Raw genomic sequence first — 54628 nt, 5'->3', positions numbered from 1 at the left:
ATGACATTCTCTTGTTCCGCTATATTTTCCAGTCAGAGCGTGATCACAATATTTAGCTTCTAGCACACCACCATTAGCTAAAACATCAATTACTTTTAAAAGATTATCCGTATTTTTATTTTGTTTCTTAGCTAATTTAAGGTCTTTTTGAATTGATTCGTGAATTTTACTTCATATTTCATAAATCAAGAGCCGCCTTAAGATCTTCCATATTCCGATAACCCTTTACATTAGGATCAGACGCAATACGTCTACCTTCCTCAATAGCAGCAATTGTTGTATCATTTGGAACCTCTAATTTAAGAGAAAATGGAATTCCATTCTCACGAATAGTTGTTCGCAAAAACATGTTAATCGCTGTCGTCATATTGAACCCGAGTTCTGAAAAAATCTTATCAGCTTGTTCTTTAATTCCCTTATCTGTTCTGATATTTAAATTCGTAGTAGTCATATACAATACCTCCACCTTCTTTTACCATACGCAAATATTCGCCTATCTTCAACATATTGTCATTGCATTGTATATAATTCAGACTAACTAAAGTAATCCAACTGAATAGGAATTGCAAACGCAAACAACAAGTCACACCAAAACAATTAAGGCGAGCTAAAATAATAAGGCGAGCACATTGATTGTTGCAAATTACTCACCTTAATTTATGGGATTTATGCGCTGCGATTAACTCACGATTAATTATACCAAAAACTCTTATTTTCTACGCGTATCAAAAAATAAAAACACAAATTTCGCACGATTAACTCACGATTAACTCACGATTAGTACGAAACTATTTATTACCCTCACTTACTAGCCGCATCCATTTGCCGCAATTCTTTCTTCAAATCACGTATTTCGTCGCGCAATCGCGCCGCAAGCTCAAATTGCAACTGTTCTGCCGCCGTATGCATTTGCTCGCTCAAATTCTTAATTAAAGAAATAATCTCATCTTGTGGCAACGCAGAAATATTCGCCATACGCTTTTCCTTGCTAGCCTGCCCAAGATTTGGCTCTTTTGGCACACCATAATGCGAGTTCCCAGCCTTATTAGCATTCCTGTAACCGCCTGCTAGCAAAGTTTGAGTATCAACATCCTCTTTAGCAAGCATATCGTTCACATCGCTAATCTTCTTTCGCAAAGGCTTAGGATCAATTCCATGAGCCTTGTTATACGCGATTTGCTTTTCACGGCGACGCTCCGTCTCGCTAATCGCCTTGCTCATAGCATCCGTAACAGTATCCGCATACATAAGCACAGTCCCAGAAACGTTACGAGCAGCACGGCCAATCGTCTGAATAAGCGAACGGTAAGATCTTAAGAAGCCTTCCTTATCTGCATCCAAAATCGCAACAAGCGAAACTTCCGGCAAGTCCAAACCCTCACGAAGCAAATTAATGCCAACAATAACATCAATTTTGCCTTCGCGAAGCTCGCGCAAAAGCTCCACTCTGCGCAAAGTATCAACGTCCGAATGCAAGTACTCAACTTTAATACCAAGCTCCAAAAAGTAATCAGTTAAGTCTTCCGCCATTTTCTTTGTAAGCGTAGTAACAAGCACACGCTCATCTTTTGCAACCCTAATCTTGATTTCCGCAAGCAAATCGTCAACTTGACCTTCTACAGGTCGAACCTCAATCTTAGGGTCAAGCAAGCCTGTAGGCCTAATAATCTGCTCGACTACGCCATCCGAAAGCCCAAGCTCGTAATCTCCAGGCGTTGCAGAAAGATACACAGTTTGACCAACGCGCTCCAAAAATTCTTTCCACTTTAACGGGCGATTATCCATTGCAGAAGGAAGCCTAAAACCATGCTCCACAAGCGTTCTTTTGCGCGAAGCATCACCCTCATACATAGCTCCAATTTGCGGAACAGTTACGTGCGATTCGTCCAAAACTAGCAAAAAGTCATCCGGGAAAAAGTCAAGCAGCGTATGCGGAGGCGTGCCTGCCGCGCGTCCGTCAAAATGCCTTGAATAATTCTCCACTCCTGGGCATACTCCCACTTGGCGAAGCATCTCCAAATCGTACGTAGTTCGCATTTCCAAACGCTGAGCTTCTAGCAATTTATTCTGCTTTTTAAGCTGCGCAACTCTTTCGTCACGCTCTTTTTCAATCGCCTCAAGCGCGCGCTCCATGCGCTCCGGACCTGCAATGTAGTGAGACGCTGGGAAAATATGAACGCTACTCTCCTGGCGAATTACTTCCCCAGTAAGCGGATGCAACATTGTAATTCTGTCGATTTCGTCGCCAAAGAACTCAATTCGCACAGCTAATTCTTCGTACACAGGAATAATCTCAACCGTATCTCCGCGCACTCTAAAAGTTCCACGCGTGAACGCAATGTCATTGCGCTTGTATTGCATACTCACAAATTGACGCAATAAATCATCTCGCTCAAGTTGCTCGCCAACGCTTAACATAAGCATTCGCTCGGCATACTCCTCTGGGGTACCGAGTCCATAAATGCAAGAAACAGTAGCCACAACAACGCAATCCCTGCGCGTAAGCAAATTCGCTGTAGCAGCGTGACGAAGACGCTCAACATCGTCGTTAATATTCGAGTCTTTTTCAATATACGTGTCTGTTTGCGGAATGTACGCTTCTGGCTGATAGTAGTCGTAGTAAGACACAAAATAGCTCACAGCATTATCTGGCATAAGCTCGCGAAACTCCGCGCAGAGCTGAGCCGCCAAAGTTTTATTCGGCTCAATAATAAGTGTAGGCCGCTGCAAACGCTCAATTAGCCAAGCGGTTGTAGCAGTTTTACCAGTGCCAGTTGCGCCCATTAAAACAACGTCGTTTTCGCCGTTTTCAATGCGATTCGCCAGCTCGTCGATTGCTTGCGGCTGGTCGCCCGAAGGCTCGTACGGCGCTTTTACAACAAAAGGCTTGTTTGTGCGCTGAATTTTATTCGACATAATCTTTTACTTCCCCAGTTTTTTACTTCCCCAGTTTCGCCATTTCAGCACTTTTATTGTTTATTTCGCGCAACCATGATTTCAACGTATCGTCAACACTGTTAAGCATAGATTCCATTGGTTTAGTGGAATCAACTACAAAATCCGCCATATCTTTTCGAACTTTACTTGGAAGTTGACTATTTATGCGCGCTAAAGCCTGACTCTCAGTCATATTTCGCTCGCTTATCATTCGTTTAACGCGAATTTCTCGAGGCGCTTCAACAGTAATAATATGATCAAAACTAAATGGAATGCTGTCGATTACTTGCGCAAGAAGTGGAATGTCGTGCACAATAACAGATCTCATGCTGCTTATCTCATTGCGATTTTCTTTAGAATTGCAATTTTCCTTAGAAATTTTCCTATCACACTCACTTTTATACTCGCTTTCTAAAAGCTTTGCGCAATCATAAATAGCAGGATGAATAAGCGACTCAATCTTACTTAACGCTTGCTTACGTTCATCGCCATCTCCAAAAATACGCTCAGCAATAAACGCTCGATTTAAAGAGCCATCATTCTTAACGGCATTTTCCCCAAAAATGCCTACAATTTGTTGTAACACTGCGCTTCCTGGTTCCACTACTTTACGCGCTAAAACGTCGTAATCTATAACAAACGCGCCAAGCGAACGCAAATGGTTTACTACAGTAGATTTTCCGGCTGCAATTCCGCCCGTTACCGCAATCCGCATTATTGTCATATATAGATTATAAATAATCCCCTTATATCCGCTTGTTCCCGTTTATATTCCACTAGAAGTAACTCGATTACAAAATTGCCCCGATGATTACTCACCGGGGCAATTCTTAATAAGCTTCTAGTAGAAAGTAGAAACTACTTCTTTTCGCTCAAAAGCTGTTCGCGCAAAGCTGCGAGCTGATCGGAATCAGCCAAAGTGCCTTCTGAAGTTGCCTCAGAAGAATAGTTGGAAGCAGCTTCTTCCTTCTTTTCTTCCTTAGCTGGCTTCTTTTCAGCTTCTTCCTGCTGACCGTCAGCAGCAGCAGATTCAGCAGCAGCCTCAAGTTCCTTAGCAGCAAAAGCCTTATGCTCTTCCCAGAGCTCGTGAGCTGCAGCATACTGTGCTTCCCACTCTTCACGCTGCTGCTCGTAACCAGCCATCCACTCGTTAGTGTTTGGATCGAATCCTTCTGGATACTTGTAGTTACCTTCAGCATCGTACTCAGCTGGCATACCGTAGAGAGCTGGATCGAAATCTTCAGAAGTTGGATCAACAGCCTCGTTAGCCTGCTTCAAGGAGAGGGAAATGCGGCGACGATCAAGATCAACATCAATAACCTTGACGAACACCGCTTCGCCAGCCTTAACAACAGTTTCTGGGTTTTCTACGTGACGGTTTGCAAGCTCAGAAATGTGAACCAAGCCCTCGATACCGTCTTCAACGGAGATAAACACACCGAACTGAACAATCTTAGTAACCTTGCCCTTAACAACCTGTCCAGGAACATGGGTACGAGCGAAACGCTGCCATGGATCTTCCTGAGTTGCCTTAAGGGAGAGGGAAATACGCTCGCGATCGAGATCAACGTCGAGAACCTCAACAGTAACCTTGTCGCCAACTTTAACAACCTCAGATGGGTGATCGATATGCTTCCAGGAAAGCTCAGACACGTGAATGAGGCCGTCAACACCGCCGAGATCAACGAATGCGCCGAAGTTCACGATAGAAGACACAACGCCTTCACGGATCTGACCCTTCTTAAGCTGCGAAAGGAAGGTTTCGCGAACTTCAGACTGGGTTTCCTCGAGATACTGACGACGAGAAAGTACAACATTGTTGCGATTCTTATCGAGTTCGAGAATCTTAGCCTTGATCTTCTGGCCAATGTATGGAGATAGATCGCGAACGCGACGCATCTCAACCAAGGAAGCTGGGAGGAAGCCGCGCAAACCGATGTCTACGATCAAGCCGCCCTTAACAGCTTCGATGACAGTGCCCTCAACAACACCATCAGCATCCTTAATCTTCTCGATATCGCCCCAAGCGCGCTCATACTGTGCACGCTTCTTGGACAGAATCAGACGTCCTTCCTTGTCTTCCTTAGTGACAACAAGGGCTTCGATGGTGTCGCCAACTTCGACAACATCATCTGGATCAACGTCTTTCTTGATGGAAAGTTCACGGGAAGGGATTACACCTTCAGTCTTGTAGCCGATGTCCAACAATACCTCGTCGTGATCAATCTTTACGACGGTACCTTCAACTAAATCACCATCATCGAAATTCTTGATGGTTGAATCGACTGCCTTGATGAAGTCTTCTTCGGTGCCAATATCATTAATCGCAACCTTGGCGACTTCGTTATTATTCTCTGCCATTACCTATTAGTGGTTTCTTCTTGGGGTGGATATTACTCGATATTTAGTTATAGTAAATACACGCTTACGCGCGCACTCTTACTGAGTTTATAAGCAGCCCTAGCCAAAATCTACGTTTTACTCCGGGCGTGTTGAACGCTCGGCAATATCAACAACGTTAGCAAGCAGCATTGCGCGAGTCATAGGACCAACTCCTCCAGGATTTGGAGAATACGCAGAAGATATCTCTCTACAAGCTATATCAACGTCGCCTTTTATTCTGTATCTTCCAGCATCTTCATCAAATACTCGTGATACTCCAACATCAACAAGCACTGCACCTGGTTTTACGTCGCAAGGTTTCACAAAACCAGCGCTGCCCATAGCAGCAATAATCACATCTGATTGACGCATAATCTCATGAAGATTTTTAGTATGCGTATGACATAAAGTTACAGTAGCGTCAACTCCCCTGCGAGTTAGCAAAAGACCTACTGTACGACCAACAGTAATCCCTCTTCCAAGAACACAAACAGATTTACCATTAAGATTTATTTTGTACGCATCAAGAAGAGCTAAAATACCGCGTGGAGTGCAAGGAAGAGGCGTGTTAATATCTCCAGAAATATGAGTTACTAATTCGCCAAGATTATAAGGATGCATTCCATCACAATCTTTTGCAGGATTAATTGATGAAATAACCTTATTCATGTCAATACCTTTAGGCAACGGCAATTGCACAATAAAACCAGTACAAGCAGGATCATTATTAAGCTTCTCTACAGCTTGTAAAATATCTTCTTGACTTGCAGTTTCTGGCAAATCGCACCTAATTGAACGGATACCGACATCTTCGCAATCCTTATGCTTTCCAGCAACATATTTTAAAGAGCCAGGATCTTCACCGACTAATAATGTACCAAGACCAGGTTCTATCCCAAGTTTATGTAAATTCTTAACACGCTCACGCAAATCGTGCTTAATATTTTCAGCAACAGCTTTGCCATCCAAAATAACAGTCATATATATCACCTCTCAAGAATTATGCACTACAACTCTCGTAATCCAACTCGCACAATTCGTATGAATAGGCTATCGTGAAGTATAGAGGTATGCGACACTACTTACAAATCGTAGGCCCAAATAAAACCATGTACTGAAGGAGCGACAATGATGCGTACCGTTACTCATACATTATGCAATGTTGCAAAAACAGCCATAGCGTGCGTAATAGCATCAGCAATGGCAATAAGTTTAGCAGCATGCGGGTCGCAAGAAACAAAACCAAAGAAAACGAAAACCGCAGAAAAACCTATATCTGTTGTTTCCACTATTGACACTTGGGGAAGCCTAGCAAAAGAAATTGGTGGAGATGACGTAAAAGTTACTTCCATACTTTCAGGTAGTGATACCGATATTTCCTCGTTTAAACCAAATAGTAAAAATTCCAAAGACATACAGGATGCGCAAGTGCTTCTAGTAAATGGAGCAGGCTACGACGATTGGATTACAAAAATACGTCCAAAGAATGCAGAGTTTATTAGTGCAGCATCCACAGTAGGAGCCTTGAATGGAGATAATCCTTACTTATGGTTCTCAAATGATGCGAGAAACGCAGTGGCATCCGCAGTAACAGAAGCATTAACAAGAGTGAAACCTGATAAACGAAAAGTTTTTAACGATCGACTTAGCCAATGGCAAGATCGTGAAAAGAAATTAGAAGAATATATAAAGAAATTCTCTAAAGAACACTCAAGCTTGCAGTACGCTTCAACTTCGTCGATCTTATTCTGGCTAATGTCAGATATTGGTCTTAAAGATAGCACTCCAAAAAGCTATTCAGATGCAATCAATCAAGGAAATCTTCCAGACAAATCGAGTATAGATGAGTTTCAGAAGTTGATTGAAGGTAGACATATAGACATATTGATTAACGATACTCAGCAAAGCGACGACAACTATAACCGTTTAGTTGGCATAGCTGGACGTAGCTACACGAGTACTGTTTCAGTAAGCGAATTAATGCCATCGTATGCTAAAAGCTTAGATCAATGGATTACTAAAATTTGTGACGACATGAATAATGCCGCAAACAACACAAAGACTATTCGTGAAGCTTTAGCAAAAGATGAGGATAAGAAAGCTGACAGTACTGATTCACAAGAACCTATAACTGAAAATCCACATCCTGTTGAAGCCGGAAAACCAAATTCAAACAAAGGTCAGCAGGATCCAGGAAAGTAAATTAGTAAATAAAATTAGAAAATAAGATAAGAAAAGCCAGGAAGTTTTTTCCTGGCTTTTTTAAAACTATAGAATGAAGTATTTCACAGATTTAATTATTAATTATTAATTATTAATTATTAATTATTAATTACTTCTTTTTGGACTTCTTATTTCTAGCTGACAGCAAAGCAAGAGTATCAGCTGCAGCCTCTTGCGGAGCCATAGTATGATGTTCTTCATCTCCAGGCTTTGGACTCTCATAACCAAGATTTACATCTAGCAAACGCTCAGCTTCATGCTCATCAATCTTTTCAGACAAAGCAATTTCTGAAATAAGAACACTTCTTGCGCGCACAAGCATACGCTTTTCTCCAGCTGACAATCCATGCTCATCAACATCGCGCTGAGATAAATCACGCACAACTTCAGCAATATTATTAACGTCACCTGTAGCTATTTTTTCTACATTCAACTTATAACGGCGAGACCAATTCATTTCTTTTTCTATAATTGGTGTGCGCAAAATCTCAAATACTTTTGCAACTTCTTTCGCGCCAACAATGTCTCTAACGCCAACTTTTTTAACATTATCCACCGGCACATTAATCTCTAAGCCGTCGGAAGACAGTACAACTAGACGCAAATACTGCCTAGTAACTCCTTTCACAGTACGCTCACTAATCTCTTCAACACGAGCAGCGCCATGACGAGGATAGACGACCATATCGCCGATTTGATAATCCACAGAACCCTCCGTAAACACAGAAAAAACTCTTATAAGTTTTCCACAAGGGTGCGACTTGAAAAAAGTTTTACAATTTTTTTACTATATGTCAAAACGCTTACGACATAATTCAAGAATGATGTATGATAGTGCACATGAGTACAGTTACTAACATCAATGAAGATGCAGTCGCAGTAGCAGTCCGACAGGATGTGCTTGCTGCGGTGAGCAATGCAGAATACTACAATCCACACGAGGTTCTAGGCGGACACCTAGGAACCGACAAGGGTGCTGGCACTGCTACCGTTCGTGTTTTACGACCGATGGCCAAAAAAGTAACCATTCTCACCAAAAGCGGTGAATACGAAGCAAAGCATGAGTATAACGGTATTTTCACCGCCGTTGTTCCAGCTGTTAAGCACACAAAAACAAAAGAATGGTCTGTTCCTAGCTACCGTGTAAGAACTGTAGAAGTAGATGGCACTGAGTCCGTAGATGACGATCCATACCGCTATCTTCCACAAGTTGGCGAACTCGATATGTATCTCTTTGGAGAAGGAAGACATGAACGCCTTTGGGAAGCCCTTGGCGCTCATGTAAAGAGCATCACTGACACATGGGGATTAGTCTCGCCTGAAACTGGAAAGATGGTTAAGAAGGTTACAGGTACTGCGTTCTCAGTGTGGGCTCCAAATGCTCGAGCTGTACGAGTAGTTGGCAACTTCAACTACTGGAACGGTCGTCGTCACGCTATGCGTTCACTTGGTTCTTCAGGAATTTGGGAATTATTTATTCCAGGCGTAGTTGCTGGAGAAGTTTATAAGTTCGAAATATTGACACAAGCTGGAAATTGGATCATGAAAGCAGATCCAATGGAACGCTCTCATGAAGTACCACCTAATACAGGCTCTGTTGTTGTTGATTCCGAGTTTAAGTGGCATGACAGTGAATGGCTTGAGAATCGCGCAAAGACCGATACTCACGACGGTCCTATAAGTATTTACGAAATTCAAGCAAATAGCTGGAACCGAGATCTTGAGAATTATAGGGATTTGGCTGATAAGCTCGTTGATTACGTTCAGCAAGAAGGCTTTACTCACGTAGAGTTTATGCCACTTGCGCAATATCCATTCTCAGGTTCTTGGGGTTACCAAGTTACGGGCTATTATGCAGTTGATTCTCGCCTAGGCTCCCCTGACGATTTCAAATACTTGGTTAATAAGCTTCACAAGGCCGGTATCGGCGTAATTATGGATTGGGTGCCAGCGCACTTCCCTAAGGATGATTTTGCTCTCGGACGCTTCGACGGTACGGCATTGTACGAAGATCCAGATCCACTGCGTGGAGAACATCCAGATTGGGGCACTTACATCTTCAACTTTGGACGTCATGAAGTAAGGAACTTCCTTGTAGCAAATGCTTGCTTCTGGCTTGACGAATACCATATTGATGCGCTTCGAGTTGATGCAGTTTCCTCGATGCTTTACCTTGATTACAGCCGTGAAGCTGGTCAGTGGCGTCCGAACATGTATGGAGGACGCGAAAATCTTGAGGCTATTGATTTCATCAAGGAAGCAAATGCAACAGCTTACAAGAATAATCCTGGCATTATGATGATTGCCGAGGAGTCCACTGCTTATCAAGGTGTGACAGCACCAACCGATATGGGCGGTCTTGGTTTTGGTTTGAAGTGGAACATGGGATGGATGCACGATACTCTTCAGTATCTTAAAGAAGAGCCTATCAATCGTCGTTGGCATCACAATGAGATTACATTCTCTATGGTTTATGCGTATTCTGAACATTACGTTTTGCCATTAAGCCACGATGAAGTTGTGTACGGTAAGGGTTCACTTCTTGGAAAGATGCCTGGCGATGAATGGCAGCAATTCGCAGGATTGCGCGCACTGCTTGCATACCAATGGTCTCATCCTGGAAAGAACTTGCTATTCATGGGCGGCGAAATTGGTCAGTCGAGTGAATGGAACTTCAACACGTCACTTAATTGGAATGAACTTCAATGGCCATTCCATCAGGGAGTGCAGAAGTTAGTCGCCGATCTTAATGCTTTGTACAAAAGTTCGCGCGCATTCTGGAGCCAAGATTTCACTCCAGATGGATTCCAGTGGCTTACAAGTGATGATTCTGATCATAATACTTTAAGCTATATGCGTATCGGTGACGATGGCGAAGAAATCGTAGTAGTAGTTAACTTCTCTGGACAAGCTTGGCAAGACTACCAGGTTGCGTTGCCAAAGGGCGGCCAGTGGAAAGAAATACTAACTACAGATGATGCAAAGTATTGCGGTTCTGATATTCACAATGGCACATTTACTGCTGCAGCTGAAGAATATCATTCGCGACCATACTCTGCAAGAATTACTGTACCTGCTCTTGGCGCAGTATTCTTAAAGCCAGTAAAGCACTGAAAGGTTTTTATAGTATCATGCTGAACGCTCCATCAGGTAACGGAGTTACTCGCACAATACTTGTTGTGGAAGATGAGCCAGATCTTGCCACAGCTATAGCGCAGCGAATAGCTGCACAAGGTTGGGTAGCTCGAGTAGCATCTGATGGAGCGTCTGCTGTTAGAGCAGCTCAGCAATTACATCCTGATCTTATTATTATGGATGTAATGCTGCCAATTATGGACGGAATAGAAGCAACAAAGCGGATTATAGCGCAGCGACCTGTGCCAGTTCTTATGCTAACTGCTAGAGATGCCGAATCAGACAAAATAGTAGGTTTAAGTGCCGGCGCAGACGATTATATGACTAAACCGTTCTCTCCTAGAGAGCTTATTGCTAGATGTGCGGCTCTGCTACGAAGAGTAGAAAGAGCAACTCAAATAGCTAAGACTGTTGAAAAAGAACGTACAATAACTTTCGCAAACTTAGTAATTAAGCCTAAGCAACGTTCAGTACTGTTAGACAATAAAGAGATCCATTTCACTCCTACTGAATTTGATTTGCTTACAATGCTTGCACGAAAACCACATACAGTTTTTAAGCGCGAAGAATTATTAGAAAAAGTATGGGATTGGCCTGACGCTTCTGGAACTCGCACTGTTGACTCTCATATTAAATCTTTAAGACATAAAATTGGTTCTAATTGGATTAGAACTGTGCACGGTATAGGATACGCTTTTGAACCTCCTATGCCTGATTATGATCAAATATTACAATCACAAACTAAGTCTTAGAAGAAGTCTTAGAAATCGCGACGACAGCGAGAAAAGTAGGTAGAACCATAATGACTACTAAATCAAAGCAAGAAGAAACGTCGCGTATAACTTTTGTGTCTACTTCAAAACTAAACAATTCTGATAACAGATTTAGTAAAAATCATTTATCTCATAAAACAAGTCACACGTATCCTCATAGGCCTGTAGGATTCTTTTCATCATTAAAAGGTGAACTTTCCGCAATTATTGTAGTAGCTACAGCAATAGCTTTTGTTATGGCTTGGTTCCTGCTAAAAATGGGCTTAAATGGTTGGATTGCTATGCCTCTTACTCTTGCTGTAGCACTAGGCATAACATACACATTTTCAAGAGGACTAACTGCACCATTAAGACAAATGCGCGATGCTTCTGAAGCAATGGCAGATGGTGATTATTCAGTTAGAGTCGCAATAGAAAATCGTAGAGATGAAGTAGGAAAACTAACATTAGCTTTTAACGAAATGGCTGAAGAACTTGAGCATGATGATCAAATGCGAAGAGAGTTAATAGCTAATGTGAGTCATGAATTGCGTACACCAGTTTCTGCTTTACAAGCAATGTTAGAGAATCTTGCAGATGGAGTTATTGAAGCAACTCCGGCTAATTTTGACTCAATATTGAACCAAACCCACCGCTTAGCAGATTTAATCACATTTCTTCTTGATTTATCTAGAGTAGAAGCTGGAGCTGAAAGTCTAAATATTACAACTTTTGATGTTGCAGAATTCCTTGATACAATTATTGAACCGCTTGAAGTTGCGGATGCTGGACACAATCACAGTATTGAAGTTGAAATTGAGCAAAATATTAAACTTACTGGAGACAGAAATAGGCTTTCTCAACTTTTTACAAATATTATTTCAAACGCTCTGAAACACTCACCAGATAATACGCATGTTCTTATTTGCTCCAAAGAAGATAAAGAACATAATACTTTAGTTAGTAATGTTATAAACTTTGGCAAGCAAATTCCAAAAGAGCAGAGATCTGAGATTTTCAGACGATTTGTAAAAGGAAATCAAAGAATTGGCACCGAATCAGGCGGAACTGGACTTGGGCTTTCTATAGCACGATGGGCAGCAGAATTACACAATGGAACAGTAAAAGTTGTTGACGATAAACGTGGGCCAAATTTTGAAATCACTCTTCCACTAAACTATAACGTATCTGGTAAAAAGTAATTTTTAAGTTTCATCATCGCGGGTATCAGACACAGCAGCTAGCGAAAACCCAGCAAGCACTCTAATACCAGAATCATTTAAAGTACGAACGCAACTGTTCATAGTTGAACCAGTAGTAACAATATCATCAACAACAATTGCGAAAATAGGATGATCAGTTTTCGAAAGTATATTTTTCTTTACAACAAAAGCATTCAAAGCACGAGCAGCTCTACCAGAAGATCCAGAAGTTTGTACAGATTTATTTGACACAAAGGAATTCATTTTAAGAGGACTCGAAAAAATCACAGGAATACCAGAATTATTCAAGTTTCTTGCAACTATTTTCGCTACAGAATCCACATGTTTTCTTCCACGTCTGCGAAATGATTTAGATGCTGATGGCGTAGGAATAATAAGAATTCTGTTATTCAAAACATTATTGAATTTATTATTCGAATAATTACTCACGTATTCTCGAATAACTCGTACTATCAAATTCGAAAGTAAAGTGCCAAAAATTGCATCACAAGCTACATCGTCGTGATCTTTCCAACGCAATATTGCTCTTCTAACATTTCCATCATATTTAGCGCAGGAATAACGGCAACCAGTAATGCTGCTAGATAAGGATGCTACTTGCCAAGACGCAAATTCTTCATAACACTTATTGCATAAAACTGTATCTGGAAAATCACAACCTGCACAGCCTCGAGGAAGTAAAGTATTAAATAATGCAACTACTACGCTTTTCCAACTAACTTCAGTTATAGAATTTACTTCAGTATTTTCAACGCAATTTTCGTTATTACCTACGTTATTACTTGCGATTTGACTTTCATTCTCACTTCCTTTTGAAGAAAAAGTACAGTGCGCAGTCCCCATCAACCTGCGCACTGCATCTCCTACGTGTCGATCTCCCGCATATCGACGCGTAATCAATCCCCCAACCATGAAAACAAGTTTAAAAACTACTAAAAACGCTTACAAGAAAAAATACCCTATGTGGATACAGGGTAGGTTTTATCCACAATAAAAAAATAGTATTGCAAATTTTAGAATTTTAGTGTAGCAAACTCGCAAATATCAAATCACAAAAAAGCAAGTACCTTTTTGCACAATTCCAACGTATCTGAAGGATTACTTACTTTCACAGCCAAAGCTCCAGTCAAACAAGTCGGATAATCATTACCTTCAGGAGTCATCCTGTCACCAATAAACGTAATACTGCAAATATCAACTTCAAAAGATTGCGCTAATGAATTAAGCGCTTCAGCTTTGTTATCTCCCCTACTAACAACATCAACACTAGTTTCACCTCCTGCTCGTACTGCAAAATCAGGAAGCGCTTCAGCAACCATTGCAGTTAATTCAGACTGCAACTTTCCAGTAGGATCCCAAGCTTTTTTACTTTCTAAAGGCGCAAGTTGACCTAATGCAGAAAAAGTAATTTGACTACCCCTATACTCAATCTGATCACCCCACAGATTGCTATCCCCAGGCATTTTAAGAAGTCCCATATTCTTAGCACAATTTCGCATAACGCTTATTACATATTTAGCACATGTTTCATCTATTTTATGCTCGTATACGCAACGCAAAATACCATCAGAATCAATACGATAATAGCTTGTTCCATTTGTAGGCATAATATGCAAATGAGTAAGACAAGTATTATTTTTAAGCACATCAATTACCTGGCTTTTTACGAGCTCTAAGCTTCCACCTGTAATAATCGCAACAGGCATAATATTAATCAACTTACTTAATACTGAAGTTATTTCAGGTAGCATCGGTTTTCTAGAACACGCTAAAGTATTGTCTAAATCAAAAGCAATAACTGAGGATTGCGCAATACGTTCAGCAAGATTAGATTCTCGCCAATCATGCACCATCGCCTCAACCATTGCGCTTCCTCCTTGAGTATGCCTACTGTTCTAGTATTTCATATTGTACTTATATTGCAACGCTTAACACGTTGCCGTATGTATTTTATACAGTAAAATTAAATTATGGCAGATTTAGTTTGGGAACAGAAAATATACCGTAACAGACACGGTAGAGGTATAAGAACACCAATGTTTGGTACGCGTCTGCCACGATACAGAACAGCAAGTGGAATGTTTGATTCTATGGTTGCTGGGCAAATTAGAAGACTTAACGGAGCTTGGCATGAGCTTACGAAAAATGTCCAATTTGCTGTAGAAGACGTACCACCTTCCCAACCAGTTTTGTGGGAACATAGTCGCAGGATTATGTCTCAATCATTCCCAGCAAATCGAGGAATACCTGCAAGAATAGTATTATACAGATTACCTTTGTGCACTCACGTAACTAGTAGAGCAGAATTACAGTACGCAATTAGAGACGAAATAGTTCAACGCTTAGCAGAACTATACGGAAGAAGGCCTGAAGAAATAGACCCAGATTGGGGAATATAAATTCTGCTGCACGCAAAAGCTAAATTTAGTGAACTATACGCGGATCATTAGAAACACGAATATTCATATGCTGTGATTCTAAACTGTGCGGAGAAAGCCATGCAACTGAAGCAATATTCTCATCACCAAGGACTTTACTGTTTAATCTAGCTCCCCAAGAAAGAGAATCTTTTGACTTAAGCGTGTACATAACGGATTTATCATTAATATCGTTGCCTTTAATTTCAACAACAGAATTAGGAGCAACATCGTAACGCTTAGAAGCTATTAGTTCTCCTCGAGAATTATACGCATTAATAGCAAATGAAGAATTTTGATTATTCACGGAAGCAACATACATAGTAGTTTCTGCTGCAGATAGCGGTGAAACTATTACACTATTCCCTTGGTTGCGAACAGCAGTAATATAAGCCACATCTGACTGTCCAGCGCTTCCATCTCGAGAAACCTGAGCCATAGTATAGCAATCGACATTACTGTCTACAGTTAGCGCATTAACATTATCTGGAGCTACGCCAAGATCCACAACTTGAACTTTATTAGAAGTAACATCAATATCTTTAATCTTTTGCACTCCGCTCGAAGTAAGCCATGAAATAGAAGCATGACCTGATTTTTGCGGCCATATGTACAATTTTGTCTGATCTTGTGCAAGAACTCCTGGCATAATAGAAGTTTTTGAGCTTGGACTTAAAGTTTTAATAACATCAATGCCTTTAGGAGATAATCCTTCAGAACGAATAACATCTACATAAGATGCAACTGGCGTCTGATCGCTAACTACTTGAATATACGATCCTTCTGAATGCGATATTGCGGCAGAAACATCAAAAGATACTTTACTTTTAGCTTGCACTGCAAAAGCACTTCCTGTTGAAAGATTAACAGGTTGGCTTCCATGCTCATAAGACCATGCACTAACGTTAATAACTGTAGCTTTTGAAGAAGTATTAACAACTACAAGTTTAATAGACACTCCAGTTTTAGATTCAGGAATAAGGAATGAGCTTCTCATTGAAGGATTACTGCAAGTAGAAGCTGCAATACCTCTCATATCTCCTTGAGTTGCCCAAGACGCGTACGCTGAAGCAATTCCCGTTCCAGAAGAAGCTTCAGAAAGATTCCCCTTTAAAATCTGAACTTCATTATCTACAGTAGATTCAGCAAAAAGAGCGGAAGAATAATCGTCAGCATCAGCAGTTTTTAAATCAGTATACTGATCATCTTTAGAATTAATACCATTTACTTGAGCACTATAAACATCACCGAAAGCACCATATCTAGCTACAGCTTTAATATTTCCTTCAGTTTCGTGAAACTGACTATCACCGTATTTTGTAAGATCAGGAAGTGAAATTCTAGAAGGGCAAACAGTTTGCAAACTTGTGGCACTAACCTGATGCTCAATACTTGAACCTGATGAAGATGCAGAATCGACTAAAGATTTCATAGGACTCACAACAGACAACACTACTGAAGGCACAACAAAAAGAAGAGCACTCATCATAGAAAGCAACAAAACTGATACACTGTGCTTACGTTGCTTAGAAACAGTAGCGTCTTTCGCTTCAGCATGCTTATTACGTGATTCACGAGAGTCCTTAAACCAACTCATTAACAACCCTCCTCATACTCATCGTCAGAACGCTTAAGCATAGTATTAGATCCAAAACGAGGCACTGCAACAATGCAATACAAAAGTATTACAAGCGCTGAAATAACAGCCCAAGGAGTTCTCCAAACAAGTAGTCTGGCTTTAAAGAACGGAGAAGTCTTAGACAATGAACTCTTAGAAGGCATTCCATCAAAACGGCAATATGCTCCGTTTGAAGAATTCACTACAAGCTGCGTACTTTCTGAAGCGTTAATATTAGCAATAAGACGATTAGTATCGTTACGCAAATTATTACTCATGCTGCTTGAATTAACTACATAAATACCGCCAATTCCCAACTGTTTTAGAGAATCGATAGCACCATTATCTGCATGAGACATAAGTTTTGCAGCCGATCGAGATAAAGTTTTAAAACTAGATGACTCACCGTATATCGCAGTTCTTACTCTTAATGCAGGTGAAACATCAACAGAATCTCCACGCACAGTACGCATAACCGACATAGATACCTTAGAATCACCATGAACTTGCAAAGCTAATATTCTATTTTCACTACTCTTATCCAAGTAATCAGTAACTACCATAGGGAGTCCAGAATTAGTCGCGTTTACAGAAGCAACAGGCCCACTGAGCACAGCAAACAAGCCTAAAAGCACAGCCATAATTAACATTCCAAACGCAAGTATGCAACGAGCAACATAAATAATCTTACGAAGAAGCAAAGCTGCAGAACGTCTCATAGCAGCACGCCTACTGGCACGAGTTTTATATCCGCCTTCTGGAACAGAATTATTAGTGCGTTTCTTTTTTAACGGTTCAAAACGTCGAACTGCTTGACCTGCAACCATACACATGCATGAAAGAACACCTAAGGCCGTTAACGCAACACCGGGCAGTACACTTGCTGCAACACTACCATTAACATCAACTGCAACAGTAATACGGGACGCTACAAGCGAAAGAATAATTCCGCTAAGCATAACAGCCCACATCATTCTTGATACTCGCAAAGCAAACGGCAAAAGTAGAGAAACTACAGCCATAACAACAGCTAAGGTAGCAAAAATAATCATAATAATTCCGCGCAAACTAAGCAAAGGCATAGACTGCGAAATACCATGATTACTATTCATATTAAAAGCTCTTAACAATACCTGAGCATATCCAAGCGAATCAGGAGCACCATCAACACTTTGTAACGGCAACGCAGCACTAGCAAACATTTGTCGCCATAACCCAGTGGAAAAATACCTTAAAACGCTGCCCAAAGTTGGAAGCAAAATCAGTACGGCCGGCACAGGCATCAAAGCAAGCATGAATCTGTGAGAGCGAACCATAATAAGAGCCACAATAAAGATACAAATCAACGGGAGAAGAAGCTGAGGTTCGCACGCAACAGGAATCATAAAGCATAATGCGGCACACGCAGCACACTGCACAGACGGAACAGGCAAAACAGGATCTTCAGTAACATACATTCCTACAGCATGGAACGCGAACGCAAACGCAGCAGGTAAGAAAACCATCGTCATTAACATAGGCAAATCGCCGCGTGCAAATAATCCAAAAGCCATAGCAAGCATAGTCCAGCAAATTGCAGAGCACACGCGAACTAAATCAGAACGTGTGAATACGCCTGCGAGCGCCCAAAAACTCAAACACATAGCAGGAGCAGCCATAAAATACATGAGGCTTATTGCTAAAAGTGGATTAAAACCAGCAGGTATAGACGCTAAAGTCCACACACTTAACCAAGATGACGGAGGCAAAGCCGGTCCGAAAGAGTCGTCTGGAGTCCAGGAGCCAACAGCCGCATTAAGCAACTTAGAAAAATCAGCCCCAGTAGGAAGCCACTGGTCGGAATATAATGACGCTCCTGCAATAACTTCTCGCCAAGGAGCACCATAAAGCCACAAAGTTACTGCAAGAAGTATAAGAGAAGAAACTGTAACAGCACTCCACCTTCTTAAAACTCTCATATGAAGGTGTCGTCTTGCAAGTGGACTAAGTAGAACACATTTTAGCTGCGATTGGTAAGATAAAACTCTATCTCGCCAACGAGCAATTTGATGACGATCTGCAATAAGAGCAGATAAGCGTTTAGTAGAAACTCTTGTGGATCTAGCCACTCTTCTACGAGCAAATATAGCTTGAGGAAGATGCATAACAATAATCCAAGGAAGAATTAGATGTGCCCATGCGGAATAAGGACGTTTAATAAATAAATCTTTTAATGCAAGTACTAAAGCAGAAGGAAGACTTAAAATCCATAATAATGGCCAGAATACAATCCGCATGTCAGTATATTTATATCTTTGCTTTGCGATAAGAACAGACATAACTCCGTGATTTATACCAGATTTTTCTGCAGAACGAGCTTCGCCACTTCTAGTACGTAGTCCTTCAAAACGAGCACGCCTATGAGCTATTTTTGCGCGAGGAACCACAACTACCCTACCGCCGCTTACACACACTCTTCTGCAAAAATCTTTAGATTCTCCAAAAGTTGTCATCCAAGGCTGAGTACCGCGCATAGTTTGCCATGCGCTTAATGTGACTAAAGCGCCAGAAAGGGAAACAGAATACACATCTCCACGTCCATCGTACTGCTCTTGATCTTGTTCACCATCAACTGTTAAAGTGTGAACTCCATGATTCCAAGCGTACATTCCGACATTGTGTAAAATCTTTCCTTGCCAATCTACCTGTTTAGCACCTAGAACAGAAGCGGTAGGAGTATTACGCCAAGTATCTCGCAATTCTTCTAAGCAACGGCTATCGGCAGGACGAGAATCATCATGAAGCAACCAAAGGGCTTTAACGCCGCGTAACGGAAGAAGCTGACGTAAGGCTTTTTCTATTGCATCACCGAAAGATCTAGCAAAAGAGACTGGAACTATAATAATACGAATGCTGCGAGAATCTTTATGAGTATTACTTTTAATATTACTTACTCCATCGCGCATAAATTTACTATTAGAACTTTCAGCAATATTTTCAGAAGATATAAAATCGGTAATTAAAGTTGTATCAAGAGTAATATCTATTGATGTTTGAACGATTTCTTCAACTCGATGAGCACAATCAACAACCACCAAAGTCTTGGGTAAAACTGACTGGTGAAGAACAGCGCGTAAAGTGTCACCATAGAAGCGCGTGTCTCTTTCCACACACATCATAGCCATGATCGAAGCATCTACTTCTCGAGGATGAGCCTCTTTTTCGGCGGAAAGCAGTTGCAACACTTGATTTTCAAGTGTATTTGCATCAGCGATTATTGAACTCATATTCACCAGTGTACGCAGGGGGTATGTATCCTATCAATTCTACAACACTTATTTATTATCAAATGTAGAATTTATCTAAAAATTTTTATTATTATTTTGAATTTTTCTTATCAAATTTCTTATTAAAAATAAGACACGCCATAAGTAAAAAATATGTGGAAAAATGCGCTAAATTTCACCACAATGCACTATAGTGGTGTGACATATGTGTTCAGTTTAGTATGCACTACTTTAAGAACACAAAATCACGTATAAAACTTGAATATTCAGAGAATATTGTAGTACTCGAAAGAAGGTACCATGGTAACTTCACGGTATCCTGAGGGAATGCACTACCCAACAGATGATGATTGGGATTCAGAAGCACCGCATCATAGCCTCAGCTATCGCTTGACGAACCACGCACGAACTGTAATATGCATGTTCATTATTGCTGTGTTAACTTTCTTTTCGAGTATTTTTGCTGCAGTATGGTTTGATTTTTCTTCAACTATAAAAGCTCGCGTAGTAAACGTTATTTCTAACGATAAGCAAGCTCATGAAGCACTTGACGCAAACTACGGAAAAACAGTGACGTTCTTAGTTTTAGGTCAAGATACTCGCGAAGGAGCAAACCGTAGCTTTGGTGGCGGCGGAGATGCAACTGACCATCAGTCAGACACTACAATGATTGTGCAGATAAGCGCAGATCGCTCATACATGAATATTGTGTCGATTCCACGAGATTCCATGGTTAATGCTCCATCTTGCGAAACAACACGTGGCACTATTCCTGCTAGACGACACGTTATGTTTAATTCTATTTTTGCCTTGGGTTGGGCAAAAGGTGGAGATTTATCTTCTGCAGCATCCTGCTCTCTTAAAGCTGTGAATGCTTTAACAGGATTGCATATAAGTAACTTTATTATTGCTGATTTTAGCGGTTTGAGTAATATGATCGATTCCGTCGGCGGCGTTGACATGTGCATTCCGGCAGATACTCGCGACCGCTACACGGGAGCTAATTTCAAGCAGGGCTTACAGCATTTGGATGGTAGGCAAGCAACCCAATACGCACGTATGCGTCATGACACTATGAGTGACGGATCTGACATAATGCGTACAACGCGACAACAGTATTTAGTAAAACAGCTTGTAAGACAAGCTTCTTCTAAAAATTTGTTCACGCAATCTAGCGAACTGTATCAGCTAGCAAAATCTTCATTAAACGCATTAAATATGAGCGAAGGATTAGCTAACCCTTCAACTCTTGTATCCCTTGCGCTTAGTATGCGAAAGCTTGATGCATCACATATTTATGCTAGAACAGTGCCGATTATTACTGATCCTTTAGATAAGAATCGCGTTGTTTGGTCAAAAGATGCTGAAAGCGTTTGGAATCTTATGCGTGAAGATAAGCCTGTTACAATGGCTACAGATTCGCATAAGCAGAGCAAAGACAGCAGCAGTAAGAATTCTAACAGTGCAGACAATTCGGAAGATAACGACGCTAACGAAAGTGAAAACGATCGTCTGAACAGAGTTTCCAGCAAGTCTTCTTCAAACAGCAGCAATCTGGGGCCTGTAGATCCTGAAACTGGTTTAGCTAAGAATTCCAGAGGACAGCTTATTGATCCTAATACTGGTGGCGTTGTAAATCCTAAGAACGGTACGATTATTGATCCTGTTAGCGGTCAATATGTTGGCTATGCTGACAAGTACGTAAATAACACGATTTGCGCACCTCACAAAACTGCTAAATAAGTACGTAAACGACACGTAGTTAGTTAGCGATTGCCTTTTGTGTAGGAGGGAATATGCTTCAGGATTATGAGAATAACCCAGAATATGGTAGTAATCATCAAAATTTCTCTTACACTCCAGGCGATCCAGGAACTCCAGGAACTCAAGGCGCACCAGGCATTCCGGGCGAAAACTCTCAAACTGAATTAAATGAGTATGAGAATTATACAGAATATGCGCAAAACGGTTCTTATGCGAATCAAAATTTTGATTCGCAAACGAATGATACGTATACTCCACCTAGTTTTTCGCCTAGAACGGCTAGAAGTCGCACAGCAGGCTCTTCTAATGCTGCTAAATTAAACGCTTCTTCCAATGCTGCTAAAAATATTGCATCTCCAGTTACATTAGCTCAGGCCTATGCTCAGGTTTCCGCTAAATCGCAACCGCAATATCAATCACAATCACAAAACTACGCACAAAACTATGCGCAGCAGCAGTATAATCAGCCTGCATTTCAAGAAAATCAGCCGAGAATACTTGAGGGAACTGTACACAATACGCCTCACCCACTAAATTCTGGCAATATACTTCCACGTTCGCCTCGCACTACTAGAAAACGCAAGATATTAAGAGCCTTAAGTATTATTTTCGTACTTTTACTTGTGATTCTTACAGGTTGCGGTTTTTACGCATGGCATTGGGTTGATTCAAGAATGCAGCGCGATAAGTGGCTTACTGATATGCCAGACACTCAAGGAACTACGTGGCTGATATTAGGATCAGATCAACGCGAAGGTGAGGAAGCAAAATATATTACAGGATTCCGTACAGATACTATTTTAGTTCTAACGAAACCTTCCAGCGGACACAGTTCTCTTATCTCTATTCCTAGAGATTCGCTCGTAACTATAAACAATAAGCGAATGAAAATAAATGCTGTTGCTCAGCTTTTAGGAAAACCAGCTTTAACTTCTGCAGTTGAAACGATTACAGGACATCATATTAACCATGTGGCAGAAGTACGGTTTAACGGATTAACTAAAGTAGTGGACGCTTTAGGCGGAATTGATTTGTGCTACAACCGCACAGTAAATGATGCTAGAAGTGGCATGAATTGGGTTGCTGGATGCCATCATTCGGATGGAAACGCAGCTCTAGCTTTCTCTAGAATGAGATATTCAGACCCGCAATCAGACTTTGGTCGCGCAGCACGTCAACGTATGGTAATTTCTGCAATAATAAAGAAGGCTCTTTCTAAAGAAACTCTTACTAATTTTGGGAAAGTAAAAAGCGTTGCAGAAGCTGGATTATCTTCAATCGTATTTGACGAAAAATCAAATCCTGCTACTCTATGGCAAATGAGTCAAGCTTTTAAAGACGCAACAGGATCAAATGGTATAACCGGAACTGTTTATTGGACTAATCCTGATTACAGAGTTCCTGGAGTTGGATCTTCAGTACTATTAGATGATGCGAAGAATCTTGATCTTTTCAACCAATTAGCTTCTGGCGAGCATGCTCCAGGCGTTGTAGGAACACTGGCAGAATTGCAAAATAAATAATTGAGTTTTGCATTTTAAAACTTTGCTCACGTTCAAGGCTGTATCCACAATGCAAAATTTTTCTTGTGTAATACTTTTATTGCACAGATCATAGCTTTATGAAATACAACGCGAATAAAAATAATAAATTAGAACGTGCAGTGTTTATTATGCAAATAACGTCAAGTGTTATGCCGATACTAGCAAATATTGCTATTGCTGTAATGGCATGGATGCAACACAGTTGGATGATGTTAGCTATGGTAATACCCAGCATAATGATGTATGCAGCAAGTCTTATGCCACAAATATTGCAATACTATGCTCAAAAGCGCGCAGAAAGTGCAAATGCAGCAGAAAATTATAAAGTCGAATCAAATGCTAATGAAAAAATGTATGGCGATAATACTATTAGCAGAATAAACGATTATTCACAAAATCTTACTGAACGCATACCTGATTTCGTAGCTCCAGTAAGCCTAGAAACTATACTTTTCCGCAAATTATCAACGCTACAGCTACGTATTCCGCCGTGGAAAGAAGTAGCCAGCTCATGGTTAGAAAATAAAAATCCATATAAAAGTTTAGATACTGAAATTGGCATAGGAAACAACGGTTACGTTCATTTAGATTTAGTAAATAACGGGCCACACGCGCTAGTAGCAGGAACAACAGGCTCAGGAAAATCAGTACTTCTTACCACCTGGTGTTTGTCTTTAGCTTTCCGATATTCTCCAAATCAACTTCGTTTCGTATTTATGGACTTTAAAGGAGGAGCTACTTTTGATCTTCTATCAAATTTACCGCATTGCATGGGAAACGTGGGCGACCTGAATTTAGAACATGCAGCAAGAGCACTTAGAGGTCTTGAAATGGAATTAGATAGAAGAGAACGTTTAGTTGCTAAACAAGGCTGCAATGATATGAGTAAAGTCACTCCTTCTCAACCAGTTCTTGTAATAATGATTGATGAATTTCATGCCCTTAGAGATAAGCTGCCAGATTATTTAAATCGACTTATTCGTATAGCTTCAGTAGGACGATCTTTAGGAATGCACTTAGTTGCCTGTACGCAAAATCCTATGGCACAAGTAAACGCTGATATGAAAGCAAATATAAATATGAATATTTGTCTTCGCGTACGAGATTCAGTACAATCTCATGAACTTCTAGGTTCTTCATGCGCTGCACATATTAGTCCACAACTTCCTGGAGGAGCTTACTACAATACTGGAGATGGAATTAAAGCGCTTCGCTGTGCGCAAAGCAACAATCCTGCACTATTACTTCAAGCAATACGATTATCTGGAAGATTCTACCATAATGAATATTGCGAAGAGTTATTTAGTGCTCCACTCCCCTCTGCTATAAAGCAAAGCGATATTATGCATTGTATTGAGAGAAATAATAAAAATACTGAAAGTATGATAAATAATCCTATTATAGGAATACAAGATGATGGGATTCATTTAATACCAGCGTTTTTGAACACACATATTGGAAATATTGCTGTTATTGGAGGGCATGGTAGAGGAAAAACGAACCTACTTAGAATAATAGCGAAACATTTACAAACGCAACTATATTGCGCAACTGACACCTCAACACTTCCAGATAATTATGATGAAAATAAAATCATAATTGTAGACGATGCTGATATGAGTTTAAACCCATTAAACTCAGATTTTCACGCTCAAAACCTTCAATCAAGAATAAGCTCTTCAAAAATACCAGTCATATTGGGAATTCATTCTGCAAGATTCTTAAGAATACCAGATCAAGCTCCTGTACGAATAGTATTTCCTACTGGAGATACAGGAACTGATGCTCTTCTTGGCATACCATCATCATTAAGTCAGTCTCTTACTACTGAAGATTATCAACTGCCAGGAAGATGTGTAATCATAACTCCAGGAAGTGCAAGAAAAGCGCAAATTTTAATTAATTAAGAAAAAAATTGATTAAATTTAAAACAAATATGTGAAAGGCCTTGAAAAAAATAAATATTCATGCTTTCCTTACATACGGGGGAAATAAAATTGATATTTTCTCTTAAGCTTTCTAAAACTTGTAAGGAAAGAGGCTATTCGCTCATGAGCAGTGCGTTTGACTGGAGAACAAAAGCAGCATGCAGAGATAAAGATCCCGAACTGTTTTTCCCAGTTGGAAATACTGGAGCTTCTTCCCAGCAAATAGAAGAAGCAAAATCTGTTTGTAGATCATGCAATGTAGCTGACGCTTGCCTTAAGTGTGCTCTTGAAACAAGTCAAGACTTTGGTGTTTGGGGCGGTATGAGCGAAGAGGAACGCAGATCGCTTAAACGTCGTGCTTTGAGAGCTCGCCGTAGTCAATTAGATTAGTTTATAGATTAATTTATAGATTAGTTTTTACTTCAGAAACTTATAAATCTAATAAACCGATACTCTACTGAATTAATAAAACTTTAGCTGGATAAAATAAATTGTTGGCTACTGCAGAACAATAGCCAACAATTAAAATATTCTCGTATAGTTGTTTCTACTACTCTATTCCAGGCACACGCAGCTTAATATCAAGAACAACTCTAGTACCACCGTCTCGGCGAGGTTCCCAACGGACAGTACCGCCAAAATCGTTAGTAACAAATGTATTAATAAGTTGCGTTCCTAAACCAGATCCCGATGAACGAGCCATGCCGTGAGATGATTCACTTTCTATACCAGTGCCATCATCTTCAACAATAATATTAAGATTATCTCCTCCACGACCTACAGAAATAGTAATATGACCTTCAGTCCTTCCCTCAAAACCATGCTCTACGGAATTAGTAACTAATTCCGTAAGAACAAGGGAAAGCGGAGTAGCGTCTTGAGCCGCAAGCATACCAAATTTGCCTATAAAATTGATATCAATATTTTGATCTTGAGATGCTAGCTCAATAGACATCTTCAGTAAGTTAGAAATAACCTTATCAAAATCAACGATCTCGTCAGCAGTCTGGCTTAAACCTTCATGAACCATAGCAATCGTTTGAACACGACGCTGAGCTTCTTCAAGTTCTTTTCTAACTTCCGCAGACTTAGTTTTCCTAGCCTGTAATCTCAACAAAGCTGAAACTGCTTGAAGATTATTCTTAACTCTGTGATGTATTTCAGAAATAGTAGCATTCTTAGTTTGCAATTCCTGCTCTCTACGAAGCACTTCAGTAACGTCTCTGCATAAAACCACAGAACCAATACGATTATTAGGACCATAAAGAGGAAGAGAGCGCATAGAAATAATAGAATGGTTCGCTTCTAATTCACAATCAACATCTGCCTTACCTGTTAACACAAGAGGCAAACTTTCTGGAACCATATCGTTTGTATGCAATAATCTTGTAGCAAATTCGCTTAAATACTCGCCTTGCATGGTATCTAAACCACCCAAACGACGGAAACAGCTTATAGCATTTGGAGAAGCATATCTCACTATTCCACTTTCTTCCAAAACTATAAAACCATCAGCAACACGAGCATTATGACGCTGGTTAAGAACTGAATCTTTATAAGGGAACTGACCCCTAGAAATCATATCGAATAAAATTTTACCAGCGTTTATACTTTCCATTTCATATCGTCCATTTGATTCTCGAGTAGCTAAGTTAGTTTCTCGAAGAACCAAACCCAAAGTCTTACCGTTATGGTGCACAGGAGCATAAACGTTACAAACTGTTGCTCTTCCTATAGATCGTAAAATCGAGGAATGGAAAATTGTTTCTGATCTCATTGCTTCTGACAATTCTTCCGTTAAAGAATTATCCATTTTTTTGCCAAGCAAATCATCAGTACGAATAGTAATTGCTGTTGATGGACGGCACTGTTCAGCAACAACATAATCACCATCACCATTTTGAATAATCAACAGAAGATCAGCAAAACTCAAGTCAGCAATTACCTGCCAATCTGCTACCAAATGGTGTAAACACTCGCGGTCAGACTCATCAAAATCCGGTCGAGTAGCAAGAATATGAGAGAAATCAGCCATAGTGACAATAATATATCTAGCTCATAAACAATAAGCCAATTTGGTATGTTGCAGTAATATTCATAAAAAAGCTGCCCCCGAGCTTACGCCGGAAGCAGCTTATAAAATTAATAGAAAATTTAGTTATTTAAATTTAGTTTTTAATTAGAAACCAAACTTTGCAGCAGTTTCACGCAAAGTGTCAGCAGAACGCTTCAAAGCTGCCAACTCGCGGTCGGAAACTGGAGTGTTCAAGCAAGAATTTACACCATTGCGGTTCAACAAAGTTGGAACAGACATGCACACATCGGAAATACCATGGAAATCCTTCAACAAGGAAGAAACTGGCAAGATACGATTAGTGTCGTTAAGAACAGCCTCAACAATGTCAACACCAGACATTGCGATAGCATAATTTGTTGCACCCTTACCACTAATAATCTTGTAAGCTGCGTTAACAACTTCCTGATGAATCTCCTCACGCTTAGCAGCATCAAGAGGCTCATGACCTGGAAGAGCATTCCAATCGCACATTGGAACGCCACCAATGGTTGCAGAAGCCCACAGAGGAACTTCGGAATCACCGTGTTCGCCAGCAATGTATGCGTGAACGTTCTTAACATTAACACCGGTGTGCTGAGCAATTAAGAAACGAAGACGAGCGGAATCAAGGTTGGTACCAGAACCAAAGATTTGGTTAGAAGGAAGACCAGAAAGCTTCATTGACACATGGGTAACCACATCCACAGGATTGGTGATCAGCATGTAAATAGCATTTGGAGCAACCTTTACCACGTTTGGAATGATTGACTTCATAATATTGATAGTGGCACCAGCAAGATCGAGGCGACTCTGGCCTGGCTTCTGACGAGCGCCGGCAGTTATAACTACCATATCAGCGTCACGGCAGATTTCAACATCATCAGAACCATCGATAGACACTGCAGGATAGAAGCTTGAACCATGCTGCATATCAAGAACTTCAGCTTCTACACGCTCTTTAGCAATATCCTCAAGAACAATTTCACGGGCAACACCACGCTGAGCAGCAGCGAAAGCGAGCGTCGAACCAACTGCACCAGCACCGATAATCGCCAGCTTTGTTGGCTTAACCTGCGAATTTACCATGAGAACTAACCTCTTTTCAACAACCGATTTCACTTTCAGGCATGACAAAATATGCCATAGCAAACATGAAAGCTGCTCTCACATTAAGAGCCATTGGTACAAACACTTTCACTCTAATAGCACCATTGGAACTTATAACAATAAACAGTGAAATTAACATAACATAGCAAAAAAGTAACTATAAATACCACATTTAGTACCTAATAGCACTATTAATTACTATACTTTACAATTCGATAATCAAAATCAAAAATTACAAAATGTGAAAAAGTAACTAAGAAATAGCAACTTGCATTATTCTTGCAGCCAGCGAATCACTTACAAAAGCTACTAACGCAACGCCATCATCTCTATAGTCAACACTTTCGACCACACCATTTTCTCTAACAGAAGAAAGCAAAGAACCAGCAGTATAAGGAAGTACCGCTTCTACTCTAACTCTAGGAGAAGGAAGTAAAGACTCGATATTATTTAATAGTGAATCAATATTCTCTCCAGTAGCAGCAGAAACAACATATGCGTTTGGATACAGCGAAGATAGCCTATCGCGCATTGGCTGAGAAATACAATCAGATTTATTAAATGCTATAATTTGAGGAATATCCTCAACTCCATCAATATGCGAAAGAACATCATTTACAGCATCAATTTGAGAAGAAGGATCAGGATGCGAGCCGTCAACAACATGCAAAATTACATCCGCCTGACCAACTTCTTCCAAAGTAGATTTGAACGCTTCTACCAATTGCGTAGGTAGTCTACGTACAAAACCTACAGTATCTACTAAAGTGTAATTTCTACCATCTCGCGTTTGAGAACGACGAACTGCAGTATCAAGAGTGGCAAATAATGCATTTTCTACTAATTCTTCCGAACCAGTAAGCCTGTTAATAATAGATGATTTACCAGCGTTCGTATATCCGACTACAGCAACAGTTGGTATTGCCTGGCGTCTACGTGAACCACGCTTAATGTCTCGAGCAGGAGCCATATGTGCAATATCATTTCTCAATTTCGAAATACGATTGCGAATAGCACGACGATCCATCTCGATTTTAGTTTCACCAGGGCCTCTAGAACCAATGCCAGCATCTCCTGCAGCTCTACCACCTGCCTGACGAGAAAGAGCCATACCCCAGCCTCTTAAACGAGGAAGCATGTACTGCAATTGCGCTAACTCAACTTGAGCTTTACCCTCACGACTGGTTGCATGCTGAGCAAAAATATCCAAAATAACAGCAGTGCGATCAACAACCTTAACTTTAGTCGCATCTTCCAAAGCTCTACGCTGGCTAGGAGGTAGATCATCGTCAACAATAATCGTATCTGCATCATGCTGAGCAACTACTGCTGCAAGTTCGCGCGCTTTACCTGAACCAACATAAGTTGCAGCATCTGGCCTATATCTTTGCTGCAACATGCCATCACACACAACAGCACCTGCAGTCTGCGCCAATGCCGCAAGCTCTCGCAAAGATTCTTCTGCTTGAGAAAGCGTTCCTCTAGCGCTTGACCACACGCCAACCAATACAACTTTTTCAAGACGAACTTTACGATATTCAACTTCAGTAACGTCTTGCAGCTCTCCTAGACCCGTAACTCTTTTAAGAGCATTACGCGATTCACGCTCCTGCCACGCTTCATCATGCTTCTCACTGTTTGAAGTAGTGTCTAGAAGCACATCAGAATGACCAGAAAGCACATCATTATGCTCACTATTCGCATTGCTACTACTGATATCTACGTTATTTACCAAAGATGCACCCTTCGTTGTTCTACTTAATCGCATTTTACAACGTTTGTTTTATTATTGTGATTTTAGAAGACATATTAAATGCTAAGCAATGAATAAGTACAATGATTAAAAACCAGGATCAGAAACAGAATAAGCTTAAAAAACAGCCTCAGAATCAACCTAAAACTAAATCAGTAAAGAAAAGCGGCGAACAGTACTTCTCTGCAACTCCTGCATCAAATGACGAAAGACGCAGTTTGAAAGTAACTTTGCGAGGACATGACGCAAATATGCAGGTTTCTAACGGAGTTTTTAGCGCTTCAAGACTCGATTTAGGAACCTCAGTATTACTAAAGCATGCTCCAAAACTTCCAGAAACAGGCAGATTTCTCGATATTGGATGCGGCTGGGGACCTATTACGGTAGCACTAGGTTTAGAATCACCAAACGCGGAAATAGTTTCTATTGATGTAAACGAACGCGCGCTAGAATTAACGCAAATTAACGCAAAATCTGCTGGCTTAAAGCATATTCGTACAGCTCTTGTAAAAGACGCATTAGAAGAAAGCAACGAAGAAGAATTTAAAGATTTTGACATAATATGGTCAAATCCACCTATTCGAGTAGGTAAAGAAATATTGCATGAAATATTACTTACCTGGATTCCAAGATTACGAGTTGGAGGAGCAGCATACTTGGTTGTGCAAAAAAATCTTGGATCAGATTCGCTTATAACCTGGCTTTCAGAACAGCTTGGAAATACTTATAGTGTAGAAAAATACGCAAGTTCCAAAGGATACCGAATTATAGAAGTACTAAAAAAGTAAGTACTAAAAGTAGTACTAAAAAGAAGTATTAAAAAGTATTAAAAAGTATTAAAGAAGCGAAAATCTACGAAAAGAAATAAATACACTATGAAATTCGACTACCCTGTTGAGCTTCCTATTTGCGCAGCACACGACGAAATAATAGAAGCAATTAAGTCTTCACAAGTCGTGATTATTTCCGGACAAACCGGCTCCGGTAAAACTACGCAAATCCCAAAAATGGCGCTTGAACTTGGAAGAGGCGGAAGAGGTAAACAAATAGTACACACTCAGCCTCGCCGTTTAGCTGCGCGCACTGTTGCTGAGCGAATCGCAAGCGAAATGGAAGTAAAACTGGGCGAAGAAATCGGCTACCAAGTGCGTTTTACCGACGAAAGTTCACCTAAAACAAAGCTTCGAATTGTTACTGACGGTATTTTACTTGCGCAAATTCAGCGCGATCCCCTTCTCACTAAATACGACACGATTATTATTGATGAAGCCCACGAACGCAGTCTTAACATTGACTTTTTGCTAGGATATTTAACAACTTTACTTCCGCAAAGACGCGATTTGAAACTAATTATTACTTCAGCAACAATAGATTCTGCAAAATTCCGTGAACATTTTGAGCAAGCTTTACACATAAAAATTCCTGTTATTGAAGTTTCTGGACGCACTTACCCTGTGCGAGTGCTTTATGAGCCGCTTGGATCCGCGCCTTCACTTATGCGACATGTTCCCGGCTTTGCAGACATAACAATGGATGAGGAAACTGTTGCAGAAAGCCAATCTAGCGAAAGCAATCGAGACGATATTGCAGATGAAGATATGACATCTGCAGTAACACGCGCATGCGCTCAATTAGTTATTCATTCAAGCCACGATCAAGGCGCTCGCGATATTATGGTTTTTGCTTCCGGTGAGCGCGATATTCGCGAATTTGAATCAGGATTACGCTCGTATTTTGGCACTCGAGCAAGTGATATGAAGCGAGCGGATGCTATTGAAATAGTGCCACTTTTTGCGCGTCTTTCTGCAAAAGATCAGCATCGCGTATTTGAACATCACTCTCATCAACGCATCGTTATTGCTACGAATGTTGCTGAAACTTCGCTTACTGTTCCTGGGATTCGATACGTTGTCGACCCTGGTTTTGCAAGAATTAGCCGATATTCTAAGTCTGCAAAAGTGCAAAGGCTTCCTATAGAGCCAATTTCTCAAGCGAGCGCAGATCAGCGCTCTGGAAGATGCGGACGAATCGCAGACGGAATTGCTATTAGACTTTACTCGCGAGAAGATTACGAAACTCGCCCTCGTTTTACCGATCCTGAGATTCTGCGTACTTCGCTTGGATCAGTAGTATTACACATGCTTTCAGTAGGTGTTGCTAAAACTGGCGAAGATATTACGAATTTCGGTTTTATTGACCCTCCTGATATGAAAGCAGTAAGCGACGGCTTTAATGAACTTAACGAGCTTGGCGCAATAAGCAGAAAATCAGGTTTCATCACTTTAACTCATATTGGCCGCGAGCTTTCAAAATTGCCGATTGATATTCGTTTAGGACGCATGATTATTGAAGCAGCGCGTAAAACCACTCCGAATACTCTTGCTGCAGTGCTTGTAATTGTTGCGTTTTTGAGTTTGCAAGATCCGCGCGAGCGTATGGAAGAACAGCGTGAAGAAGCGGATAGACTTCATAATCGTTATGCGGATGAAACAAGCGATTTCTTAACTGCTTTAAATATTTGGGATTATATTTTCCAAGCAGACGGAAACATGAGCAATAATGCTCTTCGCAAACTTTGTAAAGCGGAATTCTTCCACTTTTTGCGTTTAAAACAGTGGAAAGATTTAGTTAATCAACTTCAAGACTTGTGTAAAGAATTGCATTATAAAGTTGGCGAGCCTATTCCATCTAAAAGACCATCTTTGGAAATTCGTCAGCTTCCTAATAATCAGCAGGCTGCTCACAGCTTGTGCTGCTCTTGGGATTCGCAAGGCATACACTCGTCGATGCTTGCAGGCTTACTTTCTATGTTGGGAATGCAAGTAGTGCACGAACCAAAAGCTTCAGATTTTGCTAATTTGCATGGATCAGCAAAAATTCGCGCTATGAAACGCGCTCAAAAAATGGCTAAAAACGATTATCAAGGCGCGCGTGGAGGAAGATTCGCAATATTTCCAGCTTCAGCCGTTTCTAAAACAACTCCTTCATGGGTTATGTGTACACAATTAGTTGAAACATCTAGACTTTGGGCAAGATATTGTGCGCAAATCGATCCTGCTTGGGCTGAGCCTCTTGCTAAAAATCTAACTAGAATCACGTATTCTGACGCTCATTGGAGCGCTTCTAAAGGTGCTGCTGTAGCAAAATCTAAAGTATTACTATACGGATTGCCTATTGTTCAAGATCGCACAGTTCAATGGGCTAGAGTTAATCCTTACGAAGCTCGAATGATTATGATTCGTCAAGGCTTAGTTGAAGCAGACGTACAACAACGTTTTGCACACGATGAGTTTATTTTAAATAATCGCAATGTGCTTGAAGACGCAGATAATCAAGCAAATCGCACTCGTCAAATAAGCGAAACTGTAAACGACGAAGATTTATTTACTTTTTACGACACTCGTCTTCCTCAAGAAGCAACTACTATCGCAGCTCTTGCAAAATGGTGGAAAGATAACCGCGAAGAAGATCCGCACAAGTTAGATTTTAATCCAGATGAAGTTGAACGTTTACAAACTACGCAAAGCACTGATTTAGCTGATTATCCTGATCATTGGAACACGATTGGCACAGACGGTCAGCCTATAAGACTTCGTTTAAGTTATATTTATGATCCAGCTAATCCTCTAGACGGTGTAACAGTGCACGTGCCTCTTCACACGCTTTCGCGTTTAACTCCTGAAGAGTTTAGTTGGAATGTTCCAGGCTTGCTTGACGAGCTTATTATTAGCATGATCAAATCTTTGCCTAAAGCTTTACGAGTACAGTTCGTTCCAGCTCCTGATACTGCTAAAAAAATTCGCGAGTGGATCGACGAACATTACGATGAACTCCCTGGAATTGAAGAAACAGGAACAAACATAAATAAAAATAGGTTGATCTGGCCAGATTTTAGAGAAGTTTTCACTAAAGCTGCAATTAGTGTAGTTGGAGCGCAAATACATCCTGAAGTGTTTAATGATGAACAAATGAATCGCCTATCACCTTACGTTCGTATAACTTTTAGCATTGAGGAACGAAAAACTAACGAAAATCGCAATAAACTTACAGGACGTAACAAGTATTCTAATCGCGTAAAACCTACTATTCTTGGAACCGACAAATCATTAATTGCATTACAGCAACGATTTGCGAAAGAAGCTCAAAAATCAGCTTTAGAAGCAGTAAATCGAAAAGCAAATATGGCTGCACAATCCGGGAATGTTATTGAACGAGCTGATTTATTACATAAGTCTGGTGCTACAAATCTTTCTCGATCGCAAATGGTGTGGGATAGTGCGTTAAACATGCTGCGTTTAGACGATAAACGCATTACTTCTCGCTGGCTTGGATCTGAAGCTCTACTACTCGCAGCTGCACCTTACTCAACTTCTAAGGCTTTAGCGGAAGACTTGCAAATGGCTGCAGTAAAAAGATTGTTGCCTAATACCGAAAAAATTACAGACGATATTTTGCTTAAAGAAGCAGTTTCAAACGTGTCTGAAGTGTATGAAGATACTGTTTATGCTGTTGCGCACGATGTTATAGCAATATTAAAGCGTCAAGCAGAATCGAGTAAAGCTGTTTCAGGAAAAGCTGATTTGCCTTTGCTTTCCGTATTGCAATCAATACGCGAACACACTGCAAGTCTTGTGTACGAAGGATTTATTGCTAAAACTCCATCCGATTCACTACCTAGTATTGAACGCTACTTGCATGCAGACGTGATTCGTCTTGCTAAAGCTAAAGCAGATAAAAATCGTGATGTGCGTTGGGCTTGGCAGGCAGATGAAGCACATAAGCTTGTAGTAAAAGCTCAAGAAGACGCTCAGAAAATTCCAGCAGGACCAGCACATGACGAGTCACAGGTAATCGCTGAGAAATTACGCTGGATGTGCGAAGAATTCTATGTCTCTCTTTGGGCGCAAGAATTAGGCACAGCTTATCCTATAAGCATACAAAGAATGCGTAAACTTTATGACGGTAAGAATTCCAAATAAAAACAAAATGAAGTAAAAAGTAGGTATGTAGAATAAACAACACAAAGTATTCGAAAAGTATTCGAAAAGTATTCGAAAAGTATTCGAGAAAAGGAAATATTATTCTACCTATTCTTCTTCTACTTCTAAATCATTACTTTCTTTAACCATAAAATTACGAACAGTAAATACTATTACTCCAACAAAAGCAACTGCAGAGCACATAAGAGCTATATTCGCAAATCCTGACGAAATACCAGAAGCTCCTGTTATAGAATAACCTCGCAACAAATCTTTATCAAGAATACCGTCGAAAATAACTACGCCAACAGAAGCAGAAACATTAATTACCAGATCGTTCATACCGCATCCACGACCTGATTCTTCTACCGGAAGCGCCGAAAGAACTGTGGAAGCTATAGGAGAATATATTAATCCGCATCCAGCGTAATACACACAAGCGCACAAAGTAAGCGCAAGGAAACCGGTATTTATTAATATTGCAGCACCAAACCAGCCAAACATTATCAGCAATAATGCAAGCACTAATCCAGTTTTTCGCCCTATTCGGCTGATTATAAGACCTGAACATGATCCAAATACTGCAGCTACTACAAAAGCCCATACAAGATGAGAAGATACTTGAACAGTACTCATATGATATATAGTTTTGCCAACTCTATTAAACATTGGACTAATGCAATAATTTGTAAAGTATATTATGCTCATCAAAATCATTCCAGTAAGCCAACGCTTATTTTTAAAGAATGCCGGAGTAACAAAAGGATTCCGAGCTTTATTAATATATACACCAAAAATTATGAACAAAACCAACGCCAGTACAAGCATTAAAACATTTTTATACGAAGTAAATAACGTAAGAGATGCTACTGCAAAGCCAAAAATTATAAATCCGATTGTATCAATTTTTTGACCATTACCATTCTGAGTTGGCAAATAATGTCGAAGCGCAGGAAGGAAGAAAATAGTTAAAGTAGGAATAAGGAATAGATACTGCCATGCTATTGAACTCAATATTCCAGCTGCGAATACTCCTATAGATGCCGAAAGTTGGTAAGCTGTAGTGAAAAGTCCGAAAAAAATAACTTTCAGATCATTTCGTAAATATTTTGTTGCTATAACTAGGAAGGAGGATCCAGCTACCTGCTCTCCTGTAGTTTGCATAATACGAGCCGCAATAACAGTCCACAAATTTGGAGTGAAATAAAAATTAGCTATAAACCCAAAAAGTGAGCCTATAAAAAGCGATGTTAAGCCGATCGTAACAAGTTTTCTTAGTGATACAAAATCCCCAAGCGAGCCATAAATAAAACAAACGATTCCTAATACAATTCCAGGCAATCCTGTTATAAGAGGGGCTTGATCTAAGGATTTTACATCTATTCCAACCTGTTCGTAAACAAGATTAAAACCTTGCAAACACAGAGTACCTATAACGAATGTGATTAATAATAGAATTAACGAATGAACCGCTACTTTATTACGTGTTTTTGGATCACTGTATGGATCTTTAACCACATAATCAATGTTATGAGTATTAGCCTCTGACATTTCACTCCCCTGCTAAAGCGTAAAGTATGGTCCAACGTCTTAGTATGTACAAGCATCTTAAAGAATACTAAAACAACATAATCAAATTGCTATAGTCATACGTAACTTCATAGTCCGATAATTCTATCGTTTGATAGTTACAAGAAGACATGCTCTATTTGCTATATCATGCACTCGATTAATCAAAAGTTACGTAATAATTATCCGGAATGATATGCACTGTATTTATATATAATAGAAAAGTCGCACAGGAGGATAATTATGGCTCATAGAAGAAATAAATATAATTTCATTCGCAGGAACCGTAGTAGTGCGAGAAAAAGCAATATTCTCAATAAGAAAAATAATTTACTAACTAAAATTTATTCTAGTAAAATCTTTCGTAATACTCTTATTATCGTTGTTACCATCGCTATTCTTACTCCTGTTGTTAATTGGATTCGTTGGGAACAGAATATTATTTCTACAAAAAATAGGCAGGAACAACTACTGTTACACTTCGAATTTAATCCTGGAAATATTATTTCTGACTCTCAATTTTTTAATGATAATGCTATGAGCCTTGATGATGTTCGCGAATTCGTTCGTAAAAAAGGAGCGAACTGCAAAGGCAAAAATTGTCTTCGAAAAGCATATTTTAATACTCGAACCATTCCGGCTGACTCATTATGCTCAAAGTATCAGGGTGTAAGCAATGAATATTCGGCAGATATAATATATAAGTCTGCAAAAGCATGTCATATAAGTCAAAAAGTACTCCTAACTATGTTGCAAAAAGAGCAACACTTGTTAACAGATACGAATCCTAAAGAATTCCAATACAAGTCAGCTATGGGATTAAGCTGTCCAGATGATGCTAATTGTGATCCTAAATTCGCTGGATTCTTCAACCAAGTATTAGGAGCAGCAAGACGATATCGTTATTATTTACTGCACAGCGATAAGTACAATTATCATCCAAATACACTTAACTCTATTCAATATTCCCCAGATAAATCGTGTGGACATAGCAACGTATATATAGAAAATACTGCTACTGCATTGCTTTACATTTACACTCCTTACCAGCCAAATCTTGCTGCACTAGAAGCAGGTTTTGGTGAAGGTGATTCATGCTCAACTTACGGAAATCGTAACTTTTCACTAATTTATTCCATATGGTTTGGCAATCCACGTAAGTAACTAACTAAGTAAGTGAATAAGTAACTAAGTAAGTTAACTAAGTATCTAAGTAAGCATATTGTAGCTATTTACTTGGCTAATATAATTTCACAAAATACGCTTCTTACGTTGAACTATCACAACATACTAATTCCGTGTGTATAAGCCTCGAGATATACTTAAACGCCTAGTTTTGGCAATAAGTACCTAGAGCAGAACGGACACTTATGTCTACGTATTCCTCACAACTTAGCGAAGAACAGCATGCTGTTGACTTAGCCTATGGACGTCTTGATAACTTGCGTAGCACTGTTCGCGCACGATTGGACGCGGTAAGAGCAGCAGGATCCCACGGTTCTCCTACTCAACGCACCGAACGCGATTCTTTCGCAACAATGTACGAAGATCGACTCTCTCAGCTAAGAGCTGTAGAAGACAGACTCGTGTTTGGCAGATTAGATGATGTATTTGGAGCACATCACTACATTGGCCGCATTGGACTGTTGAGTGAGAATCACGATCCTATTCTTACTGATTGGAGAGCTGAAGCTGCGCGTCCATTCTATGAAGCTACACCATCTCACCATGGGAATATCGTTAGACGACGTCATATTACTCTTAAATTCCGCGATGTTGTTGGAGTAGAAGACGAAGTACTTGATATTAATTCTGATGAGATTGGTAAAGCTTCTCAACAGGGTACTTTAACAGGCGAAGGCGCTTTACTTGCTTCACTTGGATCCCGTCGTACTGGAAAGATGACGGATATTGTTGCTACTATTCAAGCCGAGCAGGATCGTATTATTCGCGCTCCTCTTGAACGCACTATTGTTGTTCAAGGAGGACCTGGAACTGGTAAAACAGCTGTAGCCTTACATCGTGCTGCGTATTTACTTTATACTCATCGTCGCAAACTTGAGCATTCTGGCGTTCTAATTGTTGGACCTAGCTCTGCGTTTTTGCGTTACATAGATCAAGTTCTCCCTTCTCTAGGTGAAACGGGCGTAGTAAGTCGTACTATTTCTGATTTAATTCCTGGAATTCAAGCCACTGCAGAAGATACTCCTTATGTTGCAAAGCTAAAAGGAATGTACCGTATGCGAACTGTTATAGCTAACGCTATTTCTGCACGAATACGAGTTCCTAAGAAACTTCCTACTGTGCGCATTAATGGTTTTTCAATTCCAATGCTTTGCGAAGATATAAAAAACGCACAATTTGAAGCACAACGTACACATCAGCCGCATAACCAGGCTCGCAATACATTCGTTAAATCCGCATTGAGTGCTATTAGGAATAGGTATCTTGAACAACTAGATTACACTCCTAGTCAAGCTGAAATTAACGATATAACTTCTCAACTTCGAATGGATGATAAGATTCGAGTAACTTTGAATCTTGCATGGTTGCCTATGAATGCCACATGGCTTATTGATCAGCTTTTCTCTAAACCTTTACAGTTGCGCACATATGCTCCTTGGTTAAAAGACGAAGATATTAATGCTCTTACTAGACCAAAAGGAAGCCCAATTACTCGTTCAGACATACCATTACTTGATGAAGCTATGGAGCTTTTAGGACATGATCCTAAACTTGATACTCAGCAAGCACAACTAAAAGCTAAAAAGCTAGAAGAACAGCAGTTTGCAGCTGATACTTTAGCTCAAGCAGGTATCGGCAATGGTATTGTGACTGCTGACATTCTACTTGACAGTATTAATGGTGATGACGCAAGTATTATGGCTCATAAAGCTGCTTCAGATAGGGAGTGGACTTATGGTCATGTAGTAGTTGATGAGGCTCAAGAACTTACGGCAATGGAATGGCGTATGCTTATTCGCCGTTGCCCTTCGCGCTCATTTACCATAGTTGGAGATGTAGCTCAGACTTCTGCATTAGGCGGAACTCGCCGTTGGCAAAAAAACATGAACAGCATCTTTGGTGAACCAAATTGGGATCTTTACGAACTAACGATTAACTATAGGAATCCTCGTGAAGTTTCTGAAGCTGCCGGAAAAGTCGCTACAGATTCTGGACTATATATTTCTACCGTAAGCGCAGTGAGATCTGTACCAGGATCTTTGGTAAAGCATATAGCTTCTGACCAAGAAAATCTTGACAGCATGCTTGCTAATTATTGCGTAGAATTCTTCCACCAATTCGTTGCAGATGACGGCAGTGGACGAGTTGCAATTATTGCGCCAAATGATTTGCAAAGCCATACACAGCAAGTTGTTCATGATGCTCTTCGTAATAATCTTAATGATTCTCAATGCAAGCGAATAGAACAACAGAATGATGACGATAAGCAAATATACGTATGCAATGCCGAAGACGTTAAGGGTCTTGAGTATGACGCAGTTATACTACTGCAACCTCATGAAATCGAACAAGAAGCTGCATCACGCTTAACTGCCGCAGCCAATCTTTACGTTGCTATGACGAGACCTACACAGAAACTGCTAATACTGCAAACACAGAATGATGCAGATTTTTAGCAAACAATTTGACTATGTCCTACTTTTGCTCTTTCCCACCTTTAACGTGCAAAAGTAGGATTTTAGTTATTTTCTTTTTCTGCTTCTGCCTTATCGTTTTTCAAATCATCAATTGCACGCACAAAATCTTGCAATCCAGTGAAGTTTTGATACACGCTAGCAAAACGAAGATAGGCAACCTCGTCAAGTTCTCGCAGAGGCTTGAGTATAGCTTTACCAACTTCTTCCGAAGTTACTTGTGCTAAACCTCTCGCTCGCAAATCTGCTTCAACTCGCATTCCAAGAGTTTTTAACGCTTCAGAATCTATAGGACGTCCTTGGCATGCTTTGCCAACACCAGCAACTACTTTTGCACGATCGAAAGGTTCTATTGAACCAGAACGTTTCATAACTAGCAGCTGTGTAGTTTCTACTGTAGTAAAGCGATTGCCGCACATCTGACATTCACGCCTACGACGAATCGAATAACCATCTTCACTAATTCTCGTATCGATAACTTTAGTATCGGAATTTTTACAAAACGGACAATGCATATAATCAGCATACTAGAAATCATGCGAACTTGGTACATGTAACAACAAAATTTAACAGTTATACCAATATTTTATGCACATATCAGCGCTTTTTTAGTAAAAATTTATTGATACCACAAAAAGATCACGTAATTTCTACAATTCTATTCGTCCAATTTGATCACGACAACACCATCATCCTCAATATAATTACTATCTAAATCATCGTAAAGAATACAGTGATTTATTAAATTGCAATAATTATTTTTACAACAATTAGGGCAACAACCCGACTCATCTGAGTGGTAATCATTTTTAGAATAAGAATCTAGAACCATATCCCTATCGAAGAACACAAAACATGTTGCAAAATCATTATTAACAACACATGGTATGCCTGAAATCAGCCTTATTCTATTATCTCTTTCTTCTGCACTCATAATATACCCCCATTAGTTTTATTATTTTGACAATTCTTTAGTTAACAATATTTCTGGTTAACAATCTTTCTAATTAACAATCCCCTATTAGAAATAGTTATAAAACAATAAATGACATCTACATATTTACAACAGGAACATTTATTGTTTGCCCAACTGAAATATCACTTGAATCAAGATGGTTTATTTGCATTAGACGATCAACTGAATCACTTACATTCCCTCCACTAGGAGTTATTGTTGCAGCATAATGCCACAAAGTGTCTCCTGGACGAACAGTATAAGTTACTAATTTTTCTGGAACTACTGAAATTGCGTTTTTAGGTATGAAAATAAAAGCAAGCGCAACAAGTGCAAATAATACAATTGCTCTATGAACCATTATACTTTTGCGGTATTTATTCATCTTTCTACTGTTACTCTTACTTGCAGTTACTGTGTACATAATCTTTCCTCCCTCATATCCAAATAGAAGTAATTGAACATTTGTTCTATCGAACAGGTGTATCAATAATGACACATTCGTTCGAAAGTTGCAACGGCGTGTCGAACAGATGTTTGATTTTTTCTTCTATATGCGATACTATATATAAAGCGAAAGGAGCAGCCATGAATGACGAGCACAAAGAATCAAACGATTCAACAATAGATAGTGACATTTCACTTACAGAACGTCAGCGCAACATCATGGCTGCCATTCAAAACAGCATAAACAAACACGGATTCCCACCATCATTCCGTGAAATAGGAGAAGCTGTTGGCCTTAGAAGTCCATCTTCAGTTAAACATCAACTTAGAACACTAGAAACTAAAGGCTACATACGCATTAGCGCGAATAAAGGTAGAGCTATTGAAGTTATGAATAATTCCTCAAACAAAGAGGAAAATCCACAATTTATAAAAAGCGATGCTAGACCAGTAGATATAAGTATGTACGACAGCGAAGCTGTTATAAACTCTCATGACGTTCCACTGGTTGGCCGTATTGCAGCCGGAGCACCTATTACAGCCGAACAACATATTGAAGATGTAATGCGTCTTCCAGAAAGACTTACAGGTACTGGAAATCTTTTTATGCTGGAAGTACACGGCGATTCCATGATTGACGCTGCTATTTGCGATGGTGATTATGTGGTAGTTAGAGAGCAACACGAAGCAGTAAATGGAGACATTGTTGCGGCTTTGCTAGATAACGAGGCTACAGTAAAAACTTTCCGCAACGATCACGGTCACGTATGGCTTATTCCACATAATCCTGCTTACTCTCCAATTGATGGCTCTCACGCAACTATTATGGGAAAAGTAGTTACAGTATTGCGCAAAATATAATAAAGCTATTTTTAGCGTCTACTTAAACTTAAAATAATCTAATAAAAGTTAATTACTAGCTTTACTTCTGAACATAAAAATAAAAAAAAAATAATAAAAACTAAAACGCTGAAATTAAAACTTAATCAACTTAATCAAAATATAAAATTGTTCCTCGAATATATCAAATTGAAACATCCGAGGAACAATCTGCAAAATACTAAAACTAAAGCAAAATTATTAACTTAAGCAAGTGGATGAGAATCCTTAATAGTCACAGAAATCTCACGACCATTAGGAGCTGCATAGCTTACAGTGTCTCCAGTATGAGCACCAATAATCGCTGCACCAATTGGAGATTCTGGACTAATAACGTCATAATCTGTAGCCACAGCAATATCACGAGATCCTAGAACGTAAGTCATTTCACGTCCAGCAAGCTCAACTGTAACTAAAGAACCGTTACCAACAGTGCCATCTTTAGGCGCTTCAAGGATTTTCGCATTACGTAACTTCACAATAAGCTCATTAATGCGTCCCTCATTCTTTCCTTGCTCTTCACGAGCAGCCTGATAACCGCCATTTTCAGACAAATCACCTTCAGCTCGAGCAGCAGCGATACGCTCGGTAATCTCTTCTCGATATTCACCTTCACGATGCTCTAACTCTTCCTTCAGCTTGTCATACGCTTCCTGCGTAAGCAAAATAGTTTTTTCTTCAGCCATTGCTACCTCCTTATCCAACAATCTCTTATAAATCAAAAACTATTAAACAAACCATTACACGAGTCACTGAGTAACACACTAAGCAGATTCACCGCATTAACCTGCACTCGCTGACTCACGTACTCAACGCGTTGAAATAATATCAACTACAAATACCAAAGTGTCTCCGCCGCCAATACCAGCTTGAGGAACACCGCGAGAACCATAACCGTACTCAGGTGGGATAGAAATCAACAATCGCGAACCAACATTATGACCAGGAACCGTACGATCCCATCCTTTAATAACCTGACCAACACCAATACCGAAGCTGGCAGGCGTATGACGTGCGAAACTTGAATCAAACGGCTTTTCAGCACCCCAAACAACACCGTGATAATTTACGGTAACAGTGTCTCCAGCACGAACCAATGGACCATTGCCTTCCACCAACTCAACAACTTTGAGACCAGCTGGCGGCTCAGATTCCGGGAACGTCACCGTTGGCGTAGTGCCAAATTCTGCAATCACTTCTGGCATATTCTGTGCCATTTTACCTCCTTTAAAACTCTAAACAGCACATAGTAGTGCACACTTCTATAATCAACCTGTCCTAGATTAGCACTCAATCGTTACGTGCGCACTACTATAGTGAGATTGTGTATAAACTCACAATATATACCATGTTGACTAGCATAATCAACAAAAATTGTGTAAGAACTTATACTCAAATTAGCATTCAACTACGTTAACAGCCAATCCACCTTTTGAAGTTTCACGATATTTAGACATCATGTCGTGACCAGTTTCTTTCATTGTCTTAATAGCCTGATCAAGACTTACCATATGCGAACCGTCCCCAAGCATAGCCATACGAACCGCATTAATAGCAGTATTTGCAGCCATAGCATTACGTTCAATGCAAGGAATCTGAACTAATCCACCAACAGGATCGCAAGTCAATCCTAAGTGATGTTCGATTCCAATTTCTGCAGCATTTTCAACCTGCTCAGGAGTACCACCTAATACTTCACACAATCCAGCTGCAGCCATTGAGCATGCAGAACCAACCTCACCCTGACAACCAACTTCAGCTCCAGAAATTGAAGCGTTTCGCTTAAACAAATAACCAACAGCTCCAGCAGCTAGTAAGAACCTAACAACACCGTCCTCGTTAGCTGAATCAACGAATCGCCAATAATACTGCAATACTGCAGGAATAATACCAGCAGAACCATTCGTAGGAGCCGTAACAATTCGGCCGCCTCCAGCGTTCTCTTCACTTACTGCGAGCGCAAAAAGATTAACCCATGCAGAATCAGAAGTTTCCAAAGCTGCATCTGCACGTCTACGATTATTGCGAAGCATATCTGAATTTGCTGCAAGACGCTCATACATATGAGGAGCACGGCGAGGAACATCAAGACCGCCCGGAAGAATTGGCTGCTTTGAATTGCAGCCATTTTCGACACATTTGCTCATAACATTCCAAACGTGAAGTAAATAGTTGCGCACATAGTCAGCATCACCCTCGTGTAAAGCTAACTCGTTTTGCCACACAACATCACTGATTTGCATATGCTCTCTTCTGCAAATGTCGATCAGCTCATCGCATGAAGTAAAAGGATAAGGTACAGTAGAGTCTTTAGTTTGATTTGAAGTATCAACTTTATTTTCGTTTTGACTAGTTTCGTTACTACTACCTTCGTCTTTATTGCTTTCAGCTTGCTCTGTAACTCGATCATGTAGACCAACCATAGCGTCATCAGAACGACCTTTACGCACAAACCCGCCGCCAATGGAATACCAAACTTGCTCATCTACCTTATTGCCTTCAGAATCCGTTGCAACAAAACGCATTCCATTTGGATGTGCAACCATGCGCTTCCATTTTTCAAAAACAACATCATTGTCGTAATCAAAAGAAATAGTATGTTCTCCTGCAAGTTTCAAAGTACCAGTCTTTTTACAATCTTCACGAATTGTAAGCATATGCTCAGTGTCTACATTATCTGGAAGATTCCCTTCAAGACCTGCAACAGACGCTCGATCAGTACCATGCCCTAAGCCAGTTAAAGACAAAGATCCATAAAGCGTCACCTTTACGTGCGCAACATTTTTAAGACTCCCACTTTTTTGCAGGGAAGTTACGAATGCGTAAGCCGCACGCATAGGACCTACGGTATGCGAAGAACTTGGACCGACACCTACTGAAAACATTTCTAAAATACTGAACACGTATCTATTGTAAGCATCATTACTGGCTCTTCGACACACTCACTAATTCGCATAGATTAGTTTTCTGATTCTTTTGATTCTTTCTTTATTTTCTTACGCACTATTTCTTACGCACTATTTCTTACGCACTACTTCTTACGCACTATCAGTTTTGCCAAAATCACGCATACAAACCAAAATACTGCCGATAATATAACTGCTATTGTCATTACAGTAAGTGCACTTCCCGCAGTTGGCACATGAATTTCGAAAAACTTTGCAGTAAACGGTATAAAAGCTCCAGCAACTCCAGCTGCAGCAAATAACGCAACCATGATTCCTCGCCACGAGCGCAACGGCTTAGCAACGCTTGCAAGCACGAGTATGCCAAGGACAAATACGATTACGGAACAAATACTGCGAGCGGTTGCCAAGGCTTGCACGTTTGAAACAATAAAACGAGACGCTATCAAATTATTTGCGGCAACATCGTCAAGATTTAATCCCAAAACTCGAGGAGCTATAACAGCAGTCGCTAGCACGGAAAGCGCTACTGCAAATCCGCTAGGAACAGCAAAATGCACTACACGCTTCAAGAATCCTGGAATATAGCGACGAGTATTAGGCGCTAAAGCGAGCAAAAATGCTGGAATACCAATGGTTAAAGAACCAATGTAAGTAATATGACGAGGCAAATACGGGAAGTGCAATCCGAGCAATACCACTCCTGCAGAAATAAGCGCAGAATACACAGTTTTTACAAGGAATAAGCCAGCCACACGTTCCATATTTGCCATCACTTGCCTACCGCGAGCCACAACATCCGGCAAATGCGAGAAGCGCGAATCAACTAGAACCACTTGAGCTACAGCTTTTGCCGCAGGAGCAGCATTGCCCATAGCAACACCTAAATCAGCCTCTTTAAGAGCCAACGTATCGTTCACGCCGTCACCAGTCATAGCAACAACATGACCTTGAGTGTGAAGCGCCTGAACAATCGCCTTCTTTTGATGAGGAAGCACACGCCCAAGAACATCAACATTTTCAAGCACTTTAGCCAGTTCGTTAATATCTTCAGGCAATTTTCTAGCATCCATTGCAATAGGTTTGCGATCTCCTGTTAACCCAACTTTTGCAGCAACAGCCGCAACAGTTGTAGGATTATCTCCCGAAATTACACGGCAGCGTACACCCTGCTCACGGAACCATGAAAGAGTCTTACGAGCATCTTCACGAATACGCTCAGAGCAGCGAACTAAAGCAACAGGCTGGGCACTTGCGCAAATAGTAGGAGAATCACCAAAAGTTTTATCTGTGTCTGTAATGCTACTTTCGACGCTACTTTCGACGATACTTGCTTTTGCAAGAAGCAACACACGCTCACCCTGCTCAGCATAAGAATTAACTTTCGCTAAAAGTTCATTAGAATTTGCACAATTAATCGCACTTAGCAATACTTCCGGAGCACCCATATACCAAGTTGCAGACTCGCTTGTATCATTCACATAACGCACAGCACTCCACTTTCTAGCGGATGAGAACGGAAGTCGGTTAGATACATGCGCACTAGCTGCGACTCCTTGAGCGCCAAGCCCTTCCATAATCGCAACGCCTGTTGCGTTTGGATTTTCTTCATTAGATAAGTCAAATAAAGCCTGATTAGTCTGTAAGTTGGTTTGTAAGTTGGTTTGTAAGTTAGTTTGTAAAGATATTTCTGCATTATTATCTAGATTTTCTACGCCAACGAATGCAATACCACCGTCAGTAATAGTGCCAGTTTTGTCCAGATTCAAGCAGTCTACGCGCGCTAAAGTTTCTACAGATTCCAGCTCCTGAACTAACGTTTGTTTACGCGCAAGTCGCATAGCAGCCACCGCAAAATTAAGCGAAGTAAGTAACACCAATCCTTCTGGAATCATGCCAACAACGCCTGCAACAGCAGAAACAACGGCTCCTCGCCAAGCGCCAGTCTGCCATGCTTCAACAAATCCGCCAACTTTATGCATTTGAGACCACACAAGTAGCACACACAAAGGCACCACAACCATAGTCATATATTTCAAAATTGTATTAATTCCACGACTTAAATCGGAAATCGTTTTAGAGTACACCTTTGCTTGTGCTGCTAATTTTGCTGCGTAACTGTGCTCTCCTACGGCAGTAACACGCGTTAAGGCCATGCCAGAAACGGCAGTAGACCCGGAATAAACGTTATCTCCTTGCGCTTTTCGTACTGTAGCAGACTCGCCCGTGAGCATGGACTCATCCATTTCCAATCCCCACGATTCCAAAACTTCTACGTCAGCTGGAACCTGCTCACCAGCCCTAAGCCACAAAACATCCCCAAGCACAATATCTTTGTGCGCAATCTCGATATTTTCTCCACCTCTACGAACCATTGCACGAGCAGCGATCAATATAGAAAGACTATCGAGCGTACGCTTAGCTTTTAGCTCAGTTGCAACACCAATACCAGTATTTACTAAAATTACTACTCCAAAAACAGCGTCTTTCCATGAACCTGTGGCAAGAACAACTATCATCGCCACAAAAATGATTGCATTAAATAACGTGAACACATTTGCGCGAATAATATCTATTACCGAACGCGAAGTTTGCTTAGAAGTAATATTCACATCTCCGCGAGAAACCGCCTCTGCAACTTCTTTGTCACTCAATCCAGAAACTTCTACTTCAGGAAGTGATACACAAGAATTACTCACTTTTTCAACGGAACTTGCGGTTAAGTTGTGCTTGCTACTTGTCATTTACAATCACTTCCCTACTGTGTGGCGTATTGTCGATTATTGCGCGAACAATGCTGAGCAAAGATGAACGTTCTGGATAAAGTTTAGTGTTTTTACTATCTGAATGTTCATTGTGATTCGACGAATCAGTTTCATAAATAATGCCGTTAGCAACATCGTTCATATGCAATGTTGCAGCATATAAAGTTTCGTCTTTAGGAGCTTTTATAGGGTTAACTAGCGCAACTGGAACTCCAGCATACCGCACGTATTGCAGTGCAGAAATCCACGCTTTACTTTCACCCGATTTGTTTACAGCACTTTCTTTAGATTTTTTAGATACTTGAGAATTTGAATCTAATTTTGTAACGTCAAGAGAATTTATGAATATCATTGACACAGGCTGCTCACTTGCAGAACGAATAGCTTGCTGAGCTGCCTCATTAGGATTATTAATATCTGAAACTGACACATAAGCTGCACTGATTCCGTACATTTTGCACTGTCTTAAAAGCTCATCATCAAGAGCTTCAGACTTAGAACCAATCACCAGCAAATGAATATCGTTAATATCCACACCATCGTGAATTATGTCCCCAGCTCGTCCAGTATCCCCAACGGCTTTACCCTTCGGCTCGCAGGCACTCAACGTACCTAGCGCTAAAGCAGTTACGACAGCAGCCGCAAAAATGGTAACAGCGCGTTTAGAAAACATAAGACTTTTATACCACACTTTCACCATAAGTGACTGTTTTGAGGTAAATACCCCCCCCCCCACACAACACGCACAGACCTTTACCACACTACAAATCTGTTCTATCTACCCATTGTTCACACTGCTTTATAACAGTTTCAAGTGCATACTCTAAATCGCTAGGCGGGTATTTATACTTCTTTAGAAGACGTCTAATGCAAATTCGCATTCTAGCGCGTACTGTTTCTTTCTTTTGCCAATCAATAGTGCGATTTTTACGTAATGTTTCTGTAAGTTCTTTTGTGATAGCAACAAGCTGATCATTCTTGTAACGATCTTTTATTGCTTGAGGTTTCGTTAATGCATCATAAAAAGCAAGCTCTTCATCAGTAAGGCCAAGTTCTTTACCAATACTTTTTTCATGCATAATCTGTTTAGCCATATCAAATAATTCTTCTATAACCTTTTCGTTAGTAATCATGCCATTAATGTATCTATTTATAATGCTTTGCATTATTTCGCTAAACTTTTCAGATTTTACAACATTTGTTTTTTTATATATACGAACCTGTTCCAAAATAAGACTTTCCAAAATCTTTACAGCAATATTCTTTTCCTTCATTTTTGAGACTTCACTCATAAATTCAGGGTCAAAAATCGAAAAACCTTCCTTAAAATCGGAGAAAAGATTTATAACACCCTCACTTTTAATACTATTTTTAAGAAGATCGTTAACTCTGCTATTCATCTCTTGAAGAGAAATTTTCTTGCCAGATCCACTATCACTTATACGAGATAAAATAACGCGTACAGACTCAAAAAATGCCGCTTCAACTCTTAAATCACGCTTAACAATTGACGAGCATAAAGATAATGCTTGATGCAATAGAAGCGCTTCTTTTACAAAATTTTTTAATTCTTTCTTTTTACTTACATCGAGTATAAAATTGACTGCTCCAGAAACAGCTTTTGATCTTTCTAAATTAGTTCCATTAACAAATTTCGAATAATCGTATCCATGGAAAAGATCTTTGCAAATCGATAATTTTTCTAAGAATTTAGGATAAGCAGAATGAGATATATCCATATCCCCATAATTTTCTTTATCTCTAACAGTATAGTCTTTCATAGCCTGCTTCAAAGCAGAAATAATGCCTACATAATCTACTATTAAGCCACCTTCTTTACCTGCAAATACTCTGTTTACACGCGCAATGGTTTGCATAAGGTTATATCCCTTCATGGGTTTATAAATATACATGGTGGAAAGCGACTGCACATCGAATCCAGTAAGCCACATGTCAACAACTATCGCAATCTTCATATCACTATTGTCATCTTTGAACTCTTCTGCAAGATCCTTACGATGACTTTTATTCCCTATAATTGCTCTCCACTCTTCAGGATCTTTGTTGCTTTCAGTCATTACAACCTTGACTTTTTTATCCCATTGAGGTCTTAATTCAAGAATCTTATTATAAATTTTTATTGCAATTTCACGAGAATACGCAACAATCATTGCCTTGCCTGTTAAAAGATTTTCGCGATAATTCTCATAATGATTAATGATGTCTTTAACAAGTGAGTCTATTGTTGAATCATTACCAAGAATTGCATCAAGAGTTGCAACTTCTCTTTTACTTTTCTCAATGACTTCAGAATCAGCATAATCAGCCATTGCGTCATATTCATTATCAATCATGCGCAAAGTTGATTCATCAAGTTTAAGCTTTACAACCCTACTCTCATAGTAAACAGGAGTTGTGGCACCATCTGCAACAGCTTGAGTCATATCATAAATATCGATATAATCACCGAACACTTCGCGAGTATTTCTATCTTTAGCTTCAATAGGGGTTCCAGTAAACCCTATAAAAGTTGCGTTAGGCAGAGCATCCCTTATAACTCGCGCATTGCCTACTTTAATTTCTCCTTCACTATTTACTTTTTCAGAAAGACCATACTGACTACGATGCGCTTCATCAGCCATAACAACAATGTTTTTGCGATCTGATAATGGCTCAGAAGATTCTTCAAACTTTTGCATAGTAGTGAAGATAATTCCGTTTGCTTTTCTTCCTTCAAGCAAACTCTTTAAATTATTACGACTTTCAGCATGTTTAGGCTCTTGCCTAAGAAAATCCTTGCACTTAGCAAACTGAGAATATAATTGATCGTCTAAATCATTTCTATCAGTAATAACAACTATTGTTGGGCTGTTTAAGACTTGTTGAAGCAAGTGCGCATAAAACACCATAGACAATGATTTTCCACTGCCTTGTGTATGCCAAAAAACACCGCCCTTTCTATCTGTTTCCGACGCACGTTTAGTTGATTCAATAGCTTTTTTAACAGCAAAATATTGGTGGTAGCCAGCTAAAATTTTTATTAATTCACTGCCATTTTCTGAAAAACAAATGAAGTTTTTTATAATATCAAGCAAGCGTTCTTTAGTAAACATGCCTTCAAAGAAAGTATCGAATTGCGCATATTGTGTATTTTCATAGCTTCCATCTTTAGATTTCCAACACATAAAACGATCTTCTTTGGAAGTAATAGTGCCAGCCTTACTCGTAAGCTGATCACTTATAACGCAAATGCAGTTGTATATGAACATGGAAGGAATTTCTTGCATGTAATTCCTAATTTGCAAATAACCTTCTGAAGCATCAGTGTTTTCTCTAGAAGGAGATTTCAGTTCCATTAAAACTACTGGCAATCCATTAAGGAACAAAATAACATCAGGTCGCTTATTGCTATTTTCAATATATGTCCACTGATTAGCTACAACAAAAGAGTTATTATTCTTATTTTCGTAGTCTGCAAGGTAAATAATATCTGAATGCTCTTCACCATCTTCAAAATATTTTACTTCAACGCCATTTTGCAAATAATTCATGAATAATTCATTCTTTTGCACAAGTTCTGCATTCTCAAAGTTCTTGATTTTGCGCAACGCTTCTGATATCGCACGTTTTGATGCACGAGGATTCAGCCTATACAGAGCATCATTAAGCTCTTCTTCGTATAAAGGGCTATGAAAATCACGTTCTAAGTCTGGAGCATATACATGCCTATAACCCATATTTTGAAAAAGCTCTATTATAGAATTTTCATAATCTGCTTCAGTATAGGATTCTGACATGCTTCACACTCCCTCGTATTAGGATTTCTATTATTATCCTACTAGCGCGGAAATTTTGCACTATATAACCCGATTTATTTAGATAAATAAGAATTTAGCTTTCTAAATGTTGAGATTTGATACATCAATTTCACCAGACATAAGGCGAGGGAGTAAAGAGTCTCGTACTACTTGCAAACGGCAAATTTCATCATAATTATTGCGAATTGCAGCATCCATAGGAGCAACTATCAGTTCAAACTTCTCAATTTGCTCATCAGAAGGAATGAGAATTGGCATATCGTTCAATGAATTGCGATTGATAGAACCGAAAACTGTACCTTCTCCATTGAATATATTCAACTGCTTTTTGAGTGAAAACATCGTGTAAAGCATAAAAGACTGATAGCTGGTTTTAGAGCAAATAGCAGCAAGTCCACGACCAATACAACAATCCTCATGAGCAATATTAAGGTCGCCAACTGGTGCTCGAACACTCATCAAGATGTCATTTGCACCAGCCATTCTCTTTGGATTAGTGGTATAAAGGCGGATAGTTGGGAATCTGAAGCCAAATTCAGCACGACCTTGAAAGAATACTGTGCCTATTCCGTCATCATTATAGCTACTACCGCTTGGAGATTGTCCCATAGTAATATTAGCGATATCGCTTAAGGAGCCTTCATTCCAATCATTGTCAGGATTGTCAATAAACATCTTCTGATAGATAGCTTTAGCTTGTTGCTCTAAATTCTTATTTATAGCTGAATTACGCAAAACTTCATACGAAACAAATCAATAAATTATTTAATAGTATCGTTCTCTAAAGCAAACTATGCAAAGGAGATACTAATGAAGCAAGAACTTATGTCCAATATTATGCAGCAAATGTTGCCTTATCTTGACAATTCGCAACTAAAACATCTACACCAAGTAATGAAACGAATACTTTTTTGCTATGAAGTAAGCTGCTCAGATACAACCAAAAATGAAGACAACAGCACTACTTTGCTCGAAAAATTTATAGCAGCTAAACGCGTAGAAGGTTGCTCAGAAAAAACATTAAAGTATTATAAAACTACTATTGAATTAATGATTGCTTCAATTGGCAAAAACGTTCAACATATTGTCACTGAGGATTTAAGAACATATTTGACTGAATATCAAAATAGAAACAAATCCAGCAGAGTAACAATAGACAATATTCGTAGAATATTATCAAGCTTTTTTGCTTGGCTAGAAGATGAAGATCATATTATTAAAAGCCCAGTTAGACGCATACATAAAGTAAAAACGGCAAGTAGCATAAAAGAAACCTATGCAGATGAAGACCTGGAAAAGATGAGAGACAATTGCAAAGAGATACGCGATTTAGCAATGATTGATATTCTTTCTTCAACTGGTATGCGAGTAGGCGAATTAGCTTTGCTGAATCGTGACGATATAGATTTTACAGAAAGAGAATGTGTAGTGTTTGGCAAAGGTAACAAAGAAAGGCTCGTGTATTTCGACGCACGAACAAAGCTGCACTTGCAACAATATTTAAGCGAAAGAACTGACGACAATAAAGCATTATTTGTGTGCCTTAAAGCCCCTTACAAACGATTACAGATTAGTGGAATAGAACAACGCCTTCGTAACATGGGTAGAAAATTAAACATACCAAAAGTGCACCCTCATAAATTCAGAAGAACGCTTGCAACAATTGCAATAGATAAAGGCATGCCAATTGAACAACTACAAAAATTGCTTGGACACCAGCGTATTGATACTACGCTTCAATATGCCATGGTAAAACAAAGTAATGTTAAAATAGCACATAGAAAATATATAGGATAGGACGGCTAGATTATGACTGAATGGAAAACTTGTACAATATCAGATCTTGGCACAGTTGTAGGAGGAGCTACACCGTCTACTAATAAACCAGAAAATTATGAAAATGGTAACATTGCTTGGATTACACCAAAAGATTTAGCGGGATTTTCTGGAAGATATATTTCCAAAGGAAAACGCAATATAACTAATAAAGGACTTTCAAGTTGCTCAACACAATTAATGCCTAAAAATTCTATTCTTTTTTCTTCTCGTGCACCAATAGGTTACGTGGCAATTGCTGCAAATGAAATGTGTACAAATCAAGGATTCAAAAGTGTAATACCAAATGAAAATACCGATTATTTATTTCTGTATTACTTGCTTAAATATAACAAAAATAAAATAAGTAATCTTGGTAGTGGAACAACGTTCAAAGAAATATCTGGCAGTGCAATGAAACGTGTAGAGGTAAATGTTCCAGAAAACATACAAGATCAACGAAAAATATCATCACTCCTATCTTCAATCGATTCCAAAATTGAAAATAATAGAGCTATAAATAAGAATTTAGAGGAGCAAATCAGAGAACTTTATAATGAATTTTTTGTAATTAACAGAAAAGACGAATGGCAACAAATTCCATTGTCAAAAATAATTTATTTCCAAGAAGGCCCTGGAATTAGAAATTGGCAATATGTTAAGAATGGAATAAAATTCATAAATATTCGTTGCATAAATGGTGGAACATTAGATACTTCAACAGCTAATAT

At 39.7% G+C, this 54628-nt stretch carries 41 protein-coding genes (1 of these 41 only partly in view); 16 read left to right on the top strand and 25 right to left on the bottom strand.

Annotation, left to right across the window (positions count from 1 at the left end; all coding sequences use genetic code 11):
* From ACPFYS_RS06270 to ACPFYS_RS06245, 6 genes are all read right to left on the bottom strand, one after another.
* The coding region (locus ACPFYS_RS06270) for a type II toxin-antitoxin system YafQ family toxin (protein WP_427896806.1) at positions 1–153 on the bottom strand (153 nt) is incomplete at its 3' end.
* Between the two features lie 25 nt (positions 154–178).
* Positions 179–451, bottom strand: a complete 273-nt coding sequence (locus tag ACPFYS_RS06265; protein ID WP_119527410.1) for a type II toxin-antitoxin system RelB/DinJ family antitoxin — start codon at positions 449–451, stop codon at positions 179–181.
* A 350-nt stretch (positions 452–801) separates the two neighbouring features.
* A complete protein-coding gene (gene uvrB / locus ACPFYS_RS06260) occupies positions 802–2916 on the bottom strand; it encodes an excinuclease ABC subunit UvrB (RefSeq protein WP_427876716.1) in 2115 nt (704 codons plus the stop codon).
* Between the two features lie 22 nt (positions 2917–2938).
* Positions 2939–3661, bottom strand: a complete 723-nt coding sequence (gene coaE / locus ACPFYS_RS06255; RefSeq protein ID WP_427876715.1) for a dephospho-CoA kinase — start codon at positions 3659–3661, stop codon at positions 2939–2941.
* Positions 3662–3795: 134 nt separating this feature from the next.
* Positions 3796–5298, bottom strand: a complete 1503-nt coding sequence (gene rpsA / locus ACPFYS_RS06250; protein ID WP_427876713.1) for a 30S ribosomal protein S1 — start codon at positions 5296–5298, stop codon at positions 3796–3798.
* Positions 5299–5415: 117 nt separating this feature from the next.
* A complete protein-coding gene (locus ACPFYS_RS06245; protein WP_427876711.1) occupies positions 5416–6300 on the bottom strand; it encodes a bifunctional methylenetetrahydrofolate dehydrogenase/methenyltetrahydrofolate cyclohydrolase in 885 nt (294 codons plus the stop codon).
* A 150-nt stretch (positions 6301–6450) separates the two neighbouring features.
* Between ACPFYS_RS06245 and ACPFYS_RS06240 the strand changes: the two genes are divergently transcribed.
* Positions 6451–7521 carry a metal ABC transporter solute-binding protein, Zn/Mn family gene (locus ACPFYS_RS06240; RefSeq protein WP_427877683.1) on the top strand — a complete coding sequence of 357 codons (1071 nt, stop codon included), beginning with the start codon at positions 6451–6453 and terminating at the stop codon, positions 7519–7521.
* A 130-nt stretch (positions 7522–7651) separates the two neighbouring features.
* Here ACPFYS_RS06240 and ACPFYS_RS06235 read toward each other — a convergent pair whose 3' ends face one another.
* Positions 7652–8248 (bottom strand): CarD family transcriptional regulator, encoded by a 597-nt coding sequence (locus tag ACPFYS_RS06235; protein WP_427876709.1) that lies wholly within the window; start codon positions 8246–8248, stop codon positions 7652–7654.
* Between the two features lie 134 nt (positions 8249–8382).
* Here ACPFYS_RS06235 and glgB point away from each other — a divergent pair, with 134 nt between their 5' ends.
* From glgB to ACPFYS_RS06220, 3 genes are read left to right on the top strand one after another with little or no spacing between them, the layout of a single operon-like run.
* Entirely contained in the window at positions 8383–10656 is a 2274-nt protein-coding gene (gene glgB, locus ACPFYS_RS06230; RefSeq protein WP_427876707.1) for a 1,4-alpha-glucan branching protein GlgB, read from the top strand.
* A gap of 17 nt (positions 10657–10673) precedes the next feature.
* Positions 10674–11429, top strand: a complete 756-nt coding sequence (locus tag ACPFYS_RS06225) for a response regulator transcription factor (protein WP_427876705.1) — start codon at positions 10674–10676, stop codon at positions 11427–11429.
* A gap of 50 nt (positions 11430–11479) precedes the next feature.
* A complete protein-coding gene (locus tag ACPFYS_RS06220) occupies positions 11480–12631 on the top strand; it encodes a sensor histidine kinase (RefSeq protein WP_427876704.1) in 1152 nt (383 codons plus the stop codon).
* A gap of 3 nt (positions 12632–12634) precedes the next feature.
* Here the strand turns inward: ACPFYS_RS06220 and ACPFYS_RS06215 are convergent, their stop codons facing one another.
* Entirely contained in the window at positions 12635–13507 is an 873-nt protein-coding gene (locus ACPFYS_RS06215) for a ComF family protein (protein ID WP_427876702.1), read from the bottom strand.
* A gap of 194 nt (positions 13508–13701) precedes the next feature.
* Positions 13702–14517, bottom strand: a complete 816-nt coding sequence (locus tag ACPFYS_RS06210) for an HAD-IIB family hydrolase (RefSeq protein WP_427876700.1) — start codon at positions 14515–14517, stop codon at positions 13702–13704.
* 105 nt (positions 14518–14622) lie between these two features.
* Between ACPFYS_RS06210 and ACPFYS_RS06205 the strand changes: the two genes are divergently transcribed.
* On the top strand, positions 14623–15051 hold the full coding sequence (locus ACPFYS_RS06205; RefSeq protein WP_427876698.1) for a metallopeptidase family protein: 429 nt from the start codon (positions 14623–14625) through the stop codon (positions 15049–15051).
* 25 nt (positions 15052–15076) lie between these two features.
* On the opposite strand, the gene ACPFYS_RS06200 is transcribed toward ACPFYS_RS06205, so the two are convergent.
* Positions 15077–16666, bottom strand: a complete 1590-nt coding sequence (locus tag ACPFYS_RS06200) for a DUF5719 family protein (protein WP_427876696.1) — start codon at positions 16664–16666, stop codon at positions 15077–15079.
* The gene (locus ACPFYS_RS06195) at positions 16666–19953 is read right to left on the bottom strand and encodes a glycosyltransferase family 2 protein (RefSeq protein WP_427876694.1); all 3288 of its coding nucleotides are present in this window, start codon (positions 19951–19953) and stop codon (positions 16666–16668) included. Before ACPFYS_RS06195 ends, ACPFYS_RS06200 begins: the two co-directional genes overlap by 1 nt.
* Before the next feature lie 300 nt (positions 19954–20253).
* On the opposite strand from ACPFYS_RS06195, the gene ACPFYS_RS06190 reads away from it, so the two are divergent.
* The 4 genes from ACPFYS_RS06190 (at position 20254) to ACPFYS_RS06175 (ending at position 25579) form a co-directional block, all read left to right on the top strand.
* Positions 20254–21696 carry an LCP family protein gene (locus ACPFYS_RS06190; protein ID WP_427876692.1) on the top strand — a complete coding sequence of 481 codons (1443 nt, stop codon included), beginning with the start codon at positions 20254–20256 and terminating at the stop codon, positions 21694–21696.
* A 53-nt stretch (positions 21697–21749) separates the two neighbouring features.
* Positions 21750–23240 (top strand): LCP family protein, encoded by a 1491-nt coding sequence (locus tag ACPFYS_RS06185; protein ID WP_427876690.1) that lies wholly within the window; start codon positions 21750–21752, stop codon positions 23238–23240.
* 98 nt (positions 23241–23338) lie between these two features.
* Positions 23339–25168, top strand: coding sequence for an FtsK/SpoIIIE domain-containing protein (locus ACPFYS_RS06180; RefSeq protein ID WP_427876688.1), 1830 nt, complete (start codon positions 23339–23341; stop codon positions 25166–25168).
* A gap of 144 nt (positions 25169–25312) precedes the next feature.
* The gene (locus ACPFYS_RS06175; RefSeq protein WP_427876686.1) at positions 25313–25579 is read left to right on the top strand and encodes a WhiB family transcriptional regulator; all 267 of its coding nucleotides are present in this window, start codon (positions 25313–25315) and stop codon (positions 25577–25579) included.
* Positions 25580–25739: 160 nt separating this feature from the next.
* Here the strand turns inward: ACPFYS_RS06175 and ACPFYS_RS06170 are convergent, their stop codons facing one another.
* From ACPFYS_RS06170 to hflX, 3 genes are all read right to left on the bottom strand, one after another.
* Positions 25740–27224, bottom strand: a complete 1485-nt coding sequence (locus ACPFYS_RS06170; RefSeq protein WP_427876684.1) for a sensor histidine kinase — start codon at positions 27222–27224, stop codon at positions 25740–25742.
* Between the two features lie 144 nt (positions 27225–27368).
* Positions 27369–28331: an L-lactate dehydrogenase gene (locus ACPFYS_RS06165; RefSeq protein WP_427876682.1), complete on the bottom strand. Its 963-nt coding sequence runs from the start codon at positions 28329–28331 to the stop codon at positions 27369–27371.
* Positions 28332–28605: 274 nt separating this feature from the next.
* Positions 28606–30120, bottom strand: coding sequence for a GTPase HflX (hflX, locus tag ACPFYS_RS06160; protein WP_427876680.1), 1515 nt, complete (start codon positions 30118–30120; stop codon positions 28606–28608).
* 68 nt (positions 30121–30188) lie between these two features.
* On the opposite strand from hflX, the gene ACPFYS_RS06155 reads away from it, so the two are divergent.
* Both ACPFYS_RS06155 and hrpA read left to right on the top strand, forming a co-directional pair.
* Positions 30189–30893 carry a class I SAM-dependent methyltransferase gene (locus ACPFYS_RS06155; RefSeq protein WP_427876678.1) on the top strand — a complete coding sequence of 235 codons (705 nt, stop codon included), beginning with the start codon at positions 30189–30191 and terminating at the stop codon, positions 30891–30893.
* 87 nt (positions 30894–30980) lie between these two features.
* On the top strand, positions 30981–35084 hold the full coding sequence (gene hrpA / locus ACPFYS_RS06150) for an ATP-dependent RNA helicase HrpA (RefSeq protein WP_427896781.1): 4104 nt from the start codon (positions 30981–30983) through the stop codon (positions 35082–35084).
* Positions 35085–35192: 108 nt separating this feature from the next.
* On the opposite strand, the gene ACPFYS_RS06145 is transcribed toward hrpA, so the two are convergent.
* Positions 35193–36635, bottom strand: coding sequence for an MFS transporter (locus tag ACPFYS_RS06145; RefSeq protein ID WP_427876676.1), 1443 nt, complete (start codon positions 36633–36635; stop codon positions 35193–35195).
* A 261-nt stretch (positions 36636–36896) separates the two neighbouring features.
* Here ACPFYS_RS06145 and ACPFYS_RS06140 point away from each other — a divergent pair, with 261 nt between their 5' ends.
* Together ACPFYS_RS06140 and ACPFYS_RS06135 are read left to right on the top strand one after the other, a co-directional pair.
* Positions 36897–37817 carry a hemagglutinin gene (locus ACPFYS_RS06140; protein ID WP_427876674.1) on the top strand — a complete coding sequence of 307 codons (921 nt, stop codon included), beginning with the start codon at positions 36897–36899 and terminating at the stop codon, positions 37815–37817.
* Positions 37818–38023: 206 nt separating this feature from the next.
* On the top strand, positions 38024–40294 hold the full coding sequence (locus tag ACPFYS_RS06135; RefSeq protein WP_427876672.1) for a HelD family protein: 2271 nt from the start codon (positions 38024–38026) through the stop codon (positions 40292–40294).
* 62 nt (positions 40295–40356) lie between these two features.
* Here the strand turns inward: ACPFYS_RS06135 and nrdR are convergent, their stop codons facing one another.
* From nrdR to ACPFYS_RS06120, 3 genes are all read right to left on the bottom strand, one after another.
* Positions 40357–40827, bottom strand: a complete 471-nt coding sequence (gene nrdR / locus ACPFYS_RS06130) for a transcriptional regulator NrdR (protein ID WP_427876670.1) — start codon at positions 40825–40827, stop codon at positions 40357–40359.
* 143 nt (positions 40828–40970) lie between these two features.
* The gene (locus ACPFYS_RS06125) at positions 40971–41246 is read right to left on the bottom strand and encodes a hypothetical protein (protein WP_427876668.1); all 276 of its coding nucleotides are present in this window, start codon (positions 41244–41246) and stop codon (positions 40971–40973) included.
* A gap of 118 nt (positions 41247–41364) precedes the next feature.
* Positions 41365–41691, bottom strand: coding sequence for a LysM peptidoglycan-binding domain-containing protein (locus ACPFYS_RS06120; protein ID WP_427876666.1), 327 nt, complete (start codon positions 41689–41691; stop codon positions 41365–41367).
* A gap of 164 nt (positions 41692–41855) precedes the next feature.
* Between ACPFYS_RS06120 and lexA the strand changes: the two genes are divergently transcribed.
* The gene (gene lexA, locus ACPFYS_RS06115; protein ID WP_427876664.1) at positions 41856–42575 is read left to right on the top strand and encodes a transcriptional repressor LexA; all 720 of its coding nucleotides are present in this window, start codon (positions 41856–41858) and stop codon (positions 42573–42575) included.
* Between the two features lie 224 nt (positions 42576–42799).
* Here lexA and ACPFYS_RS06110 read toward each other — a convergent pair whose 3' ends face one another.
* The 7 genes from ACPFYS_RS06110 to ACPFYS_RS06080 form a co-directional block, all read right to left on the bottom strand.
* Complete coding sequence (locus tag ACPFYS_RS06110; protein ID WP_427876662.1) at positions 42800–43279, bottom strand: GreA/GreB family elongation factor; 480 nt, start codon at positions 43277–43279, stop codon at positions 42800–42802.
* A gap of 123 nt (positions 43280–43402) precedes the next feature.
* Positions 43403–43810: an FKBP-type peptidyl-prolyl cis-trans isomerase gene (locus ACPFYS_RS06105; RefSeq protein WP_427876660.1), complete on the bottom strand. Its 408-nt coding sequence runs from the start codon at positions 43808–43810 to the stop codon at positions 43403–43405.
* Positions 43811–43990: 180 nt separating this feature from the next.
* The gene (locus tag ACPFYS_RS06100; RefSeq protein WP_427876658.1) at positions 43991–45478 is read right to left on the bottom strand and encodes an L-serine ammonia-lyase; all 1488 of its coding nucleotides are present in this window, start codon (positions 45476–45478) and stop codon (positions 43991–43993) included.
* A 146-nt stretch (positions 45479–45624) separates the two neighbouring features.
* On the bottom strand, positions 45625–48243 hold the full coding sequence (locus ACPFYS_RS06095; RefSeq protein WP_427876656.1) for an HAD-IC family P-type ATPase: 2619 nt from the start codon (positions 48241–48243) through the stop codon (positions 45625–45627).
* Complete coding sequence (locus tag ACPFYS_RS06090; protein WP_427876654.1) at positions 48233–48964, bottom strand: hypothetical protein; 732 nt, start codon at positions 48962–48964, stop codon at positions 48233–48235. Before ACPFYS_RS06090 ends, ACPFYS_RS06095 begins: the two co-directional genes overlap by 11 nt.
* 61 nt (positions 48965–49025) lie before the next feature.
* Positions 49026–52061, bottom strand: a complete 3036-nt coding sequence (locus tag ACPFYS_RS06085) for a type I restriction endonuclease subunit R (protein ID WP_427876652.1) — start codon at positions 52059–52061, stop codon at positions 49026–49028.
* Between the two features lie 102 nt (positions 52062–52163).
* Positions 52164–52817 carry a restriction endonuclease subunit S gene (locus ACPFYS_RS06080; RefSeq protein ID WP_427876650.1) on the bottom strand — a complete coding sequence of 218 codons (654 nt, stop codon included), beginning with the start codon at positions 52815–52817 and terminating at the stop codon, positions 52164–52166.
* 75 nt (positions 52818–52892) lie between these two features.
* Here ACPFYS_RS06080 and xerA point away from each other — a divergent pair, with 75 nt between their 5' ends.
* Both xerA and ACPFYS_RS06070 read left to right on the top strand, forming a co-directional pair.
* Entirely contained in the window at positions 52893–53879 is a 987-nt protein-coding gene (gene xerA / locus ACPFYS_RS06075; RefSeq protein WP_427876648.1) for a site-specific tyrosine recombinase/integron integrase, read from the top strand.
* A gap of 12 nt (positions 53880–53891) precedes the next feature.
* Positions 53892–54628, top strand: partial view of a restriction endonuclease subunit S gene (locus ACPFYS_RS06070; protein WP_427876646.1) — the 5' portion only. 460 nt of this gene lie beyond the right edge of the window; only the first 737 of its 1197 coding nucleotides appear in the window; its start codon is at positions 53892–53894; its stop codon lies beyond the right edge, outside the window.

The sequence above is a fragment of the Gardnerella sp. 2492 genome, assembly GCF_050320365.1.
GTDB lineage: Bacteria > Actinomycetota > Actinomycetes > Actinomycetales > Bifidobacteriaceae > Bifidobacterium.
Note: the sequence above shows the minus strand (reverse complement) of the source record. Positions and strands in the feature narration are given on the sequence as shown.

Bases quoted from the DNA above. Each gene is read 5' to 3' on its own strand.
- ACPFYS_RS06265 (WP_119527410.1), bottom strand. From the start codon at position 451: ATGACTACTACGAATTTAAATATCAGAACAGATAAGGGAATTAAAGAA.
- uvrB (WP_427876716.1), bottom strand. From the start codon at position 2,916: ATGTCGAATAAAATTCAGCGCACAAACAAGCCTTTTGTTGTAAAAGCG.
- coaE (WP_427876715.1), bottom strand. From the start codon at position 3,661: ATGACAATAATGCGGATTGCGGTAACGGGCGGAATTGCAGCCGGAAAA.
- rpsA (WP_427876713.1), bottom strand. From the start codon at position 5,298: ATGGCAGAGAATAATAACGAAGTCGCCAAGGTTGCGATTAATGATATT.
- ACPFYS_RS06245 (WP_427876711.1), bottom strand. From the start codon at position 6,300: ATGACTGTTATTTTGGATGGCAAAGCTGTTGCTGAAAATATTAAGCAC.
- ACPFYS_RS06240 (WP_427877683.1), top strand. From the start codon at position 6,451: ATGCGTACCGTTACTCATACATTATGCAATGTTGCAAAAACAGCCATA.
- glgB (WP_427876707.1), top strand. From the start codon at position 8,383: ATGAGTACAGTTACTAACATCAATGAAGATGCAGTCGCAGTAGCAGTC.
- ACPFYS_RS06225 (WP_427876705.1), top strand. From the start codon at position 10,674: ATGCTGAACGCTCCATCAGGTAACGGAGTTACTCGCACAATACTTGTT.
- ACPFYS_RS06220 (WP_427876704.1), top strand. From the start codon at position 11,480: ATGACTACTAAATCAAAGCAAGAAGAAACGTCGCGTATAACTTTTGTG.
- ACPFYS_RS06210 (WP_427876700.1), bottom strand. From the start codon at position 14,517: ATGGTTGAGGCGATGGTGCATGATTGGCGAGAATCTAATCTTGCTGAA.
- ACPFYS_RS06205 (WP_427876698.1), top strand. From the start codon at position 14,623: ATGGCAGATTTAGTTTGGGAACAGAAAATATACCGTAACAGACACGGT.
- ACPFYS_RS06200 (WP_427876696.1), bottom strand. From the start codon at position 16,666: ATGAGTTGGTTTAAGGACTCTCGTGAATCACGTAATAAGCATGCTGAA.
- ACPFYS_RS06195 (WP_427876694.1), bottom strand. From the start codon at position 19,953: ATGAGTTCAATAATCGCTGATGCAAATACACTTGAAAATCAAGTGTTG.
- ACPFYS_RS06190 (WP_427876692.1), top strand. From the start codon at position 20,254: ATGGTAACTTCACGGTATCCTGAGGGAATGCACTACCCAACAGATGAT.
- ACPFYS_RS06185 (WP_427876690.1), top strand. From the start codon at position 21,750: ATGCTTCAGGATTATGAGAATAACCCAGAATATGGTAGTAATCATCAA.
- ACPFYS_RS06180 (WP_427876688.1), top strand. From the start codon at position 23,339: ATGAAATACAACGCGAATAAAAATAATAAATTAGAACGTGCAGTGTTT.
- ACPFYS_RS06175 (WP_427876686.1), top strand. From the start codon at position 25,313: ATGAGCAGTGCGTTTGACTGGAGAACAAAAGCAGCATGCAGAGATAAA.
- ACPFYS_RS06170 (WP_427876684.1), bottom strand. From the start codon at position 27,224: ATGGCTGATTTCTCTCATATTCTTGCTACTCGACCGGATTTTGATGAG.
- ACPFYS_RS06165 (WP_427876682.1), bottom strand. From the start codon at position 28,331: ATGGTAAATTCGCAGGTTAAGCCAACAAAGCTGGCGATTATCGGTGCT.
- hflX (WP_427876680.1), bottom strand. From the start codon at position 30,120: ATGCGATTAAGTAGAACAACGAAGGGTGCATCTTTGGTAAATAACGTA.
- ACPFYS_RS06155 (WP_427876678.1), top strand. From the start codon at position 30,189: ATGATTAAAAACCAGGATCAGAAACAGAATAAGCTTAAAAAACAGCCT.
- hrpA (WP_427896781.1), top strand. From the start codon at position 30,981: ATGAAATTCGACTACCCTGTTGAGCTTCCTATTTGCGCAGCACACGAC.
- ACPFYS_RS06145 (WP_427876676.1), bottom strand. From the start codon at position 36,635: ATGTCAGAGGCTAATACTCATAACATTGATTATGTGGTTAAAGATCCA.
- ACPFYS_RS06140 (WP_427876674.1), top strand. From the start codon at position 36,897: ATGGCTCATAGAAGAAATAAATATAATTTCATTCGCAGGAACCGTAGT.
- ACPFYS_RS06135 (WP_427876672.1), top strand. From the start codon at position 38,024: ATGTCTACGTATTCCTCACAACTTAGCGAAGAACAGCATGCTGTTGAC.
- nrdR (WP_427876670.1), bottom strand. From the start codon at position 40,827: ATGCATTGTCCGTTTTGTAAAAATTCCGATACTAAAGTTATCGATACG.
- ACPFYS_RS06125 (WP_427876668.1), bottom strand. From the start codon at position 41,246: ATGAGTGCAGAAGAAAGAGATAATAGAATAAGGCTGATTTCAGGCATA.
- ACPFYS_RS06120 (WP_427876666.1), bottom strand. From the start codon at position 41,691: ATGTACACAGTAACTGCAAGTAAGAGTAACAGTAGAAAGATGAATAAA.
- lexA (WP_427876664.1), top strand. From the start codon at position 41,856: ATGAATGACGAGCACAAAGAATCAAACGATTCAACAATAGATAGTGAC.
- ACPFYS_RS06110 (WP_427876662.1), bottom strand. From the start codon at position 43,279: ATGGCTGAAGAAAAAACTATTTTGCTTACGCAGGAAGCGTATGACAAG.
- ACPFYS_RS06105 (WP_427876660.1), bottom strand. From the start codon at position 43,810: ATGGCACAGAATATGCCAGAAGTGATTGCAGAATTTGGCACTACGCCA.
- ACPFYS_RS06100 (WP_427876658.1), bottom strand. From the start codon at position 45,478: ATGTTTTCAGTAGGTGTCGGTCCAAGTTCTTCGCATACCGTAGGTCCT.
- ACPFYS_RS06095 (WP_427876656.1), bottom strand. From the start codon at position 48,243: ATGACAAGTAGCAAGCACAACTTAACCGCAAGTTCCGTTGAAAAAGTG.
- ACPFYS_RS06090 (WP_427876654.1), bottom strand. From the start codon at position 48,964: ATGGTGAAAGTGTGGTATAAAAGTCTTATGTTTTCTAAACGCGCTGTT.
- ACPFYS_RS06085 (WP_427876652.1), bottom strand. From the start codon at position 52,061: ATGTCAGAATCCTATACTGAAGCAGATTATGAAAATTCTATAATAGAG.
- xerA (WP_427876648.1), top strand. From the start codon at position 52,893: ATGAAGCAAGAACTTATGTCCAATATTATGCAGCAAATGTTGCCTTAT.